We start from the raw sequence: 56,370 nt of genomic DNA, 5'->3' as shown, positions 1-56,370 counted from the left end.
CCGACAGGGCATCGACGGTCCGAACAGACCGTGTGGCGCGACGCCTAGGGGCGCTCGCGCAGGAAGCGGGCGAGATCGTCGGTGACGTGATGCACATGCGGGCCAGAGGCGCGGCCCAATTCCCAGGCTTCCACCTGCTCATGGGCAAAGTCCGGACCGGCCACCACCTGCACGGTGGCCATGCCGACCTCGTGGGGCACGACCAGGTTCTTTTCCAGATCGTCGAACATCACCGCCTTGGCCGGATCGATGTCGTGGCGGGCAAAGAATCCGTCATAGGCCGCCTTGTGCGGCTTGGGCACGAAGGTCATGGCGCGAATATCATGCACATGCTCGAACAGGTCCGCGCCGCCCAGCTTGGCCAGCACGGCGCGGGCATGGCCGGTATCGCCATTGGTGAGGATGAACTTGCGGCCCGGCAACTCGCGGATGACCTGCACGAGATCAGGATGTGGGGCGACCGGCGAATAGTCGATGGCGTGCACCGTTTCCAGGAAATGGTCGGGATCGACCTTGTGCTGGTGCATCAGCCCGTTCAGCGTGGTGCCGAAGTCGCGGTAATAGGTCTTCTGCAGGTCGCGCGCCTCCTCGAAGGCCAACTGCGTCAGGCCCATCACATAATGGGTGATGCGCACATCGATCTGCGCGAACAAATTGCAGCTGCGCGGATAAAGCGTGTTGTCGAGGTCAAACACCCAGTCGGTGACATGGCTGAGGCTGGGGCGGCTGGGCGAGAGAGCGTTCATGGCCCCACTCTAGCGCAGATTTGGTGAATATTCACCCAATTCAGGCGGGGTGGGAGCGGCGCGCTGCGCCGCTCCCGAAGGTGTTACTCGGCGGCAGCGGTATTGGCTTCGACAGCCAGACCCAGCGCGGCGATCAGGCCGGCCGGATTGGCCGCAGCGGCAGCCAGCACCAGGATGGAGGTCGGCTGCGGCGGGGCAACGCGGACTTCCAGGCTCTGCGGATCGTCCAGGAAGGTCGACACCGGCGGGTAGACCAGGTCGGTCAGGGCCGGGATACCGGTATCGGCGATCATGGCCGGCAGGGCTGCCTTGAGGCCAGCCACGAAGGTGGCGCGATCAGTACCGGACTGCTGGGCGAAGAAGTCCAGCAGCTTGCCGGCCAGCGACGCATCATCATAGCGCACCTTGGCGCTGACAATCGACACACCCTGCATCAGGGCCATCGAGCTCATCATCTGCGCCTGAGCCAGTTCTTCGGCCGTCTTGCCTTCGGTGGGCGTGGCCGCCTGCATGGCATACATCTGGTCGAGCACGGCCGGGGTCAGACCGGTGAGGTCGGCAGCGATGTCGAGCGAACCGACATCGGCAAAGTCGAGCAGGAAGGAGTGCAGCACCATATGGCCATCGGCCATCGACCAGGTCAGATCCTGGGTGATGTTGCCCGAAATGCTGGTGAGGCCCAGGGCCTCGATCACGGCGCCGGCTTGCGCGTCTTCCTCGCCGACGGTGCTCAGATCAACCGAAATGCCGTTGACAGCCAGGGTCGAGGACAGATCGGTCAGCTCGGCACTGCCCTGCTCGGGCGTGAACTCGGTGGCCGCTTCCATCGATTCGATGGAAATCACTTCCTGCCCGTCGCGCGTCACCGACAGGGCGCCGGTGCTGATCGACTGCACCATCTGCAGAACAGCAGCGGCCGGCACGGTCTCGCCGCCCGGGATATAGAGGCCATCAATGCGGGCATCGGCCAGCGTGATATGGCCCACCGGGTCGGTGGCAAAGTCGGTGTCGATGTCGGGGATGGTCACCGAGTCAGCGGTGTAGCTACCGTCGTCGTATTCGGCGACGCCCGAGAAGGTGATCTCGGTGTCAAAGGTCATCGGCTTCATGTCGGGCGTGGCGGCAACCAGGCCAATGGTGATGCCCTGAACGGTGACGGTGTCGCCGTCCAGCGTGGCAGGGCCGAACTTGAAGTCATAGCCAATGGTCTTGTAGACCGCGGCCACGCGGTCAACGAAGGCCTGCGCTTCAAGCGCGCTGGCCTGGCCAATCAGCATGGCCGTCGCCACGCCGCTCAGCAGCATCAGGCTGGTTGTCTTGGTGATCCTCATCGTCATCTCCGGCTTTGTTGTTGTCAGTTCTTGTGTCGGTCTGAGTGGTGCATCCGGGGCGTGCGGTGCCTGGATGCGCAGGTGTGCCCCTTGAGCACTGAAATGCAACGGAAATTGGCCATATTGCGGCCTGTCGGTTCTAGTGAGCGTTTATTTCATCTTAACGACCGTTTGTGCGGTCCGCATCCCAGGTTTTGCAGCGTTTCAGAGGAACTGGCGATAGGCCGGATTGTCGGTCTCCTCCCAATAGGGAAAGCCGATGGCGTCGATGTGCGCAATGAAGTCCGTCTGCGTGGACGCCGGCACCTGCACACCGACCAGCACGCGGCCGTAATCGGCACCATGGTTGCGATAGTGGAACAGCGAGATGTTCCACTCGTCCTTGAGCCCTTCGAGGAATTTGAGCAGTGCGCCCGGCCGCTCGGGAAACTGGAAGCGATAGACGACTTCGTCACCCAGATTGGCGACGCGTCCGCCCACCATGTAGCGGACATGCAGCTTGGCCACCTCATTGTCGGTGAGGTCGATGACCTTGAGACCATTGCCTTCGAGCAGGGCGATGATCTCGTGCTTTTCGGCGTCGCCGCGCGCCAGCTTGACGCCCACGAAGATCTTGGCGGTTTCCCCCGGCGCAAAGCGATAGTTGAACTCGGTGATCGAGCGCTGACCGAGCAGGCGAATGAAGGCGCGATAGCTGCCCGGGCGCTCGGGGATTTCGACGGCCAGCAGCGCCTCGGCGCGTTCGCCGATCTCGGCCCGCTCGGCCACATAGCGCAGCCGGTCGAAATTGACATTGGCGCCTGAATTGATGGCGATCAGCGCGCCTTGGGGGGCCGCGCCCAGCTCAACCTGGCGGCGCAGCCCGGCCAGCGCCAGGGCCCCGGCCGGTTCGGCGATGGCGCGGTGATCGTCAAAGATGTCCTTGATGGCAGCACAGATCTCGTCGGCCGTGACGGTGACGATATCGTCGAGCAGCTCGCAGCAGATGCGGAAGGTCTCGTCACCCACCTGGCGCACCGCCACGCCATCGGCAAACAGCCCCACCTGATCGAGCGCCACCGGATGGCCCGCGGCAATGGCCGCCTTCATGCTGGCCGCTTCTTCCGGCTCGACGCCGATCACGCGGATGTCGGGCCGCAGGAATTTGACGAAGGCCGCAATGCCGGCCGCAAGGCCGCCGCCGCCGACGGGCACATAGATGGCGCCGATGGGCCCGGGATGCTGGCGCAGCAGCTCCATGCCGATGGTGCCTTGGCCCGCGATGACATCGGGATCGTCGAACGGATGCACCACCACATAGCCATGCTTGTCTGCCAGCGCGGCGGCATGGGCGCGGGCGGCGTCAAAGCCGTCGCCGAACAGCACGACCTCGCCGCCGCGCTTGCGCACGGCATTGATCTTGATGACCGGCGTTGTGGTGGGCATCACCACGATGGCGCGAATGCCCAGGCGATGGGCCGACAGCGCCACGCCCTGGGCATGATTGCCGGCCGAGGCGCAGATCACGCCGCGCAACCGCTCCTCGGCGCTGAGCTGGGCAATGCGGTTATGCGCGCCGCGGATCTTGAAGGAGAACACCGGCTGCATGTCCTCGCGCTTGAGCAGCACCTCCACACCCAGCCGGGCCGACAGCATGGGCATGGCGTCGAGCGGGGTTTCCTCGGCAACTTCATAGACCGATGAGGTCAGGATGCGGCGAACATAATCCTGCATGTCAGGCACTCCAGTTGACCGCGGAGCAACGCCCTTGGCGCCGATTTGTCAACGGCGCCGCGCGCTGCGCGCCACTGACAGCTTCTGTCAGGACAGGGGCGCACAAGGCCGCCAGAATGTGGTGATCCGGGCGTCGGACCGATGGGCGTCGTCGCCGATCCCGCAGGGAGCGCATAGGTCCCATGCCATCTGCTCCACACCTCAATCAAATGATTGATTGATGAGCAAGGCGGGTGTATCTACGCCGCGCCAAGAGGTCCGCATGCAGCACGACACCCCCATTCCCCCGTCCGGAAAGCGCGAGAGCGGCGACTGTCGCCGGCTCAATATCGCCGCGGCGGCCCGGGCCATCATTGTCGAACGGGGCCTTGAGGGCCTGCGCACCCGCGACATTGCTGCGCGGGTGGGGATCAATATCGCCACGCTGCATTATCATGTGCCCTCCAAGGAGGCTCTGATCACCCTGGTGGCCGACAGCCTGCGCCATGATTTTCAGGCACAGGCCCTGCGCAATTCGCGCGACGGCAAGACGGCGCTGGAACTGCTTCGGCTCGAATTCGCCGATTTCCGCGAGACCGTGCACGAAACGCCCGAACTGATCATCGTGCTGACCGCGCTGATCGAAAAGGCCCGCCGCGACCCCGCTATCGGCGCCATCATGACGCCGCTCTATGACTTTTGGCGCGCCCAGTTTGTCGAGATCTTCCGCCAGGGCGTTGCCGAAGGCAGCTTCCGCGCCAATCTCGACCCGGCCTCCGCCGCCCTGATCACCACCGGTGCCCTGACCGACTACTGGCGCCAGTGGACCTCGTTCCGCGCGTCCTTCGACAATCTCACCCAAGAGCTCGAACACGCTTTCATTGCCCAAACCATTCCATCCAAGGACCAGAACTGAATGTCTGCTTCACACGCCCCTCATGGCGCGCCGGACGCGCCCGATCCACGCCGCTGGCCAGCGCTCTTTGTGCTGCTCATCGCCAATTTCATGAACCTGATCGACGTCACCATCGTCAATGTGGCGCTGCCCTCGATGCGCACCGGGCTCAATGCCACGGACAACCAGATCGAGTGGGTTGTCGCCGCCTATATCCTGGCCTTCGCCCTGGGCCTGCTGCCCTTTGGCCGGCTCGGTGACATCCTGGGCCGCACCCGCCTGTTCCTGTGGGGCGTCGCCGGCTTCACCGTGGCGTCGGCGCTTTGCGGTCTCTCGCCCAATATCGAATTCCTCATCTTTGCCCGCGTGATCCAGGGCCTGGCCGGCGCCATGATGACGCCGCAGGTGCTCGCCATCGCCACGGTAACCTTCCCGCCCCATGAGCGCGGTCAGGCCTTCTCGCTGTTCGGCCTGTCGGCGGGCCTGGCCTCGGTGTGCGGCCCAATCCTGGGCGGCATCCTTGTCTCGGCCAATCTGTTCGGCATGCAGTGGCAGCCGATCTTCCTGGTCAATATCCCCATCGGCATCGCCGCTGTGGTGGCGGGCTGGTACCTGATCCCGCGCCTGCCCGGCCATGCCACGCTGCGCAATGACTATGTCGGTATTCTGTTGTTCGGCGCTGGCATTCTGGCGGTGGTGTTCCCCATCATCGAAGGCCGCGCCTATGGCTGGCCGGTCTGGGCCTTTGCCATGATCGCGGCTGGCCTGGTGCTGCTGACCGCATTCGTGTACTGGACGCGCCATCGTGCGGCCAACGGCCAGTCGCAGCTGCTCAACTTCGACCTCATCACCAATCGCCAGTTCATGTTCGGTGCCTTCGTCACCACCGTGTTTGCCTCGGGCATCCCCGGCATGTTCATGGTGATCTCGCTGCTGCTCCAGGGTGGCTTTGCCTTCACCCCGCTGGAATCGGGCCTCACCAATACGCCTTTCTCGGTGGGCGTGCTGGTGGCCTCGGCCATCGCCGGCCGCTTTGGCGCCCATTACCTGCGGGCGCGCCTGGCCACATCCGGCGCGCTGCTGGTGATCGGCATCGGCTGGCTGAACCTTTATGTCTCCGGCGTCACCGACAGCATCGACCACTGGGCCTTCCTCCCGCCGCTGCTCATCGCTGGCGTGGGACTGGGGCTGGGCTTCTCCTCGCTGTTCCAGCTGGTGCTGTCCAATGTGCCGCCGCGCGATGCCGGCGCCGGCTCGGGCTCGCTACAGGCCTTCCAGCAGGTGGGCGGCGCCCTGGGCGTGGCCATCATCGGCGAGCTGTTCTTCGGTCACCTTGGCACAGCCATGGCCACCGGCTCGACCCCGCATGCCGCTTTCGCTGGCGCAGCCAGCACGGCGCTTTGGTATGTCATTGCCAGCTTTGCGGTGGTGTTCCTGCTGGCCCCGCTGTTCCGCCGCAACCCCGGCCATGGCCAGCGCCCGGCCGCCGCGGCGGCCCCGGCGGTCGTGCTCGAGCACTGATGCCTGCCAAAGGCACGCGAAGGGGCCGCCAGCCATGGCGGCCCTTTTTGTTTGGCGCAACGGCAGACCCGAGGCGCAAAGAAAAAGGCCGCCCGATGGGCGGCCTTTTATCGGTCGGGGACGGTGGGCTTAGCGCACGATCAGCGTGCCAGCGCCGAATTCGGTGAACAGCTCCACCAGCACCACATGCGGCTGCTTGCCATTGAGGATCACCACGCCCTCAACACCACTGTCGAGGGCTTCCAGGCACGTCTCGACCTTGGGGATCATGCCGCCCGAAATGGTGCCATCGGCGATCAGTGCCTTGGCTTCGCGCACGCTGAGCTCGGGGATCAGCTTGCCATTCTTGTCCAGCACGCCCGGCACGTCGGTGAGGAACAGCAGGCGCTTGGCGCCCAGCGAGCCAGCAATGGCGCCAGCGAAAGTATCGGCGTTGATATTGTAGGTATTGCCGTCGCGGCCCGGCGCCACCGGCGCGATGACCGGGATCATTTCAGAACGGGCCAGCAGGTCGAGCAGGGTGCGGTCGACCTCCACCGGCTCACCCACATAGCCCAGATCGAGCGCGCGCTCGATATTGGACGAGGGGTCCTTGACGGTCTTTTCGGCCTTCTTGGCAAAGACCATGTTGCCGTCCTTGCCGCACAGGCCAATCGCCCATTCGCCCTCGGCATTGATCAGCGCGACGATTTCCTTGTTGATCGAGCCGGCCAGGACCATCTCGACCACTTCCATGGTCCGCTTGTCGGTAACGCGCAACCCGCCCTCGAACTTGGACTCGATGCCCAGGTTCTTGAGCATCAGCGCGATCTGCGGACCGCCGCCATGCACCACGATCGGATTGACCTTGGACTGCTTGAGCAGGGCGATATCGCGGGCAAAGGCTTGGCCCAGCTTGGCGTCGCCCATGGCATGGCCGCCGTATTTCACCACGACCGTCTTGCCTTCATAGCGCTGCATATAGGGCAGGGCCTGGGCGAGGATGCCGGCATCATGGCTGAACCGGTCGGTCAAACTGCTTTCTTCGGACATCGGCGGACCCAATCGGTTGGTCGAACGGCACTAAAAACCCGCAACGGGCATAAAGCATCGGGGAGCAAAGGAAAAGCCGGTTACCCCTGTTTCTCACTGATCCACCGCTGCTGACGATGCGTTCAACCTCTGACTATTCCAGACACCGGGCAAGGGCGGGATAGGCAGTCGGCAGGAGGTGCGCTACAGCTATGGCCATGACACAGACACCCTCGCAGGATATTGCCGACCTGATATCCCGATGTGCCCTGCGGGATCGCGCCGCGTTCCGGACCCTTTATGAACGCACCAGCGCGAAACTTTTCGGCGTGACCCTGCGTATCTTGAAGGACCGCTCGGAAGCGGAAGAAGCCGTGCAGGAAGTCTATGTGAAGATCTGGCAGCGTGCCGATCGTTACGTGGCCGGCACCACCAGCCCCATCAGCTGGCTGGTCGCTGTGGCCCGCAATCACTCACTGGATGTGCTGCGCGCGCGTCGCCCGCCTTCCGACGATATCGACCAGGCCATTGATATTGCTGACAGCGGCCCCTCTCCCGAGCGGGCTACCCAGGACAATCAGCAGCGCGGCCAGATCGAAAAATGCCTCGGCACGCTCGAACCCGATCGTGCCGACGCGGTGCGCGGCGCCTACCTCGATGGCTATAGCTATGAGGAACTGGCCAGCCGCTACGCCGTGCCCTTGAACACGATGCGGACCTGGCTGCGCCGGAGTCTGATCAAACTGAAAGAATGCCTGAGCGCATGAGCACCGGTGAAGACAGCGACAGAGACGTCGAGGGCCGCAGCGCCCTGGTGGCCGAGTTTGTCCTCGGCCTGCTGCCGGCCGGTCAGCACGAGCGCGTCGCCCGCCTGATCGAGGCTGACGCTGGTTTGCGCGCGGAACGCGATCTCTGGCTCTCCCGCTTTTCTGCGCTCGACGACCAATTCGACGAGGTCGCCCCGCCGCGCCATCTGCTGGGCGCCATCGAAGCCCGCGCCTTTGGCACGGCCCCGGCGCCAAGCGGGTTGGCCCGCTTCTGGGACAACCTCAATCTGTGGCGCGGCGTGGCTGCCGGCGCCCTTGCGGTTGCTGTGGCTGCCGTTGGTTTCAACCTGATGCAGCCCGCCCCCAATGTGTCGAGCCTCACCACTCAGCTGGTGGCCGCACTCGAGGAAGAGGGCAGCAATGTCAAATTCGTCGCGCTCTATGATGGCGCCGGCAATGTTCGCCTGACTGCGCTCTCGGGCGAGGCCGTGCCCGACAAGGATTTCGAGCTCTGGGCCATCCAGGGCGGCAACAACCCTGTTTCCATGGGCGTGATCCCGGTGGCCGAGCGCAGTTCGGTGGCGGTGACCCCCGATGTTCTGGCGGGTCTGGGTGAAGGCTCGGTGCTGGCCATTACGCTTGAGCAGTCCGGCGGCTCCCCCGACGGCACGCCGCATGGGCCCATTGTTGCCAAGGGCGCTGTAACCCGCATCTAGTCTATCGCGGGTAGCGCCAAAGTGTAACATCGTGTGGCAAAATTGTGACCGCCATCCGGAAGGGTGGCGGTCAGTTTTTTTGGATGTTCGGCAGTGTAGGTGCCCGATGCGCAAAATAGGCGGCGTCAAAAAAATCTCCGACTTTTTTGTGCGCGCCTGAAACTAATCCGGGGTGGGGTGCGTTTCTCCCAATGTCCCAGCAGAACAATGGGAACCAAACACAGGAAGGACTACGTCAATGACCCTCTCGATCCGTGCTCTCTCGCTTGCTGCTATGCTTTCGGTTGCCTCTGTTGCCGGCGCTATGGCCCAGGACAATCCGATGGTTGGCGGCGCTGCCATGTATGCCGACAAGAACATTGTCGAAAACGCCGTGAACTCTGCCGACCACACCACCCTGGTTGCCGCCGTTCAGGCTGCTGGCCTGGTTGAGACCCTGTCGGGCGCCGGCCCCTTCACCGTGCTGGCCCCCGTCAACGCCGCTTTCGATGCCCTGCCGGCCGGCACCGTGGAAACCCTGCTGAAGCCGGAAAACAAGGACACGCTGTCCACCATTCTGGCCTGCCACGTGATCCCGGCCAAGGCCCTGTCCACCGACATCGTCGGCATGGTTGAAGCCGACGGCGGCGAGCATGTCGTTGACACCGTTGGTGGCTGCAAGCTGACCCTCAAGGCGGCTGACGGCAAGGTCACCGTGACCGACGAGAATGGCACTGTCGCCAACGTGACCATTGCTGACGTGATCCAGTCCAATGGCGTGATCCACGTGATCGACGCCGTGCTGACCCCCAAGTCGGCCATGTAACCAATCCATGCGCCATGCCGAATGGCGCATTGAGAGGGGCGGCGCCCGGTCGCCTCTCACCATAACGTGACGTGGCATCGCCTTGCCCGAGGATCTACGATGCCCGTCGACCAGCCCCGCGCCGCGCCAGCAGTCCCTCCAGCTGTGGCCGGTGCGGGGCAAATGCTTTGAGGAGAACGGATATGATCATCGATCGTCGTAACCTGCTCGTCGGCGGCACGGCCCTGGCCGGAATCGCTGCGCTGTTTGGCTTGCGCAGCACCGGCGCGGCCACCGCCGCGGAAGGCAATTTCCCCTTCAAGCTCACCGATGAGCAGTGGAAGGCCAAGCTGAGCCCCGCGGCCTATGACGTGCTGCGGCACGAGGCCACCGAGCGCCCCTTCACCTCCCCGCTCAATGACGAACATGGCAAGGGTATCTTCGCCTGCGCCGGCTGCGATCAGCCCCTGTTTGCCAGCGAGACCAAATTCGACAGCGGCACCGGCTGGCCGAGCTTTTATACCTTCATCGATGGTGCCATCGGCACCACCGAGGACAACAGCCTGTTCATGACCCGCACCGAGGTGCATTGCTCCAATTGCGGCGGGCACCAGGGCCATGTGTTCGACGATGGTCCGCAGCCCACCGGCCTGCGCTATTGCATCAACGGCGTGGCATTGAAGTTCCTGCCCGCCTGATCTGCATACAATCGTCCCGGCGGCCATGGCCCCTCATCGGTCACCAGCACCCGGCACATGCACTGGCCGCATGCCCGCCGCGATGGCACGCGGGTGATGCGGCCATTGCCTTGCACCTGATGGCGGGGTTAAACCCCGACGCAATCAGGAGCCCTTGCCCGAAATGAAACTGACCATTGTCCAGACCGGCGACGTCCCGCTGCCACTGCGTGACAAGTTCGGTCCCTATCGCAAGATGTTCGAAGCCATGTTCGATCGCACCGGACAGGGCTTCAGCTATGAGACGGTCAATGTCGCCGATGGCGAGCCCTTCCCGGACCTGAGCGGTGTCGAGGGCATTGTCATCACCGGCTCGGCCGCCGGCGTCTATGACGATCTGGTCTGGATGAACCCGCTGCGCAGCTTCATCCGCGACGCCTATGGCCGCCGCACGCCCATGCTGGGCGTGTGCTTTGGCCACCAGATCATGGCCGATGCCCTGGGCGGGGATGTGCGCAAATCCGAAAAGGGTTGGGGCCTGGGCCGGCACAGCTATCGCGTCACCGGCCAGTCCGATCTGCTGCGCGGTGCGCCAGCGACGCTGGCCGTGGCCTGTTCGCACCAGGACCAGGTGATTACCCCGCCTGCCGAGGCCGAGGTGATCCTGGCCTCCGACTTCACCCCCAATGCGGGCCTCGTCTATCGCAATGGCGCGGCGCTGAGCTTTCAGCCTCACCCCGAATTCGAGGATGACTACACACTGGCCCTGGCCGAGATGCGGCGGGGCAAGGCGCCCGACGCGGTGGTCGACCGGGCCGTGGCCTCGGTGAGCACCCCCTCCGATAGCGGTCTGGTCGCCGCATCTATCGCCCGCTTTCTCGCTCGCAACGGCATTTAGTCCCGGTTGAGGCCCCTGCCGAAACGATGAATTAACCCGAATGAGCGACGATTCTTCGAACGTCTCTCTGAGGGCTGCGGCATGCTCAACATCAATCGCTGGACCGTCATCCAGAAGCTACTTGCGGTCTTCCTGGGCTTTGGCGCCATCGTTGGCGTCTTTGGTGCAGTAGCGCTCTACGCCTCCTATGATCTGGCGGCACGGGGGGACAGCATCGGCGCCAAGCTGGCGCCCCTGGCCGATGCGGCCATGGAGATCAAGCTCAACGCCACCACCGGTCACCTCTATTTCGAGGAGATCATGGCAGGCGACGCCGGCGAGGACATCGCCGCCTTCTGGGGCTATCTCGACGCGGCTCAGTTCTACACCGACGCCATCGCCAAGGGCGGCAGCAATGATGAAGGCACCTTCATCCCCACAGACGATCCCCAGATCCTGGCATCGCTGGCCGAGGTGCAGTCGGCCCTGGACGCATTTCACGCCGCTGCCGAAGAGCGCTATGCCTTGCTCGGCAAGGACGCTGGGGCGGGCTCGTCGGCCGACGAGGCCTTCGATGGCAGCTTTGACACGCTCATGCAGACTGCTGACGAGGTCGAAGAAGCGCTGCACGACGCCATGGAGCAGGGCCTGGTTGCCCTGAGTGACGCCCGCACCTTCGCCATGATCAGCCTGATCATCGCCGGCGTCGGCGCATTTGCCGGCTGCAGCGTGGTCCTGCTGTTCTTCATCACGGTGGTTTCCTCCCGTCTCAAGACCCTGGTGGGCATCTCCAAGGCCCTGGCCGCCGGCGATACCAGCGTCGCCGTCCCGGCCCAGAAGGTGCACGACGAACTCACCGTCATGTTCGACAGCTTTGCCGGCTTCCGGACGGCCCTGTCCGAAAAGGCCGCCTTCGAGGAAGCCGACCGGGCCCGCGGCGCTGACAGCCTGCTGCGCCAGCAGGCCTCCGATCGCCTCGCCGCCGACCTCAGCGCCACCGTGGACGCCGTCATGGATGGTGATCTGGCCCGGCGCGTCGACGAGCGCTACCAGCAGGCGGACCTGTCGAGCCTCGCCGGTCAGGTCAATGCGCTGATCGCAGCCATGGATAGCGGCCTCAGCGAAACCGACCGCGTGCTGGCCGCGCTGGCCAATGCCGATCTCACCCAGCGCATGTCCGGCAGCTTCCGCGGCGCCTTCGCCGATCTGCGCGACAACACCAATGCGGTGGCCGACAAGCTCTCCGATGTGATGCACGAGCTGCGCAGCACCTCCCGCGCCCTTCGCACCGCCACCGGGGAAATCCTGGCCGGTGCCAATGATCTGAGCGAGCGCACCACGCGCCAGGCCGCCACGGTCGAGCAGACCTCGGCCACCGTCGAGCAGCTTGCCGCCACGGTGGGCCAGAATGCCTCCCGCGCCCAGGAAGCCAACAATGCCGCCACAGCTGCGGCCCGCATCGCCATCGAAAGCGGCACGGCCATGGAAAGCGCCACCTCGGCCATGGAGCGCATCTCGGCTGCCTCGTCCAAGATCTCAAACATCATCGGCCTGATCGATGATGTCGCCTTCCAGACCAACCTGTTGGCCCTCAATGCCTCGGTCGAGGCAGCGCGCGCCGGCGAGGCCGGCAAGGGCTTTGCCGTGGTGGCCATCGAAGTGCGCCGCCTGGCGCAGTCGGCCGCCGAGGCGTCGCTGGAAATCAAGAAGCTGATCGAGCTCTCGGTCGGTGAAGTGCAGTCCGGCACCGATATTGTGATGAGCGTGGCCGATCGTGTCGGGGCGCTCAATGCCTCGGTCACCGAAAGTGGCAAGCTGATCGGGGAAATCGCTGCTGCCAGCCGCAACCAGGCCGCCGCCATTGCCGAAGTCAGCGTCGCCGTGCGCCAGATGGACGAGATCACCCAGCACAATGCGGCCTTGGTGGAAGAGACCAATGCCGCCATCGAGCAGACCGAATCCCAGGCCAGCGAACTCGACCGCATCGTGGCTGGCTTTACCCTCACCGAGACCAGCCGCGCCCGCCGCGCTGCCTGACCACAGGCACATTGGAAAACACAAAAGCCAGGCGCGAGCCTGGCTTTTTGCTGTTCAGTCCCTGAGGGTTTTTGGTCAGCTCTCGAGCAGCATGGCGATCTCGGTGCGCAGTTCCTTGAGGCCTTCGCCCTTGACCGACGAGGTCTGGATCACATGCGGATGCGCTGCCGGGCGCTTGAGAATGGCGGCCTGGGTGGCGGCAATCACGCCATCGAGTTCTTCCTTGCTCGGCTTGTCGGCCTTGGTCAGCACCACCTGGTAGCTCACTGCGGCCTTGTCGAGCTCGTTCATCACCGTCAGGTCATTGTCCTTGGGGCCATGGCGGCCATCAACCAGCACATAGACCCGGCGCAGCGTGGCGCGACCGGTCAGATAGCGGTGGATCAGCTTGGTCCAGGCCCGCACCTTGTCTTCAGGCGCCCTTGCATAGCCATAGCCAGGCATATCGACCACGCGCAGGCTCTCGCTCTGGCTCTCAAAGATATTGAGCTCCTGTGTGCGGCCGGGGGTGTTGGAGGTGCGCGCCAGGCCCGATGTGCCGCACAGGGCATTGATCAGGCTCGACTTGCCAACATTGGATCGCCCGGCAAAGGCGATCTCGACGCGATCCATCGGCGGCAGGTCGGCGATGCTGACGCAGCCCTTGGTGAACAGGAACGGCCGCGCAAACAGCAGCCGACCGCGCTCGATCATCTCGGGGGCATAGTCGATTGTGCTCATCTTGGGCTCGCCTTCAAACAATGAGCCCGCCGGGCAGGGCCGGCGGGCAGGAAATTGGACTGATCGGATCGTGCGATCAGGGCTTGGTCGGTTCGCTCGCCTTGGGCTTGCGACCGAAAGCGCTCAAGATATTGCCGAGCAGGTCCACTTCGGCGCCGTGGCGCTTCATGATGAAATACTGCTGGGTGACCGACAGGGTGTTGTTCCAGGCCCAGTAGATCACCAGACCCGCCGGGAAGGTGCCCAGCATGAAGGTGAAGATCACCGGCATCCAGTTGAAGATCATCGCCTGGGTCGGATCCGGCGGCGGCGGGTTGAGCTTCATCTGCACCCACATGGTGATGCCCATGATGACGGGCCACACGCCCAGATGCAGGAAGCCGCCGATCAAGGGCAGCGCGGTCGGATCCCAGGGGATCAGGCCGAACAGGGTGAAGATATTGGTCGGATCGGGCGCCGCCAGATCTTGGATCCAGCCAAAGAACGGCGCATGGCGCATGTCCAGGCTGATAAAGATAACTGTATAGAGCGCAAAGAACACCGGGATCTGGATCAGCACCGGCCAGCAACCGCTGAGCGGATTGATCTTTTCCTTCTTGTACAGCTCCATCATGGCCTGCTGCTGGGCCGCCCGGTCGTCCTTGAGACGCTCCTGGATCGCCTTCATCTCCGGCTGCACGCGGCGCATGGCGGCCATGGACGCATAGGAGCGGCTGGCCAGCGGGAAGAACAGCGCCTTGACGATCACCGTCACGGCCAGCACAGCCAGACCAAAATTGCCGATCAGGCCATTGAGGAACGTCAGCAGGTAGTACATCGGCTTGGTCAGGAAGCTAAACCAGCCCCAGTCGATCAGCAGGTCGATGCGGTCAAAACCATATTTCTGCTGGTAGCCATTGATGACGGCTTCTTCCTTGGCGCCGGCAAACAGATAGCTCTGATGCGTCACCGTGCTACCAGCGGCGATGACCACCGGCGTGGTCTCGACAAAGCTGGTCTGGTAGTCGTCATAGCTGCCGGTGTTCTTCCAGGAGAACAGCGCATTGATCGTGGTATTGGGCTTGGGCAGCACGGCGGTGGCCCAGTATTTGTCCGAAAAGCCCAGCCAGCCGGTGGTGTTGTCAAAGCGGGCCTGCTGGTCCTTCTGCAGGTCCGTATACTTCTTGGACACCATGTTGTTCGAACCCAGCACGCCATGGGGGCCTTCGTGCTGGATGAAGAAATTGGCGACCTTGGGCGTGCCATGGCGCGCCACGCGGGCATAGGGGAACAGCGCCACATCGCCCGTGCCGGTATTCTCGACCGACTGGTCGATGGTAAACAGGTAATAATCGTCCACGCTGAAGGTGCGGCGGAAGATCAGGCCCTGGCCATTGTCCCAGCGCAGGGTGACCGGCGTCGCCGCGGTCAGCGCGGTGGCGTCGCCTTCGATGGTCCAGACGCTCTTGCTGTCAGGCACCACCACAGCGGTGCCGCTGGCGGGCACCCAGCCCTGTTCGGCGAAATAGGCATTGGGCGCGCCGGCAGGCGTCAGCAGCGTGATGATCGGCGAGGTCGGGTCGACCGTCTCGCGATACTGCTTGAGCTCGAGATCATCCAGCCGCGCGCCGGTCAGGTTGATCGAGCCTTCCAGGTCCGGCGTGTCGATGGTGACGCGGCTGGTGGCGGCAATGGCGGTAGCGCGGTCGGCATAGACGGGCGAGCCGTCGGTGGCCACGGCGCCCGGTGTGCCGGCAGCCACGGCGGCATCGCCCGTGCTGGTCGCCGGGGTGGCCAGCGCAGCCTCGGTCTTGGCCTGCTCTGCCGCCAGTTCAGCCTGCTGCTGGGCCTGTTCCATGCGGGGCCCGGCAATGAAGAACTGCCAGCCAAACAGCACGAGCATGCTCAGCACGATGGCCAGGATCACATTGCGATTGTCGTTCATGGGTTCGGTTTCCGTGGGCCGCGGCCGGAAGAGTGTCGCTGGTCAGACGATCTGGGGGCGTGCACACGCACGATCAAGGCCTCCAGATCGGCAACCAGTTTGGCAAAGGGTTCGCTCAGCGCTTCGCGCCGTCCGACCAGCACATAGTCGTGGGCGGGCATAAAGTCACGCGCGCAAGCTGTCACAGCGGCGCGAAGACGTCGTTTTATGCGGTTGCGTTCGGGAGAATTGCCCGTCTTCTTGGTGACGGTAAAGCCGATCCCCGGGTCGGGCAGGGGCGCTGGCACCACCTGCAGCCCAAACGCAGAGCGCCCGGCGCGATTGCCCCGGGCAGCCCTTTGAAACTGGGAACGCTTGGTCAGCCGACGCAGGGCGTCAGGCTTTGGCGCATTGGCCGTCATCCGGCCAGGCGGCCTTAGGCCGTGAGCTTCTTGCGGCCGTCGCGGCGGCGACGGTTGATGATCGCACGGCCGTCCTTGGTGGCCATACGGGCACGGAAACCGTGGCGGCGGGCACGCACGAGCTGGGACGGCTGATAAGTACGTTTCATGTCATCAAACCGCGCGGTGCACGGTTCCTCTGGATGGGCTGCTCATGAGCAAGAATATCGGACACACATCAAGCGCTGGGCGCCCACGGTGCGGGTTGGTGGCGTCTATAGGGAAAACTCGACGCCAAGTCAACGCGCCAAGCCATAGTTCCGTGCCTGCCATGCCCCGTTGTTTTCTGCGCGGGATCGCCGCATAAGTCCAGCTATCGTTCTCCAGCCATTGGCAGCCATGGCCGATCTCCACAAGCCCGATCTCTGCATCATCGGCGCAGGCGCGCTGGGCCTGACGCTGGCCCTGCGGGCGCGCGAGGCCGGATTGAGTGTGGCATTGGTCGATCTGGGCACGCCCGTGCCAGGCGACAGTCCCCAGGGCGCCATGCAACGCGCCGCGTTCATCGCCAGCGCCAATCGTGCTGAGGCCATCCGCAGCGCGGCGGCATTGGGTATTCCCACCGCCGAGCCCAAGCCCAATTTCCGTGCCATCGGCGAGCGCGCGGCAGCCCTGGCCGCCGATATGGCGCCCGAAACCACGCCCGAGCGCCTCGCGGCCCTGGGCGTCATCAAGCTCGAAGGGCCGGCCTCCTTTATCGGCCGCAAGGGGCTCAAGGTCGGCGAGGCGCAGGTGGCGGCCCGCCATTTTGTGCTGGCCACCGGGGCGCGTCCCCTGCTGCCCGATCTGCCGGGCCTCGACGCAGTCGCCTATTTCACGCCCGATACTATTCTCGACAATATGCGCAAGCTCAGCCATCTGCTGGTGCTGGGCGGCACGCCCGAAGCAATGGAACTGGCCCAGGCCTATGCCCGGCTCGGCGCCGAGGTCACCCTGGTGCCCCAGGGGCCGCTGCTGGCAGGTTTTGACCGCGAATTGGTAGCCATGCTGCTGACGAGCCTGGTCGACGAAGGCGTCCGCATTCTCGATGGCGCCAGCGTCACCGCCATTCAGCCGCGCAGCCAGGGCACCGGCATCACCCTGCAGCACGCCGACGGGACCCCTGGCACGCTTGATATTTCCCATCTGCTGGTCGCCATGGGCCATGTGCCCGAGCATGATGCCGCGCTCTTGGCCCAGGCGCGCCTGCGCGCCGACCGCGCCCATCCCGGCCTGATCCAGCTTGGCCCAGATGGGCGCAGCAGCAATCCCCAGATTTCGGCCATCGGTGGCGCCGCCGGCATTCATGACCCGGCCCAGGCACAGAGCCAACTGCAGGCGCTGCTCCTGCGGCTCCTCGGCCAACCGGAGCCGAACAGCGCCGCTTGGGGCGGCCCGCGGACCATCCGCACCAGCCCGCCACTGGCCCAGACGGGCATGGTGCAGACCGGCGCCGCGCTGCGCCCGGGACAGGGCGTGCGGCGCGCCAATCTGGCCGAATCCATTGCCGCCCGTGCCACCGGACGCCCGCTGGGCACCGCCAGCCTGATTGTCGATGCCAAGGGTACCATCCTGGGCGGCGCCATGTTGGGGGACGGCGCCGAAACGGTAGTGGCCGCCATCGCCATGACCATGGCCCGGCGTGGCGCGGCCGCTGACCTGGCCGATCTCGCCCTGCCGCCCGATAGTCCGGCCAGCGTGCTCATCGATATCGGCTGGCAGGATCGCGCCGGCCGCAAGCCAACTGGCCTGGCCGCATTGCGCGCCCGCCTGAGTCAGCTGCGCCGCTGAATTCCCTGCGGTCGGGGACTTACGCAGCGGCCGGATTTGCCTGTATTGTCAGGCCATGCCAACCAAACGCCGCGTGTTGCCTAGTCTGTTCTCGGGTCTGTCGATCAAGCTCATCGCCACGATCAGCGCGGTGATTCTCCTTGTCGAAGTGGTGGTCTATCTCCCCTCGCTGGCCAGCTATCGCGCCAATTGGCTTGATGACCGCCTGCGCGTCGGCGTGGTCGGTGCCCGCGTCCTCGATGCCGTGCCCGATGTCATGGCCCTGCCGCGCAACCTGACCGACCGGCTGCTGACCTCGGCGGGCGCCTATGCCATCGTCTATCGCCGCGAGGGCCAGAGCCAGCTGATCGAACTGGCTGACCCGGTGACTCCTGAGGAAGTGGTCACGGCTGACATGCGCAACCGCGACATGCCCACGCTGATTCTGGGCGCTTTCGACACGCTCTTTGCCGCCCCTGGCCGCACGCTGCGCATTGTCGGCCCCGGCGATCTCGACCAGACCATGGTCGAGCTGTTGATGCCCGAGCGGCCGCTGCGCGAGGACCTGGTGCGCTACTCGGTGCAGATCGTGTTGGTCTCGCTGGTGCTGGCCATCCTGACCGCGCTGGCGCTGTACCTGTTGGCCAGTGTGCTGCTAATCCAGCCGGTGCGGCGCCTGACGCAGAACATGCTGGCCTTCCGCCGCGCGCCCGAGAACGCCAGCCTGATCATCACGCCCTCGCAGCGCCGCGACGAAATCGGCATTGCCGAGCGCGAACTGGCCGCCATGGAGACCGACATTTTCTCCCTGCTGCGTCAGCGCCGCCATCTGGCCGACCTCGGCCTGGCCGTCGCCAAGATCAACCACGACCTGCGCAACACCCTGACCTCGGCGCAATTGCTCTCTGATCAGGTGGCCACGCTCGACGATCCCAATGTGCAGCGCCTGGCGCCGCGCCTGGTGACCACGCTCGATCGCGCCATCGGCTTTGCCCAGTCGGTGCTCGACTATGGCCGCGAAACCGCTGTGCCGCCCGAGCTGGCGCCGGTGCTGCTGCGCGGGCTGGTGGAAGAGGCAGCCTTTGACGCGCGCCTTTCCGGCCATCCCGCCATCGCCTTCACCAATGCGGTGCCAGGTGGCCTGGTGCTCAATATCGATGCCGTGCAGATGGGCCGCGTGCTGCTCAACCTGCTCAAGAATGCCCGCGAGGCACTCGAGTCCGCCGGCGCCAAGGTCACCGACCCCAAGGTCACCGTCACTGTCGAGCAGACGCCGCTGGGCGTCACCATCGCGGTGGCCGACAACGGGCCCGGCCTGCCGCCACGCGCCCGCGACAACCTGTTTGTCGCCTTCGAGGGCTCGGCCCGCTCCGGCGGCACCGGCCTGGGCCTGGCCATCGCCCGCGAGCTCACCCAGGCCCATGGCGGGCGCCTCAGCTTTGTCGATCCGCCTGTCGGCACCCAGTTCGATCTCTTCCTGCCAGCCAGTCTGCTGTTGAAAACCTGACGGCTGGAGAAAAACTGTCATGCACGCTTGCCAATCGGAAAAGGCCCCTGTATGGGTGGCGCCGCTTCAGTCAGCGGGACACGTTCCCTGCTTCTGAACGCTGCCGTCCGAGACGGCCGTGCGCGCCCTTAGCTCAGCTGGATAGAGCACCAGACTACGAATCTGGGGGTCAGGAGTTCGAATCTCTTAGGGCGCGCCATATTTCTCTAGCCAGCTAGCAAGCCGTCATGTCGCTGCCGATCAGCGATCTTTCAGCAATCCGCCCCAATGGGTTGTTCAGGCTGCGGTGTCGACTGCTCGAGAGCAATAAAGTCTGTGCGGTTCGTGGTATCGCCGGAATTGGATCAGCTTGCAGCTCTTCTGCACCTGGCCCGGCAAGGTCCGCTGGCTTGTGCGCACCGGCTATTCTTGAGTGACGACACTGGTAGCAAACCAGCGTTTTTCACGCTCTGGTGGTTCGATATCGATGCCGCTGCAAGCGCCATCGATGCTGAACACCTTGGCGGCGACGGTCACCGACAGGCGATATTCGCCAGAGCTGGCGCTGAAGACGATGTGGTCCGCGTCGGTTTCGTGACGTCCTTCGAGCCGGGTGGACGCCTGGGCCTGCCCCCGCTCCGCCCCCCAGCGCATCGCGGCCAGCTCAGCGGCCTGCGCTGGCTCGTCCAGATGCGGATTGCCGCGCGAGGCCGGCAGATAGACCTCGCCCTTCTCCAGCGCGCCCAGGAAGCCAGGTACGTCGGTTGGCTCAAGCCGGCCATAGCGTTGACCAGCCGGCAGAACAATAAGGGACGCCGCGAAGCGGCAACCGCCCAGATGAGTACATTGCAGCACGTTGAACCGGGCGGGATCGGCCGCTGCCACCAGCGCCTTGAAGGTGGCAAAGCCAAAACGCGCGCAGCAGGCGTCGCGCTTGGCATCGGTGCAGCAGAGGATGGTGATGCGGTCGTCGACCGGCCCGGGCAGCGGCTCTCCAGTCGTCCAGGCCTTGATCAGGGCTACGGTTTCCGCCTCGTTGCCTGGGACGTATGAGCGGCCCTCCGGATAGGCCAGCAGCGTGGGCAGTGCCTGGCCGGGACTGCCCTCGACCAGCACCACCGAATTGTCCGTGACCTGCGACTGCATCGCGTCACGGATCGCCTCGCCCAAGGCCGGGCTCATGTCGACAGACTCAAACCGCGGGACGCGCCATTTCCCCTTGGGCCAGGCCAGCATCAGAAAGCGCGGGCTGAGGTGGCCAGTCCCCGCAAGGGGCTCGCCCCGCTCCAGCGCCAGCGTTCTGCAGAAGACGTGCTTGCTCATGCTGCACCGCCCTACTTGGCCTGGAACGGCACGAAGTCCCGGCCCGAAATGGTGGCGATGATCATGTAGCTGATCGCGCCAAGGGCGTAGAACGAGTTGGACGAGGCCTCCTCGCGCGGGATGATGATCAGCTGGTTGTGCTGGCAGGCCGTCAGATACTGGCAGAAATCGGGCACCACGGCATTGAGCCGTTCTGTCGCGGTGGCCGGCGTCTCGAGCGTATCGGTGCGATAGGTGGCAAAGACGAAGTCGGCATCCAGTTCGGGCAGCTGTTCGGCCGGTACATAGAGCTCGCCGCCTTCGGGAATGGCATCGACGATGGCGGGGAACTTGAAGCCCGCGTCGCGCAGCACCTGGCCGAGCGTGCCATAGGTGTGTTCGACGTAGAACGTGCCGTCATTGCCCTGGATGATGGAGGTGGTGATGCCCGCAGTATCGATCAGCCGCTTGATCTGCGCGATCTGGCCGTCATAGCGCGCCTTGAGGAAACCCATCCGGTCCTGCGTGCCCGTGATGTCGGCCAGCAAGTCATAGGTCTCAAACAGGCTTGCGCCGTCGCGGATGACGACGGTGGGGGCAATTTTTTCAAGCTGGTCAACCGGCGTGCCCTGCCAGTCGGTCGTCAGGATCAGATCGGGCTGCAGGGCCGAGATCGCTTCGATGTCGGCGGGGTTATTGCCAACGAACTTGATATCGGAGTTGTCGAAATCGACGCCCGTCAGCACGGCACTGGAGCGAATGAATGGGGCGCCCCCTTCGGTGGTGCGGCCATGGCTGCCCACCGGGAACACCCCCAGTTCGATCAGCGGAATGGTGATCGACAGATCGTGCAGCGAGACGATGCGCAGCGGCTTGGCGGGGATCTCCACCGAACGGCCAGCAAGATCGGTGATGGTGCGGGTCTGCTGCGCGATAGCGGGGGCGATGGCCAGCAGGGCGATGGCAAGGGCAAAAAGGAGGCGCTTCATGGGTCTAGGTCTCCGAAAAATGGATCATTGGGCCAGCGGGACGAAGCCGCGGCCGGCAATATGGGTCAGCAGGAGCTGGTAAGCCGTGGTCAGAGAGCGGAACGAGGATGAATAGATCGGCGTGCGCGCGACAAAGATCATCTGGTTGTTCCGGCAGGCCGAGAGCACCTGGCAATAGCCGGGGACCAGCGTCTCGAAGGCCGCGCGGATCTCGTCGGGACTGCGCTGGCCGGGATAGAGGCCCTCATAGGAGGTGAGGATGAAGTCGGCATCGACCTCGGGCAGCAGTTCCGGGCTCATGTCGAGCGAGGGCTCATCGAGCCCGGCAATCAACGGCGGCATCGACAAGCCGGCATCGAGGGCCACCTGTGACAGTGCATAATACTGCTTGTTGGCGGCGATATAGCCGTCCTCGGGCCAGGGCTGCAGGATCGCCACCGAAATGTCGGCGGCATGGGGCACCAGGCGCTTGAACTCGGCGATCTCGGCCTGGTAGCGGGCCAATTGCCGCTCATAGTCGGGCAGCACGCCGGCCAGGTCAGCGACGGCCTGCATGCTGCCGAAAAAGCCGAGCTTCTGCTGGTCGAGCAGCACGGTCGGCGCCAGCTTTTCCAGATTGGCCAGCAGCGCATCGTCATTGCCCAGGCGCCCGATGATCAGGTCGGGCTCAAGTCCGGCGATCCGCTCGAGGTCGATTTCGCCGAACACGCCGAGAAAGGCGATGTCGGTATTCTCAAAGCTGGTCTCGTAGAGCTCCTTGGCGCCGCGGATATAGGGCACATTGTCTTCCTCGAGCCGCCCGTGGCTGCCGACAACCCGCTCGGTCGCGCCGAATTCGACCAGCGGCAGGGTGATGCTGAGATCGTGCAGCGAGACGATGCGCAGCGGATGCACCGGCACCGTGACCGTGCCGTTGCCGGCCGCGAAGGTACGGGTGTCCTGGCCAAGGGCGGGGCCAGCCAGCAGGCCTGCCAGCATAGCGGCAGCGGCAAAGAGCAGTTTCATCAATGAGGTATCCTTGTCTGGGTCAAAGGGCGTTGCCCCGCGCGGCGCGCCGCAGCAGGATGAGAAAGATCGGCACGCCGATCAGGTCGGTGAGGAGGCCCGCCGGAATCTGCACAGGGGCCAAAAGGCTGCGGCCGACCAGATCGGCCAGGCTCACCAGCACCGCACCCAGCGTGGCGGTCAGCAGCAGATGCAGCCCCACGCCAGATGGGGCAAGCCGGCGCGCGGCATGCGGCGCGATCAGGCCGACAAAGCCAAGCGGCCCGACCACGGCGGTGCCGATCGCGGCAAAGCCCACCGCGGTTGTGATCAGCCCGTAGCGCACCCAGCGCACCGGCGCGCCGAGGGCCGCAGCCGTGGCCTCGCCCATGCGCAGCGCGGCGGTGGCCCGCGAGAGCAGCAACAGCATGGGCAGCAGCACCGCGGACCAGCCGGCCAGCATATAGACATCATCCCAATTGGCGGCGTTGATGGAGCCATTGAGCCAAGTGAGCACCGAGAGCACCTTCTCGATCTCGCCATAGGTCATCAGCACCGATGTGCCCGCCGAGATCAGCGCCGCCACGCCCACGCCCATCAGGATAAAGCGCACCGAGCTGGCGCCGCGGGCGGTCCATGTCAGGCCCTGGATCAGCAGGGCGACCAGCATCGAACCGGCAAAGGCCACAAAGGGGCGAAGCTCGGCCAGGCTCGCTGGCCACAACACGGTCAGCGCCACAACGGCAAGGCCGGCGCCTTGCGACACGCCCACCAGCGAGGGATCGGCCAGGCCGTTGCGGGTGACGTTCTGCAGGGCCGCACCCGAAAGGGCGAACATCGCCCCGACCAGCGCGGCCGCCAGCGCGCGGGGAAAGCGGAATTCCCAGATGACATTGTCGATTGCCCTGCTGACCGTCTCGCCAGTCAGCGTCCGCCAGACCTCTTCGAGGCTGGTCGGCTGGCTGCCCGTGGTCAGGCTATAGGCCAGCACCGCGCCGAGCAGCACCAGCGAAGCCGTCAACCAGACCAGCGCGGGAACAGGCAGGCGCAGCGCCAGCCGCTCGCCGAACAGCCGCAGGACAAACCAGCGCGCGGAACCGGCCATAGGCATCAGCGCACTCGCCGCCAGATCAGATAGATGAAGATCGGCGCGCCGATCAGCGCGGTGACGATGCCGGTGGAGATTTCGGCCGGCCGGAACAGCACACGCGCCGTCGCATCGACCAGCAGCAGATAGCCCGCGCCAACCACAGCCGCATAGGGAACAATCCAGCGATAGTCCGCGCCGGTGAAGAGGCGCACCGCATGGGGGATCACGAGGCCAACAAAGCCTAGCGGGCCCGCCAGGGCCACCGATCCGGCCGTCAGCGCCACGACACACACCAGCAATTGCGCCTTGAGCCAGAAGGTGCGCACGCCCAGCGCCTGCGCCACCGCCTCGCCCATGGCGAGCGCGGTGATTTGCCGGGCCAGGCCAATCGAGAGCACCAGGGCAATCACCAGCAGCGGGCCGGCCGTCAACAACAGGGACATGTCGCGGCCGGCCAGCGAGCCCGAGAGCCAGACGCGGTAGGAGTCAAAGGCATTTTCCCGCAGCAGGAACGCCACCGAGGTCAATGCGCCCAGAAAGGCGGTCACTACCGCGCCCGACAGCGTCAGCGTCAGCGGCGTCGCGCCACCGGGGACCCAGCGCGAGATGAGATAAACCAGGCCCGCCGCGCCCAGCGCGCCGCCCGCCGCCATCAGCGGAATGGATGCATTGTCGGCCAGCCCCAGCAGTCCCAGGCCGATGACCACGGCAAAGGACGCGCCGGCCATCAGCCCCAGAATGCTCGGCTCGGCCAGCGGGTTGCGCGTCACGCCCTGCATCAGGGCGCCGGCAACCGACAAAGACGCCCCCACAAGGATGGCGATCAACGCCCGCGGCAGGCGAAGGTCCCAGATGATGGTGTGGCTGAAATTGGCGGGATCGCGCGCAGTCAGCGCCGTTAGGATCACATCGAGCGGCACCAGCTTGGCGCCGATGGCGATGTTGAGGCACAGCGCAGCCCCCACCAATCCCATGGCCAGCGGCAGGCCGAGCCAGCGCCCGGTCTGCGCCACGGACGATTGCGGGGGTGAGCTGGTCATGCAATGGCCATGGCCGAGACAATTGCGCTCCGGGCCGGCATGCCGCGTGTCGGCATGCAGAACAGTCGCCCCGATGTCGGATCGCGCAGCACATGGGCATCAAGATCGAACACAGCCTTGATATTGGGCGCTGTGAACACCGCATCGGGCGTGCCCGAACAGACGATGCGCCCCGCCTTCATCATCACCAGCGTGTCCGCATAGGCTGCGGCCAGGCTGAGCTCGTGCAGCACCACCACCAGGGTCCGCCCAGCGCTGTGCGCCAGATCGGCCAGCAGGTTCATCACATCGACCTGCACCTTGAGGTCAAGAAACGTCGTCGGCTCGTCGAGCAGGATCAGGTCGGTTTCCTGCGCCAGCGCCATGGCGATCCAGCAGCGCTGGCGCTGCCCGCCCGACAGGGAATCGACCGTACGGTCGGCCAGCTCGACCACCTGCGCCGTAGCCATGGCCGCATTGACCGCAGCCTCGTCGGCTTCTGTCCATTGCCGCAGCAGCGATTGGTGCGGGAAGCGTCCCTGCGCGACCAGCTCCCGCACGGTCAGCCCGTCCGGCGCCAGCGGCCCCTGCGGCAGCAGGCCCAGCGTGCGGGCGACGTCGCGCGTTGCCACGCGATGGATATCCTTGCCGTCGAGCAGCACATGGCCGCTGGCGGGGCGCAGGATGCGGGCCATGGCCATGAGCAAGGTCGACTTGCCACAGCCATTGGCCCCGACCAGGATGGTCAAAGCCCCCTTGCGGACCACTAGGTTGAGTTCGTCGATGATGGTGACGTCATCGTAGCCGACGCGCAGGCCATCCACCACGAGCGGATCGATCCCCACACTAGCCTGCTTCGACGGTCCCATTGACCTGCCTCTGGAAAATCCTTTTGCAGCAGGTGATTAGGATCTATGAACTGGCCCGTCAAGAATAATATGAACAGTAAAGTCATGTTTGATTGGCGGCGCGTCGCCACCGTGGCTTTTGCAGCAGACTCTGTTCCGTTGCAGAGGCCGTGACCGGTGCCCGCAGCGGCCGGCGCCTGGATGGACACCAGGCGGGCGGGCGGCCTGCCAAATCAGGCGTCCTGGAAGACAAAGCGCAGGTCGAGCCTGTCGGTGCGAAAGGTGGACACCGATACTTCCAGCGGGGCGCCGTCCATCATCACGTTCTGCCCGACCAACGACAACACCGGATCACCACGCCGAACCTGGAGATGGACGGCCTCGCTCTCTGCGGGAAGCCGCGCCGACACCAGAGTCTGGCGACGCAGATAGTCCGTTATGCCCAGATCGGCCAAAGTCTGGGTGATGCTCGGACTGGTCTCGGGAATCTCCGGCAGCGCCTTGACGAGCGCCGGGGCGAAGTAATGCGAGCTGAGAGACACCGGCAGATCGCCCACATGGCGCAGGATGACAGCCACGGGCACGGCGGTCTGGCGGGTCAGACCCAGCATCCGCGCCACATCGGCAGACGGAACGCGGTGCCGCCGGGAGATCAGTCGCGCCCCGGACGGCAGCCCCAGGCTCTCGGTGGACACCGAGAACCGTGTCCGCAGGGAAACCGGCAGATGGATGCGTTCAGCAACCACGCGCGCCCGGCCCCCCTGGCCACCGGCGATCACCCCGTCCTGCCGCAGCGCGGCCAGGGCCCGACGCAGCGTGTGACGACCGACCCCGAACCGTGATGCCAGTTCGTGCTGGGGTGGCAGCAGCGTGGAATCCTCCAGAGTGCCGGACAGAATATCGTCTCGCAGCAGCTGATAGATGTGGCGCCAATTCGGTTGCTGCATCCTGCCTCCGCGGAAAAACCGAGATATCGCGAGTGGATTGGGGCCAAGCTCCCAGCTTGGTGTGAACATAGTGTGATACGCGGCTGCGCCTGCGATCCCGCAATATCTCTGTCACCTAAAGTCCTTTTCTTCCTCCCTGCGCGGTCGATCCAACCGCGGCAGCACAGGGAGATCACGGCACATGCTTGCGGCTTTTTCGGCGCCCGGCCAGTTTTTCAAAGGCAATGTCCACGGGCATTCCACCAACTCCGACGGCCGGCAGACGCCCGACAGGGTCTGTGCCCTGTACCGGGACGCCGGCTACGACTTCGTCGCAATCACCGACCATTTTCGCCCCAACTACGGCTATCCGATCACCGACACGCGGGCCTTCCGCGACGCTGGGTTCACAACTCTGATCGGCGCCGAGCTGCATGCGCCGGCGACCGCGCGCGGTGTGGACTGGCATATTCTCGCTGTCGGGCTGCCGTTCGGTTTTGCGCCGCCGGCGCCCGAGGAGACCGGACCCGAACTCGCCTGGCGGGCCCGCCACGCCGGCGCCTTCATCGGCCTTGCCCATCCCCATTGGTACCAGCTCACCATCGAGGACGGCCGCGCTCTGGACGCGGCGCATGCCGTGGAAGTCTATAATCACACCAGCCAGGTGCATACCGACCGCGGCGACGGCCTGGTGATGTATGACGCACTGCTCTCCGAAGGCCGCAAGCTCAATGCCCTCGCCGTCGACGACAGCCATTGGAAGAACGGCGATGCCTTCGGCGGCTGGGTCATGGTCAAGGCCCAGACCAACACACCCGAGGCGCTGCTCGCCGCGCTCCATGCCGGTGCCTACTACTCCACCCAAGGGCCAGAGATCGCCGACATTCGCGTAGAGGGCGACGAGCTCGTCGTCTCCTGCTCGCCGGCCAGCGCCATCATGGCCTTGGGGCCCGTCAGCGACAGCGCCCGGGAGCACGCGCCGGTGGGCGGGCCCGGCCTGACCCAGGCACGGCTTGAGCTGGCGTCATTCAAGGGAAACTGGTGCCGCGTCACCGTGGTCGACGACCGCGGGCGCCGCGCCTGGACCAATCCGCTTTGGCTGCCGTGAGCGGCCAGAGCGGTGCACTTCACTCACACGAGGATCCAGGAAATGAGAATGAAACTCTTGGCGGCCGCAAGCGCCGCACTGCTTTCGGTGTCGGCCCTGGCGGTCGCCACTGCAGCAGCGGAACTGCGCATCGCCATCGCCACCCAGAGCGCCGGCTTTGATCCGCAGACCGAAACCGGCAACGACAGCGCGCCCGAGCTGTATCAGGTCTATGACACCTTGATCGAGCGCGATCTCTATGCCAATCCGCTGGCCTTCAAGCCTGGCCTGGCAACCGAATGGAAGCAGATCGAGCCCACGGTCTGGGAGTTCAAGCTGCGCGAAGGCGTCAAGATGCATGACGGCACCGTCATGGATGCCCAGGACGTCGCCTTTTCGCTCAACCGGGTCTTCCACCACGAGGACGAGAACTTCTTCTCCGCCTGGGGCCGCTGGTTCTACAATTTCACCGATGTCGAAGTCGTCGACCCGATGACCGTTCGCATCCACACCGCGCGTCCCGACCCGCTGTTCGAGACCCTGATCTCGGCCCGCCAGGCCGGCATCACCTCCAAGGAATACTACGACGCCGTCGGCTACGAGGAGGCATCGCTCCATCCCGTCGGCACCGGTCCGTACAAGGTCACCGAGTTCGTGCCCAAGGACAAGGTTGTCATGGAACGCTTCGGTGACTTCTGGGGCGATGCGGCGCCGTTCGACAAGCTCACGTTCCAGCTGGTTTCCGAAGTTGCCAGTCGGGTCACCGGCCTGGTCAATGGTGAGTTCGACCTGATCACCAATATTCCGCCCGACCAGGAAAGCGCTCTTGCGGTTTCCGGCGTCAAGACCATGGGCGTCACCTGGCCGATGTTCCATGTGTGGATCCTGCACATGTCCAACGCGCCCACCAGCAATCCCCTGGTGCGCCAGGCCATGAAGCTGTGCGTCGATCACCAGGCGCTGGTCGATGGTCTGTGGGGCGGCAAGGCAAAGGTGCCCCATGCCCTGCAGTTCGAGGAATATGGCGCGCCCTACTACATGCCCGAACTTGACCTCATCAAGCACGACCCGGAGGAGGCCAAACGGCTTCTCGCCGAGGCCGGATACAAGGGCGAGCCGATCGTCGCCCAGTTCACCAAGAGCTATTACCTCTATGGTGACCTGGCCGCCCAGGTGATCCAGCAGCAGTACAAGGATTGCGGCATCAATCTCGAGCTGCAGCAGGTCGAGAAATACGATGACACCAAGTTCAACGTCCGGGCCTGGTCGAACCCGATGTATTACCCCGATCCCATGGGCGTGATGGACACCCATTGGGCCACCTCGTCCTGGGTCTATGAGGACAAGCTCTGGCAGCCGCAGAACCCCGAATGGCTGCCAACCTATGAGATCGTGCGCTACGGCGAAACGGCCGAGGTGCGCAAGGAGGCCTATCGAAAGCTGCTCAGCCTGGCCGAACAGGAGTCCGGCTGGATCCTGCTCTACCAGCCGCACGAGCTCTATGGCATGCGCGATGACATCGCCTTTGCCGTGCCGCCGAATGACCGGCCCTATGTGCTGCCCCTGCGGGCAGGACAGGTGACCTTCGACGCGAGCAAGTAAGCGCAATGGGCGGAGGCATGCCTCCGCCCGTCTTTGCCAAAGGGGTGGTTCATGCTCAGATTCATGTCGTGGCGGTTCCTCAGGGCCCAGGTCACGATGCTGTTCGTGCTCGTCGTGGCGTTCCTGACGGTCCGTCTGTCAGGCGAACCGTTTGACACCATGTTTCCCGAAGGCCTGACCCAGGAAACGGCGCAGGCCCTGCGCCATCGCTGGAACCTCGACCTGCCGATCTGGGAACAGTTCACCCTCTATCTGGGCAAGATGCTCACCGGCGACTTCGGCCGGTCGCTGTTCACCCATGAGCCTGTCTGGCAAATGTATGCCGAGCGCATGCCGGCGACGCTGGCGGTCGGTTCGCTGGCTCTGATCATCGCCATTTCGCTGGGCATTCCAATTGGGGCGCTGTCGGCGCTGCGGCGCGGCGCGGTGACCGAGCGCATGCTGATGGGTGTGGCCTTTCTCGGCTATGCGGTGCCGCATTTTGTCTTCGGCATCGGCCTGATCCTGCTGTTTGGCTATTATCTGCGTCTGCTGCCGGCGTCCGGCCTGTCCTCGCCGCAGCACTACATCCTGCCCGTCCTCACGCTGGCCATCCCCATGGTGGCCGGCATTGCCAGGTTCATGCGCGCAGCCATGCTCGACACCATCGGGCAGCCCTATGTGATGACGGCCGCCAGCAAGGGCTTGGGGAACGGGCGCATCGCGCGCCGACATGTGCTGCGCAATGCCATGGTCCCCCTGGTCACCGTGCTCGGTCTCGAGATCGCCGGGCTGATCAACGGGTCAGTCTTTGTGGAGGCGGTGTTCTCGCTTCCCGGCGTGGGGCGTGTGCTGGTCTCATCGGTCGAAAACCGCGACTTCACGGTCCTGCAGTTCGGCGTTGTCGCCTATGCCGGCCTTGTCGTTCTCATCAACCTGGTCATCGACCTGCTCTACACGCTGATCGATCCCCGTGTCCGCGTCGGAGGCTAAATGACCATGACCCTGGAAACGGCGACCATCCCCAAGCCCAGCCGCCTCATGCTGGCGGCGCTGGCGCTCGGCCTGATTATCCTGGCTGGCTTTCTCGCGCCACTGATCAGTCCGCACGATCCTGATGCGGTCGATCTGCTCAACCGGGCCGCTCCGCCTGTCGGGCTCGGCGGCAGTTGGGGCCATGCTTTGGGAACCGACCAGATTGGCCGCGATATCCTGTCGCGCTGCCTGTGGGGCATTCGCACCTCGTTCGGCATAGCCACGCTCGGCCTCGTCTTCTCGGCGGTGCTCGGCGTTACGCTGGGCATCATCTCCGGGCTGGCGGGCGCCTGGACCGACCGGATCATCATGACCGTGGTCGATGTCTTCATCTCCCTGCCCAATCTGCTGCTGATGCTGTGCGGCATTGCCCTGCTGGGCACCGAGACCTGGGTGCTCGTGGTCCTGATCGGCTTCGTCAAGTGGGAGGGCTATGCCCGACTGGTGCGCGGCCAGGTTCTGGCCATCCGCGAGCAGGGCTATATCGAGGCGGCGCGGGTGCTGGGCGCCAGAAACCTCACGATCGCCCTCCGCCACGTGCTGCCCAACCTCGCTTCCCCGCTGGCCGTCATCCTGACGCTGAGCTTTCCCGGGGTGCTGCTGATGGAGGCGGGCCTGAGCTTTCTGGGCGTGGGCGTGCAACCGCCGGTCGCCTCGCTGGGCCGCATGATCGACGATGGCCGCAACTATCTCGTCAATGCGTGGTGGATCTCCGGCATGCCCTCCATTGTGATCGTGGCGATCACGCTCCTCTTCCAGATCATAGGCGACGCCATCCGAGATCGCGTCGATGAGTGGCTCGATGCCTGAAACCCTTCTCAGTGTACGCGACCTGACCTTGTCGTTCGCAACCAGGATGGGACCGCTCAAGGTCCTGCGTGGCATCGATCTCGACATCGCCGCCAATGAGGTGGTGGCCCTGGTCGGAGAAAGCGGCTCGGGCAAGTCCGCGCTGGGCAAGTCCATCGTGCAATTGCTTTCGCCGCCCTTTGTCGATGGTCGGGCCACGCTGTCCGGGTCCATCCGGCTGCATGGTGAAGAGCTGATCACCGCACCCGCACACCGGCTGCGCGCCGTCAGGGCGCGCGACATTGCCATGGTTTCGCAGGATGCGCTCAGCGGCCTCAACCCGGTCATGCGGATCGGCGCCCAGATCGCCGAAGCGGCGCAGGCGGCCGATCCTGCGCTCAGCGCAGCCGCGGCGCGCCGCGATGCGCGCGACATGCTCGCGGCAGTCGGCCTGCCAGACCCGGACAAGGCTGCGCGCGACTATCCGCATCAGCTTTCGGGCGGCCAGCGGCAGCGCGTGATGCTGGCCCTCGCGGCCATTCGCCAGCCACAGGTGCTGATCGCCGACGAACCCACCACCGCGCTTGATGTCTCGGTGCAGGCGCGCGTTCTGGCCCTGCTCGCTGATCTGCAGCGCCAGAGCGGCATGGCCATGCTGTTCATCACCCATGATCTGGGAGTCGTCGCCAATATCGCTCACCGCGTGGCCGTCATGTATGCCGGCCAGATCATTGAGACTGGCACGGTGGCCGAAGTCTTCACCCGCCCGCGCCATCCCTATTCCGCAGGGTTGATCTCGGCACTGCCCGAAGCGCCGGCCCACCATCCCAGGCTCGCGGGCGGCCCGCCGGATCTGCACAATCTGGCGCCCGGCTGCGCCTTCATGCCCCGCTGTCGGCACGCCGCGATGGCCTGTTCGCAACCGCCGCCCCTCAAGCCGTTTCCAGGCGGGGCCCATGCCTTATGCTGGAGTCCGCTGTCATGACGCCCCTGATTGAAGTCGACGCCGTCAGTCTGCGCTACGCCGGTGCCTGGCCGGCGCCAAAAAGCAACGCGCTGGCGCTGGACCGGGTCAGTCTGAGTGTGGCGCGCGGCGAGATCTTCGGCCTCGTCGGGGAAAGCGGTTCCGGAAAATCGACGCTTGCGCGGGTGATCCTGGGCCTGCTGCAGCCGCTCTCGGGTGCCGTGCGCATCGATGGCCGCGACATTGCCAGCTACCGCGGTCGCGAGGAACTGGCCTTTCGCAAGCGCATGCAGGTTGTGTTTCAGGATTCGCTGGCCGCGCTCGATCCGCGCATGCGCGTCCAGGCTAGCCTGAGGGAAGCGCTCGACCTGCATGGCATCGGCGTGCCGTCTCGGCGGAGCGCCGTGATCGAGGATCTGCTGGGCAGCGTTGGGCTCGATCCGGGCCTTGCCACACGGTTCCCGCATCAGCTCTCGGGTGGGCAACGCCAGCGCGTCGCCATTGCCCGGGCCCTGTCGCTGTCGCCCGATATCCTGATTGCCGACGAACCGGTCTCGGCGCTCGACCTGTCCGTGCAGGCGCAGATTTTGGACCTGCTGACCGGATTGTGCCGCGAGCGCGGCACGACCATGCTGTTCATCTCCCATGACCTCGGCGTGGTCCGGCGGATCGCGCGCCATGTCGCGGTTCTGCAGCGCGGCAGGATCATGGAGACAGGCCCGGTTGCCGACGTCTTCGACCGGCCCGCGAGCAGCTATACCCGCATGCTGATCCAGAGCATTCCACGCGTCGATTTCAACCGGCTCCAGGCCCAGCTCGAGTCCGGGCAGCCCGGTAACGCGGGCGCCATGGGCACACCAGCCGCAGGCACTCTCGACGCCGTGCCATAGAATTCGCCGTGACGCCGTTGTGCCTGCGGGCGGGTGTGGCTGGGGCGTTCCAACGTGTCCTGGCGGGCGTTTTGCCCGCCAGGCGCATTCTGGGCGACGGGCCGGCGCGTCAGGCGGCGCGGTTGGGAGTGGCGCGGCTGAAGGCCAGCAGCAGGGCGGCGGCGAGGGCCGACTTCAGCGCACCGCCGAGCACGAAGGGCAGCACGCCTGCCTGCAGCGCCGCATCAAAGCCGATCACCACGGCCAGCCACGCGCCACCCAGGGCCAGGCACAGCGCGTTGCCGGCCAGCATGCTCACAAAGGCCAGCAGCGGCCGAGTGCCGTTCCAGCCCTTTTCGGCCAGAAAGCCGGTCATGGCGGCGACCAGCGGAAAGGCGAAGAGATAGCCGGCGGTGGGGCCGACGAAGTGATGCGCGCCCGCCGCGCCGCCCGACAGCACGGGCAGGCCCATGGCGGCCTCGATCAGCCAGGCCACGACCGTCAACCCACCCAGGCGCCAGCCATAGAGCGCGCCGATCAGCGTGACCGCCAGGGTCTGCATGTTCACCGGCACCGGCACCAGCGGCACTTCGATATAGGAGGCCAGCGCCAGCACCACGGTGCCGATGGCCACGGCAGCGGCTTTCCAGGCCAGGGACCGGGCCTGCAGATTGAGGGGACTGAACAGGCTCGGCTTGGCGTTTGCGCTCACTGGAGACATGCGTCGGTGTCCTTCTGTAAATTATAGATAATATATGGAATCTATCGCTAAAACTTTTCACAGCCAGGCAGGCTTGGCAAGCCCGGTGTAAAGCCGGGCCGCAAGACGCTCACAGCGTGCCGGAAACCGGGACTATTTCGGGGTCTTGAGACCGATGGTCTGCACATGCCGCGACAGGGCGGCGGCGGCCGTTTCGGCCTGTCCGGCCCGCAGTGCGTCCAGAATCACGCGATGATCGCGGTCGGTCGGGGCTTCCCACTCAGCGCGCCAGCCGGAAAACAGGAAGCGCGCGCTGGCAGTATGCAGGTCATCGATCGCCTTGAGCAGGCGCGGCATGCCGCAGGGGCTCAGGATAATGCGATGAAAGCTGCGATTGGCCAGTTCCCAGGCAACCACGTTGCGGGCGCGATCGCCGGCCCGATTGGCCTCCTCGGCCTGGTCCAGAATGGCCTTGGTCAAATGCGGCATGGCATTGCGCAGCGCCAGCACCTCAAGCGCCGCGCGCATCTCGGCGACCTCGCGCACATCTTCCAGCCCGAAGCCGGCGACCCGCACGCCGCGGCGCGGCTCGCTCACCACCAGGCCCTGTGCCTCAAGCCGCCGGAACGCCTCGCGCACCGGTACGTGGCTGGCGCCGAACTCGGCCGCGATATGATCCTGACCCAGCCGCGTTCCGGCCGCGATGGCGCCGGCAATGATGCGGCTGGCTAGCGCGCGGCTGATCTGTTCGGCGAGGGTGTCGGCTTTGGCAGTGCTCATGTTTTATAGATAATCTGCCCGGTCCGGCTTGTCGATCAGGGGGCAGCCGCTATCCCGGTAAATTGCTGATTGATTGTGTAATGTTATTACGTTACCAAACGACCGCCCGGAAACGCTGTCGCGTCTGGGCATCCCGTCTCCTGGGCGAAGTGGCATCTGTTCATGTGGTCTGTGCAATCGGTGACCTCTCGGCCGGCCGGCGTGGCAACCGTCATGCCGCCCCTGCGCCGCCGTCACGTCCTGGCGCCGCCACTGGTGATTGTGCTGTTGGCGCTCGGTACCGCCACGCTGGCGGTGATCTCGGTGGGCCTGGGGCCTGTACCGATCGATCCGCTGACCGTGTTGCTGGTCGTCAGCCGGCATAGCCTGGGCCTGCCGGCCGAGGCCAGTTGGACCCAGGCTACCGACGCCATTGTCTGGATCACCCGGCTGCCGCGCATTCTGATGGCCCTGGCCGTGGGCAGCGCCCTGGCCATGACCGGCGCAGCGCTGCAGGCCATTGTCCGCAATGGCCTGGCCGACCCCTATGTGCTGGGGGTGAGTTCGGGCGCTTCGACCGGCGCCGCCTTTGCCATCACCGTGCTGGCCGGTGCGGGCGGCGCGCTGACATTGCCTTTATCCGCCTTTGCCGGCGCGGTGATCTCGATCCTGCTGGTCCTCGCCATTGGCGGCAAGGCCGCCGGGGCACGCCCCTTCCGGCTGATCCTGGCCGGCATGGCGGTGGGTTATGCCCTCAGTTCCGCCACCAGTTTTCTCATTTTTGCCTCCGATTCCCCCGAGGCCAGCCGTTCGGTGATGTTCTGGCTGCTCGGCTCGCTGGCCAATGTGCATTGGCCCATGGCCCAGCTCTGTCTCGCGGTGGCCGCCCTGGCGGCGCTGGCGCTGTTTGCTGCCGCCGGTCGGCTCGATGCCCTGGCCGCCGGCGACGACACGGCCTTTGCCCTGGGCGTGCATCCCGGGCGAACGCGACTGGCGCTGATGCTGGGCGTCTCGCTGATTGTCGGCGTCATGGTGGCCGGCGCCGGCAGCATTGGTTTTGTCGGCCTCATCGTGCCGCATATGGCCCGGGCGCTGGTCGGCACCCGGCATCGCCTCGTCTTGCCCGCGTCAGCCCTGCTTGGCGCTAGCTTCCTGCTGCTGGCCGATATTGCCGCCCGCATGCTCTTCCCGCCCACCGAAATGGCCATTGGCGTGGTCACCGGCATTGTCGGCGCGCCCTTGATGCTCCTGCTGCTCCGCCACAGCGGGCGGCAGGCCCTTTAGTCTCCCTCCCACGAAAGGAAATCCACCGTGTTCACTCTGCGCACCATGCTGCTGGCGACGGGCCTGACCCTGGGCCTGTCCCAGGCCGGCTTTGCCGTCGATGCCTTCCCCGTCACGCTGCAGAACTGCGGTTCCACCGTTACGCTCAAGGCGGCCCCCAAGCGCATCTTCATGGTCAATACCGATGATGTCGCGCTGCTGGGCGAACTGGATGCGCTCGACCTGCTGGTCGCCCGCACTTCCGAGCCGGCAGAGAATGTCTATGACGACGCCACCTATGCCGCCCTCGCCAAGGTGCCGCTGATCGCCAGCGAAAAGGGCGCCACCGGTGGTTCGGTGATTGCGCTCGAGGCCATCATCGCCACCCAGCCCGATCTCGTGCTGGCGCCGGAAAGCGCGGTGGATCGGCAATTGCTGGCCGAGGCGGGCATTCCGCTCTATTCGCCGCCGGCCTATTGCAGTGATACCGCGCTCATTCCCGGCGGCACCGCCAGCTTTGATCGCGTCTATGACCAGCTGACCGCCTTTGGTGCCATGCTGGGCAAGGCCGATCTGGTGGCCAAGCGCATTGCTGCGCTCACGGCCGATGTTGCGGCCCTGGGCGCTGCCGGCAAGGACCATGGCACCGGCTTTGCCCTTTATGTCGCTGCCGGCGGCAAGACGCTCTATCCCTATGGCGCCCGCTCCATGGTCACCCCGGTCTTTGCCGCCGCGGGCCTGAGCAATGTCTATGCCCAGACCGACGAACGCGTCTTTGAGGCCGGCACCGAGGAACTGCTGGGCAAGGATCCCGACGTAATCGTGCTGCTCTATTCCGAGGGCACGCCGGACAATGTGCTGGCCGCGTTTAACTCCGTGCCCGGCGTCGAGAGCTTCAAGGCAGTCAAGGCCGGCCGCGTCGTGCCGCTCGCCTTCTCGTTCACCGATCCGCCGACGCCCATGTCGATCAAGGGCGCGACCGTGCTGGCCGACAAGCTCTCCAAACTGCCGTGATCGACGCCCGGGCCATCACCGTCCGCCGCCAGGGACGCAGCCTGATCGATGGCATCGACATCATGCTGCGCGATGGCGAGATGCTCGGTGTCGTCGGGCCCAATGGCTCGGGCAAGACCACGCTGCTGCGCAGCCTTTATGGCGCGCTACAGCCCGACGCTGGCGATATCCTGCTCGATGGCGTGCCGATGACGCAGATGTCGCGGCGCGCCGTCGCCCGTCGCATTGCCGTGGTGCCGCAGGGCCAGCCGCTCGATGGCGATCAGTCCGTGGCCGATTTGGTCGGGCTCGGTCGCCTGCCGCATCAGGCCTGGTTCGGCGGCAACCGGGCAGGGGACCGGGCCGCCGTCGAAGCGGCGCTCGACCGCGTGGCCCTGTCCGCCCTGGCCGACCAGCCGCTGCGCCATCTCTCGGGCGGCGAGGTGCAGCGCGCGCTGATTGCCCGGGCGCTCTGCCAACAGGCCAGCCATCTGCTGCTCGATGAGCCGACCAACCATCTCGACCTCGGCTATCAGCACGATGTGCTGGCCTTTGTCCGCAGCCTCTGCCTGTCCACTCTCGTCGTGCTGCACGATCTCAACCTCGCCGCGCGCTATTGCGACCGCATCGCCCTGCTCGACCACGGGCGCCTTCTGGCCATTGGCGCCCCTGCGCAGGTGCTCACGCCCGAGCGCGTCTCGGCCATCTATCGCGTCCCCGCCACCGCCATCACCACCCCATCGGGGCGGCAGCACCTGGTGTTTGCCGATGCCCTTAGCCCGGAGCCTTTGCCATGACCACCTATCCGTCTTCATCCGACCTGCTGCGCCGCTGGGATGCCCAGCAGACCGCCTATATCCGGCACCGCGACCAGCGCTTCACCGTCATGGTCGAGGCCATTGCCCGCCAATGCGGTCGCGCACCGCGCGTGCTTGATCTGGCCTGTGGCCCCGGCTCGCTCAGCGCCGCCCTTCTGGCCCACTTGCCAGAGGCCCGCATAGTCGCCGTCGACAAGGATCCGGTGCTGCTGGCCATTGCCCGCGAGATCTTCGCCGGCCAGGACACCGTCTCGGTCCTCGAGGCCGATCTCGACCAGCTCGATTGGCTGAGTGGCATCGATGGCGTCTTTGATGCCGTCGTCTCCTCCACGGCCCTGCATTGGCTGGCGCCGCAGCATCTGGCCCAGCTCTATTTCGCCCTGGCCGATCGCATCGTCGAGGGCGGCCTGTTCCTCAATGCCGATCACCTGCTCTATGACGACATCGCCCAGCCTGCCCTGCGCGGGCTGGCACGACAGGATGACGAGGCCAACCAGGAGCGCGCCTTTGGATCGGGCACCGACACCTGGGATCAATGGTGGGACGCGGCGCAGTCCCGCCTCGATTTCGCCGCTGCCGCCAAGCAGCGCGAAGCGGTCTGGCTGGGCAAGATTCCGCCGGCCAAGGTGACGCTCGGCTATCACCTTGAAACCCTGCGCAGCGCCGGCTTCCGCCAGACCGGCACCATCTGGCAGTATCTGGACGATTATGTCGTCTGCGCTGTGCGCTAGCGGCGTTGCACGGTCCGGGTGGGGTGCCGCCCGGACCACTCGCGCCTAGGCGGAACGACGCTGCTGCGCCGCCCATTCGCGCTTGAGCAGCGCATATTGCATTGTGTTCTCATAGACCGGCTCGCCGGCCTCGTTGCGGAACGAGATATAATCGAGGAACAGCCCTTCCTGCCGCATGCCCAGCCGTTCGCACAGGCGCTGCGACGCCAGATTATGGTCCTCCACATAAGCGTAGAGTCGCCGGGCGTGGCCGGCCGTGAACAGATGGTCGACCAGCGCCTGCGCCGCCTCGGTGGCATAGCCGGCCCCGCCATAGGCCGGGTTGAAGTTCCAGCCCAACGAATAGGTATCGCCATCGAACGCGCCAGGGCCCTCTTCGGGCTCCATGCCAAAGAGATCGCCAATCAGCACGTCGCTATCCCTTAGGGCGACTGCAATGAACTCGCTGCCGGTGCTGCGCCGCGCGGCTTCCGCTTCGGCGGCCGCCATGTCGGCCAGCGCCATGGAGTAAAAGCAGCTCGCGCTCGGCTGATGCAGATAGGCAAACAGCGCCTCGGCGTCGGACGCACGGAACGGGCGCAGGATAAGGCGGTCAGTCGTGATCGTGTCCATGGTGGGTCGATAGGTCCAGAGTTACGGCGAGGCCAAAAGTGGGGGCGGCCACATGTGCAACGCTCTTGGGGGCGGGCCGCACATATGGCCGCAGGGGAGACTGAAGGACAGTCCTGGGTCGGTGGGGACCCGAGATTACCCTGCGGCGCGCCCGTGCAGGGGCGGTTGATGAATGGTGCAGATTGTGTGGAGATCGCCAGGCCTCGCCATGGGCTCGCCCTGGCAGTGCCAGCGCTAGCGGTCGAACGGTCGCTGGTCCTGGGCGATCTGGCGGATGTAAAGGTGCCGGAAATTGGGGCTGGTGTTGACAAAGATCGGCAGCAGCGCCGCGCCGCGCACGGCCGCATCCTCGATCAGCTCGGCCGCCACCAGCCGCGCCTTGCTGCGGTCGCGCCGCGCCGCCGGCGTCGGCCGCAGCGGATAGGCCATGTCCACCATGGCCTGGATGATGGTCCGCGGCATGGCTCCGCCCACCGCGATGAACTCGGGATCGAGCAGCACTTCGAACACCGCCGTCACGTCGCGCAGCGTGTCAGAGGCCGCCTTGAGCCATTCCATCAGGCGCTGGTCGCGTACTTGGTAAAGTCGATGCAACTCCTCGGGCACCAGCGCATCTTCCGTCACGCCACAGGCCTGCGCCAGCCCGCCCAGCGACAGCACGTCGACCGTGCGGTGTTCGGGCCAGACCGGGGAGCCATCCAGCCCGAAGACGGGCAACAGGCCCATTTCGCCGGCATTGCCGCCAAAGCCTTTGTAAGGCGCGCCATCGATGATGATGCCCGCGCCCGTGCCCCGGGCGATGTAGAAATAGACAAAGCTGCTCAAGCTGGCGTCGCCGTGCTGGAAGCGCTCGCCAATGGCTGCCGCCGTCGCGTCGTTTTCCACCAGGATCGGCAGGCCGGAAAGGCTGCGCAGCTCATCGGCAAAGCCGACATCGCGCCAGGCCTCCCAATGCGGCATTGAGAAATCAAAGTCATAGACATCCGAGCCAAAGGTGGGCAGCACCAGCCCGATGCCCCAGACCTTGTCGCGCGGCACGCCGGCCTCGGCCAGCGCGGAATCCAGTTCCGCCGCCACCTGCCGCAGCGTCTCGCGCGGCAGGCTGGTGTCGCAGGCAATGCGCCGCCGCACCAGCTCGCTGCGCTTGAGGTCGCAGACCACCAAATTGCAGACATTGCGATCAAGATGCACGCCGATCGAAAACCCGGCCCTTGCATTGGGCTCGAGATAGATCTGCGGCTGGCCGCGCGTGCCGCTCGAGCGCCCGGCCTCGCTGATCAACCCCTGGTCGAGCAGTTCGCGGGTGATCGAGGAAATGGTCTGCGGCTTGAGCTCGATCAGCCCGCCGATTTCCACCCGGCTGATCGGCGCGCGCTGGCAGATGGTCTCAAACACCAGCCGGCGGTTGGAAATCCGCGCATCCTCGGCGCGCCGCGGTTCGATCACTGGCGTGCCCTTGTCCGTCGCCTTGCTCACGGGCCAGCCATCCCCTGCTGCCATGGCTAGAGCCCCAGCTGCGCCAGCACGGCGCGGTTGTGCCGGGCAATCGGCAGCGGTTTGTCGGGCGGGCAGGGATACATGTCCTGCTCATAGACGGCAAAGCCATCAAAGCCGCGCGCATCAAGGAAGGCTTTGACAGCGGCGAAATCCACCACGCCGGCATCGAGCGCACACATCACGCCGGCGCCAAAGCCGGTGATATAGTCCATGCCTTCGTCGGCAATGCGCTTGAGCATCACCGGGTCGACGTTCTTGAAGTGATAATAGCCGATGCGGTCGGCATGCCGGCGCATGAAGGCCTCGGCATCGGCCCCAGTATAGGCATGGTGGCCAAAGTCAAAGCAGAGATCAACCAGTTCGGCCGGCGTATCGGCCAAGAGGCGCTCCACCTCAGCCTCGGTCTCGACGCCCGAGCCGATATGCGGATGAAAGGCCAGTTTGAGCCCCTCGGTCTCCACCACATAGCGCGCCGCCGCCAGCGTATTGGCGATGAGCAATTGCCACTGCTCTTGGCCGAGCGCCCGAACGTGGCCGGGCGTGGGGGCGGGGCAATCGTCCATGATCACCACCCATTTGGCATCCATCGCCTTCAGCAGGGCGCAGGTCTGGCGCAGGCGCGGCAATAGGCTCGCCATGGCGTCAGGCACGGCCAGCTCATGCACCAGCGCCGAGCCGCAGATGCTCAGCCCGCGCTGGTCCAGCTCCGCCTTGAGGTTTGCCGGATCGGTGGGCAGATAGCCCCAGGGGCCGGTTTCGGTTACAGTGAAGCCGGCGTCGCGCACCTCATCGAGATAGCGCGCCCAGCCGATCTGTCGGGGGTCATCGGCATACCAGACGCCCCAGGCATCCGGAGCGGTTGCCAATCTGATCATTGCTGCACTCTACGCGTCGAATGGCCCATTAAGTCCTTATATCATACCATATTCCATGCGCACACAGGAATGCGGCGTGGACGCTGGAATTTCCCTGATTTATTGGCCCTGCAAGCCAGGCTTCACCGCAACACACTTGCCGCTCTGTCGCAAGAATCTGCGAGGGACGAACGGAAATTCATAATTCCGTGCTTGATAAAACAACATCCGAGAAATTAAGTGGCCTGCAGCTGGCCCGGCGATGCCCTGGTGCCCTGGTCGCGCGTTCACCCCAGGGGCCTTAAGACCCGCCGTCCGCCAATCTACCCATCCCCGAGGGCTTTTCAATGCGATCACAGACGGACTTCAACGACGACTGGATCTTCCAGGGTACCGAACGCGTCCGCCTGCCGCATACGGCGGTGGAGCTGCCGCTGACCTATTTTGACGAGACGGCCTATCAGCGCCCCTTCTCCTACAGCAAGAGCTTCGTCGCCGACCCGGCCTGGGCCGGGCGCGAGGTGCATGTGGTGTTTGATGGTGCCATGGCCAATGCCAAGGTCGCGGTCAATGGTGCGCCGGTGCTGGCCCATGCCGATGGCTATACGCCCTTTGCCGTCCGCCTCACCGATCGCCTGGTGGCCGGCAGCAATACCATCGACGTCAGCATCGACGGCAGCGAAAATCCCGCCATTCCGCCTTTCGGCAATCTGATCGACTATCTGACCTATGCCGGCATCTATCGCGACGTCTGGCTGCGGGTGACGGCGCCGGTTGCCATCGATTCCGTCAAGATCGAGACGCCCGATCCGCTGGCCGAGTGCAAGCGCGTCACCCTGGCCGTCACCCTGGCCAATCCGCGCGCACTGCCGCTGGGTGGCACGCTGACCGCCACCCTGCGCGATGCCGATGGTCTGGCGCTGGCCGCGACCACGGTCGAATTGGTCGATGCGGGTCTGCAGCTCGAAATCGCCGACCTTGCTGGCATCGCCCTGTGGGATATCGACAATCCCGCGCTCTACACCATGGAGCTGGCGCTTGAGACGCCCTATGGCACCGACACGCTCTCGACGCGCTTTGGCTTCCGTGCGGCCGAGTTCACGCGCGATGGCTTCCGCCTCAATGGTCGCCCCATCAAGCTGCGCGGGCTCAACCGTCACCAGTCCTTCCCCTATTCCGGCTATGCCCTGGGGCGGGCGGCGCAGCGCCGCGACGCCGACATTCTGCGTCATCAGCTCAAGCTCAACATGGTGCGCACCTCGCACTATCCGCAGTCGACCTGGTTCCTGGAACGCTGCGACGAGCTGGGCCTCTTGGTCTTCGAGGAAATCCCCGGCTGGCAGCACATCGGCGACGCCGCCTGGAAGCAGGAATCGGTCGAAAACGTCCGCCGCATGATCCGGCGCGACTGGAACCATCCCTCCATCGTCATCTGGGGCGTGCGCATCAACGAGTCGCGCGACGACCATGATTTCTACGTCGAGACCAATCGCGCTGCCCGCGAGCTGGATAGCACCCGCGCCATCGGCGGCGTCCGCTGCTACACCGACAGCGAGCTGCTCGAAGACGTTTATACCATGAACGACTTCATCCTCGGGCTCGACGAGTTGGGCGGCAACCGCCCGCGCACCCCGCTGCGTCCGCAGCAGGAAGTCACCGGGCTCGACCGGCAGGTGCCCTATCTGGTCACCGAGTTCAACGGCCACATGTATCCCACCAAGCGGGGCGATCAGGAACAGCGCCAGATCGAGCATGTGACGCGCCATCTGCAGGTGCTCAATGCCGCCTATGGCGATCCGCAGGTGTCCGGCGCTATCGGCTGGTGCGCCTTTGACTATAACACCCACAAGGATTTCGGCTCCGGCGACCGCATCTGCCACCATGGCGTGATGGACATTTTCCGCGAGCCCAAGCTGGCCGCCTTTGCCTATGCCAGCCAGTGCGACCCGGCCGAGGAGATCATCCTCAAGCCGGTGACCATCTGGGCCAATGGCGAGCGCAATATCGGCGGCGTGCTGCCTTTGATGGTGTTGACCAATTGCGACGAGGTCGAGCTGCGCTATGGCAATCAGCCGCCCAAGCGCGTCGGCCCGGATCGCGACGCCTATCCGCACCTGCCCCATGCTCCTGCCGTCTTTGATCGCCGCCATTTCAGTGATGGCGAACTAGGCATCTGGGGCGATGGCTGGGTCGATGGCGTGATCAGCGGCTTTATTGGCGGCAAGAAGGTTGCCGAGGCGCGGCTGGTGGCCGATCCGGTGGCCACGAGCCTGGCCGTTGTGCCCGATGCCTCCGAGATCGGCGCTCGCGACAGCGTGCGCCTCATGGTCCGCGCGCTCGATCAGGTCGGCAATGTGCTGGCCCATTATGCCGAACCGGTCAGCATCACCGTCTCGGGCCCCGGCCGCCGGCTGGGGCCGGGCCTGGTTTCGCTGCGCGCGGGCGCCATCGGCTTCTGGGTCCAGGCCGAGGCTGCCGGTCCCATCATTGTCACCGTCACCAGCGAGCGCCTGGGCAAGGTCTCGGTGGTGCTGCAGGCCAGCTAGGCCGCCCCACAAATCAGCCGACCGCTCAGGCGGTCGGCTGGCTGCGATAGGGCTTTTCGCCGTCGCGATAGATGGCGTGCCGCTTGGCCGTCAGCGTCAGCGAACTGCCCTCGCGCACCGGATGGGTCTTGTCGAGATGCACGGTAATAGCCGTGCCATCGGCATGCTCGGCCTCGGCCAGAAGGAATGGACCGAGGTTGACCACGCGCTTGACCAATACGGTGGTGCCCGTCTCGGTGATGGCGAAATCCTCGGGTCGGATGGCCAGCGTGGCCGGGCCATCGCTGAAGCCGGCATCGAGATCAAAGCCGCTGGCCCGGATCCGGCCGCCGCTCACCGCGCCCGGAATCATGTTCATGGTGCCGATGAAATTGGCCACGAACTGGGTTTGCGGATTGGCATAGATATCGTCGGGCGTACCCACCTGCTCGATGGCGCCCATCGACATGACGACGATGCGGTCGGCCAGCGCCAGCGCCTCGTCCTGGGCATGGGTGACGAACAGCGTTGTGATCTTGAGCTTGCGCTGGATCTGCCGCACCTCTTCGCGCAGCCGCTCGCGCAGATGCTGATCGAGGCTGGCGAAGGGCTCGTCCATCAGCAGGATCTTGGGCTCCAGCACCAGGCACCGGGCGATGGCCACGCGCTGCTGCTGCCCGCCCGACAATTGCCGCGGCATGCGCTTGTGATAGCCACCCAGGCCCACCAGCTCGAGCGCCTCCATCACCTTGGTCTCGATGGCGGCCTTGCTCAGCTTGCGCAGCTTGAGCCCGAAGGCGACATTGTCGAACACATTCATATGCGTCCACAGCGCATGGCTTTGGAACACCATGGCCGTCGGCCGTTTGTCGGGCCGCGTATGGGCCACGTCCTGCCCGGCGATCAGCACCTGGCCCGAGGACGGCGCCTCAAAGCCGCCGATCATGCGCAGCAGCGTCGACTTGCCCGAGCCCGACGGCCCCAGCAGGCACACCAGCTCGCCATCGGCAATGTCCAGCGACAGCGGGCTGACCGCCGTCATCTTGTTGAATTCCTTGGACACCCCGGCAAGGCTCAGACTGGCCATATCAATACTCACTGTTTGGAAAGTGGCCGGGCACCATCATGCGCCCAGGCCCTTGGCAAAGGAATCCGAGCCCATCACCCGGCGGGCCAGCAGCAGGGCCACCAGCGAGGGCACCCACAGGGCCACCGACAGCACGGCGCCATATTGCACCACGAGCTGATTGTTGATCATCGACATCATCAGCAGCGGCATGGTCTGGACGCGCGGCGCCCCCACCAGCCAGGCGCCCTCGGTCTCGTAGAAGGTCCACACGAACGTCATCAGCAGCGCTGCGCCGATGGCCGGCAACGCTTGCGGCAGCGTGATGTGCCAGAAGACGCGCAGCGGCGAGGCGCCGACGTCCATGGCGGCCTCTTCCATGTTCCGGCTCACCGCCTGGAAGGCCGCCGTGGGCAGCCAGATCATCAGCAGGATCGTGTTGAGCAGCTGGATGATCACCACGCCCAGATAGGTACCCACCAGGTTCAGCGTCAGGAACAGCACGGCGATGGAAATGATCAGCGCAAAGCGCGGGAACGCATTGCCCATCAGAAAGCTCATCATGAAGAACTGCTTGCCCGGAAACTCCATGCGCGCAAAGGCATAGGCGGCCGGCAGGCAGATCACCGCCGACAGCGCCGTCACGATGGCCGACAGCTGCACCGAGGTGAAAAACGCCGCCCAGACGTCGGGGCGCTCCAGCACCTTGAACCAGTAGCGCAGGCCCCATTTGGTCGGCAGCACAGAGGGGTAGAACCACTGCTCGGTAAAGGCCCACAGGAACACCGTGACGATGGGCAAGAGGATGAAGAAGATCAGGAACAGCGCCAGCACATAGCCGGGCCAGTCGAGCCGTTTGATAAAGCCGATCATTTCACCAGCTCCGCAGCGCGGCGCTTGGCGATGGAGCGCACATAGGCCAGCCCCGCCACCGAACACAGCGCAAACACGATTGTGGCCTGCGTCGCCGCCTGCAGCGGATCCCGCACGGTTGAAAAGGTCCGCAGCATGAAGGGCCCCATCATTTCGGGCGATGTGGGCCCCAGCATGAAGGGCATGAAGGCCTGGCCGAAGAGGCCCAGGAAATTGAGCGAGGTCACCACCAGCAGCGAGTTCTTGATCTGCGGCAGGATGATGCTGAACAGGATTCGCAACCGCCCGGCGCCGACGTCCTGCGCCGCCTCGATGGCCGAGGTGGCAATGCCCGACATGCCGGCGGTCAGCACCAGCAGGGTAAACGGCATCGCGTCCCACACCATGCCGATCACCGGTCCCCAGGGCGTCAGATACGGCGACTGGAAGCCGCCGATCCCCACCACTTCGAGCAGGGTCTGCAACAGGCCATTGGGGCCCAGATAGCGGATCAGCGCATAGACGATCACGATGCCCGGCACGAACATGGGAAACAGCGCCAGCACCTGGATGAACACCGCCAGGCGGCCGCCCTTGAAGCGCAGATAGATGGCGATGGGCAGATTGATCGCGATCAGCAGCACCATGGTCACGATCGTGGTCCAGAAGGTGCGGCCCAGATTGGTCAGGCTATAGCTGTCGGAGAAGAAATACAGATAGCTCGCGATCGAGAAGGCATAGCTGCCGTCCGGCTGGCGAACATAGATCGTGCCCCAGATGCTGCGCAGCGCCGGGTAGAACAGGAACACCGCGATCAGCAGGATCGGCGCGGCGATGAAGAGGAGGCCCGTGGGCCTCCACTTCACCAGCGGCGCGCTCGCCGGGGCCGTGGAGAGCGTGTCGCTCATGGTGTTCGGTCAGCCCCGGGTCAGGTTCGACGCGACATTGCGATACCAGCCGTCGAACAGATGCGATTCCCAGGGGCCCGGGAAGGTCGGGATCGAGGTGGTCGCCACATTGGCGAACTTGGCCTGCAGCTCGGGCGACATTTCCGACCAGTTGATGCTGGGGAAGCCGCCAAGCTCGGACACCACCTTGTTCTGCACTTCCGGCGAGATCAGGAAATCGGCCAGCTTGAGCGACATCTCGTGATTGGCCGCATTGGTGGGCACCAGGACGCTCGAATAGCCGCCGATGAAGGCCAGGTCCTGCAGCTGCGCCACGGCGGTGGTCTCGGGCACCACGCCTTCGTTCATGGCCACCAGCGCCATGTCCGACCAGGCGATGGTCATGGTGATCACGCCGCTGGCCAGCAGCTGGATCGAGGGGGTGTTGCCGCCGGTATATTCGCCGCCCTTGTACAGCGAGGGAGCGAGATCGTTCAGCAGGGCCCACAGCTTGGTGAACATCGGCTCGGCATATTCGTCCGAGTAGTTGTCGTTGGTGAACAGGCTTTCGTCGCGCCCCATCACTTCCTGCAGGGCCCGCTCGATAAAGCAGGCGCCGCTGTCGCCCAGGTCCGGACGGGCATAGGCGAACTGGCCCGGATTGGCCTTGATCCACGCCACCAGCTCCTCGAAGGTCTTGGGCGGGGTCGGCACCTTTTCGCTGTTGTACATCATCACGACCTGCGAGCCGCGATAGGGCAGGGACCACTGGTTGTCGATGACCGCCGGGTTGACCTTGCTCATGTTGGGCAGGTTGAGCGTGGAGAAATCGTCCCACAGGCCAGCCTCGATGGCGCCTTCGGGATGGTAGGGGCCAATGGCCTCCATCATGTCGATCTGCGGATCGGTGCCCGACTGCAGCGCCGCAAAGGCGCGCTCGGCCAGGGCGTTCATCGAAGCGCCGCCGCCACCCGAAACCAGGTTCAGCGTCGTGCCCGGATTGGCGGCCTCGAAGGCCGGCTTAACCGCCGAAGCCCAGAATTCCACCACATTGGTGTCGCTGTTAAAGAAGATGTCCAGCGTGCCCTCGGCCGCCAGCGCTGTCTTCCCCATCAGCCCGGCCGCCACACTGCCCAGCCCAACGGCTGCAGTGCCCTTCAGAAATTCACGACGCTTCATAACCATGATCTACCTCCAAGTTCCCGGTCTGCGCTATCCGCTGTGCTGGCACTGTTGCATGGGCATTCGACATTGCTTTTCCGTCCGCCACGCTGTCATTTGTCGCGCCCAGGGCTCTCGCCACGAAACTTAATCAGCTAACATGCATTTAATCCGATGTGTCAAGCCAGGATTCCCGGCCAAAATTTGATCGAGGCCTCTGCCAAAATCGTGGGAAAAAGCCAGTAAATATGGACTTTTGCCCCGCTTCCATCTTAAATCCAGTATGATAAATTATTCCGTGATCGGACGCGATTGGTCGCCGAAGTCGACACTTGCGAATACTCAGGAGGATACCAAATGCGTCACTACCGCGATCGTCAGCGCAATCTGGAGCAGCTGACCGACCACCTTGATACCTGGCGTGAGGAACTGGTCGCCTGGGAACTGCATGACCGCAGCCCCATTGGCCCCTGGACGTTGCAATCGCCCGAAGGCGAAGTGCGCAGCATTGTGGTGGGCGACGCCTGGTCCAACCGCTTTGGCATCCACAGCTTCCGCTCGGGCCTGCTGACGGTCGCCGGCCGCGCCAATGCCGAACTGCGCCTCGATTTTGGTGGCGAGGCTCTGGTGCGCCTGTTTGCCGAGGACGGCACGCAGCTCGATGCCTTCGGCGCCAATCCGCAGCACAAGCGCTTTGCCCCGCTGCCGCAGGTGCCCTTTGTCATTGTAGCCGAAGTGGCGGCGCGCTCGCTGTTCGGCATTCCCAATCGCGATCCCCGGCTGGAGATCGCCGAGATCGTCAGTGTCGAGCCGCAGATCCGCGCCCTGCGCCGCCGCATCGAAACCATCTGCAGCACTGCCCAGACCGTCAAGGACGCCGAACTGGCCCGCTCGCTCTGCGACGTTGCCGAGATCGGTCTGTCGCAGCTGCGCCTGCCCACCGCCACCGCCATTGTCGGCCCGCGCCTGGCAGACCAGACGCGCGCTCAGCGCATCTGGGAGCGCAGTTTCGAGCCGACCAATACGCCGGCCCTGCTCGATGCCGATGCCCTGGCATCGGTTGACGCCGCCATCGCCGCCATCGACGCGGGCCTGGCCGAACTGCGCCAGCGCTATCCCAAGCAGGGCAAGATCCTGGCCACCGGCCATGCCCATATCGACTATGTCTGGCTCTGGCCGCAGCCCGAGACCGTGCGCAAGATCGTGCGCACCTTCAACAGCGTCAATTCGCTGATGGACAAGCACCCCGAGTTCACCTTCCTGCAGTCTTCCTCGCTGTTCTACAAGCATGTCGAGCAGGAAGATCCGGCCCTGTTCGAGGCCATCAAGCAGCGCATCGCCGACGGCCAGTGGGAGGTCAACGGCGGCATGTTGATCGAGTGCGATACCAACATGCCCTCGGCCGAAGCCTTCATGCGGCAGTTCCTGCTCGGCCAGGCCTATTTCCAGCGCCATTTCGGCTTCATCAACCGCACGGCCTGGCTGCCCGACACCTTCGGCTTCACCGGCGCCATGCCGCAGATCATGGTCCATGCCGGCATCGAGACTCTGGTCACCATCAAGGTGAGCTGGAGCGAAACCAACAAGATGCCGGAAAACCTGTTCCGCTGGAAAGGCAACGACGGCTCCACGGTGCTGGTGCACACCTACAATGCCTATGACAATGACGGCTACAACATGCTCATGCGGCCCCAGGCGCTGGATGAAGTCTGGAGCAAGCATGCCGGCAAGGATCTCACCGACACCGTGATCGCCACCTATGGCTGGGGCGACGGCGGCGGCGGTCCCGATCCCGATCAGATCGAGGCCTTCCCCATCCTCAACCTGATGCCGCAGCTGCCCGCTATCACCCATGGCAATATCCAGCAGCATATCGATACCATCAGTGCCGAACTGCGCGATGCCGCCGTGCCGGTGTGGTCGGGCGAGATGTATCTCGAATATCATCGCGCCACCCTCACCACCCAGGCGCGCACCAAGCAGCTCAACCGCCGGGCTGAACTCGCCCTCGTGGCGGCTGAGGCGACCAGCGTTCTGGCAGCCCTCAGCGGCGCCGGCGCTGCCATGCCCGTGCTGGGCGATGATTGGGAGCTGATGCTGCGCAACCAGTTCCACGACATCCTGCCCGGCTCGTCCATCCGCGAGGCCTATGTGCAGACCGAGGCGGAACTTGAGGGCATTGTCGCGCGCAGCGAAGCCATCGCCGCCCAGGCGCTCGCCCGCATGGCTGGCCGCAGCAGCGGTGCCCAGCAGGGCCTCGCCGTCGCCAATATCTCCGGCACGGCCAAGCCGCATTGGCAGATCCAGTCGCATGAGCCGCTGCCCGCAAGCCTGGCGCCCCAGCAGGTCGGCGATCTCTATATTGCCGCGTCCGATCGCGCCCTGGCCCCGCTCAGCCTCGGCTTTGTTGCCGAGGCCAGCACGCGCAGGGTTACGGTCTCCGATCGCCAGCTGGAAAACGATCTGGTGCGTGTCACCATCGATGCCCACGGCCGCATTGCCTCGCTGTTCGACAAGCGCCGCAATCGCGAGCTGATCGACGGCGCGGCCAACCGGCTGATGGTCTATCGCAACGATCTGCCCCGCAACTATGACGCCTGGGATATCGAACCGGGCTTCTCGCTGGGCGGTGAGGAACTGCTCGAACTCGAGAGCTGCACCGTCACCGCCAGCGGTCCGCATCTGGGTGAAATCACCATCGTGCGCACCCTGAGCGCCAGCCGCATCACCCAGAAGCTGCGCCTGTGGAGCAACAGCCCGCGTCTCGACATCGTCACCGATATCGACTGGCACGATCGCCGCACCTATCTGCGCGCGGTGTTCCCGGTCACGGTCATGGCCGAACAGGCTGCCTTCGATCAGGCCATCGGCGTCACCCAGCGCGCCACCCATGACAACACCACCTGGCAGCAGGCGCAGTTCGAGGCCTGCGGGCACCGCTTCGTTTCGCTGGGCGAGGCCGATTGGGGCGCCGCGCTGCTGTCGGCCGACAAATACGGCTTCTCGGCCAAGGGCAATGTCATGACCCTGAGCCTCGTGCGCGGGCCGATGTATCCCGACATGCTGGCCGACGAGGGGCATCACCACTTCACCTATGCCATTATGCCGCATGATGGTCGCTGGTGGAGCCCTGAGGTGCAGTCCGAGGCCGACCTGCTGGTCGATCCGCTGCGCTTCACCCCGGCTTCGGCCGAGGCAGGCTACGATATTGCCCCGGTGCAGTGGTCGGGCCTGGACATGCGTCTGCATGCGCTCAAGCCGGCGGAATCCGGCGATGGCTATGTGCTCCGCCTGTCTGAATCGGCCGGGCGGCGCGGTGCGCTGGCCGTTTCGCTGCCCGAAGGGCGAGTTGCTCAGGCCGTCGATGGACTGGAGCGCCCGGTTGACCAGGCAGAGGCCACCAGCTTTACGCCGTTCCACCTGGCCTCGATCCGGTTCTAGTTGCGATTGGCGCGCCCAGGTCCATGGCATTGGGCGCGCCGGAAAACTCTTTGCTGTGAGTGTTTTGCCTTAGCGTTAGTGGCCTCTTGCGCCATTGCTGGCAATTTTACGCCATCGCCCTTTCCTGCGCCAGGCGCGGGATTTGCGACGCCAATAACGCCAGCGCCCGGATTATTAAACTCCCTAGCGGAATCATATACTCTTTGGCGGGTGCTCTGAGTCCTGACCAGTTACGTAGCATATTTTAAGTGCTACGGTGGAACAAACATGGCTTTGCTTTTGGAAATTCTAATCGCATTGTTGCGTTCTGCAAAAGTAAGACAATTTACATGCTTCCCCGATTGCCGGTAAGTCAATCAACCTCAAATTTGTTACTTGTATTCCGAGTTTTACTTTGGAGTGCGCCGAAAACGTCAGGTTCTAACTCAGGATTTGGCATTCGTTAAGACTCATCATCCATAGTTGCTTCCAAATGAGCCGCGAGAGTGGTTTGCGGTACTCGGAGGTAGGGCATATGGGAATGAGCATGTTCATGGGCAGCGCCAAGCGGCAGCAGCTCGAGGACGCGTCACGCATCTTGATGGCGATGTCGAGGTCGCTTGCGGTGATCGAGTTTTCGCTGGACGGCACGATCTTGCGCGCCAACCCGAATTTTCTGTCTCTGCTGGGCTATGAGCTCAGCGAGGTGGTCGGGCAGAAGCATCGCATGTTTATGCAGCCGTCGGACGCGGCCAGCCCCGCCTATACAGAATTCTGGGCCGCGCTCGGGCGCGGCGAGTTCATGTCCGCCGAATATAAGCGCATCGGCAAGGGCGGCAAGGAAGTCTGGATTCAGGCCTCCTACAACCCTATCATTGGCGACGATGGCAAGGCCTATAAGGTCGTCAAATTCGCCACCGATGTGACCGCGACCAAGCTGGCTGCCGCCGAAGCGGCTGGTCAGCTTGCTGCAATCGGCAAGTCACAGGCCGTCATCGAGTTCTCGCCCACCGGCGACATCTTGACGGCCAATGAGAACTTCTGCTCGGCCCTCGGCTACCAGCTTGGCGAGATCAAGGGTCGCCACCACAGCATGTTCGTGCAGCCGGCCATGGTCTCCAGCCCGGAATATCGGGAGTTCTGGGCCGCGCTCGGCCGCGGCCAGTTCCAGGCGGCCGAATATCTGCGCATCGGCAAGGGTGGCAAGGAAGTTTGGGTGCTGGCCTCCTACAACCCGATCTTCGATCTCAACGGCAAGGTGGCCAAGGTCGTCAAATTCGCGACCGACATCACCGGACGCAAACGCGCCGTCAGCGACCTGGGTGAGGGCCTCGCCAGGCTGGCCGAGGGCGATCTGCGCTGCCGCATTGAACAGCCCTTTGGCGCCGATCTCGAGCCCGTGCGCATGGCTTTCAACGACACGGTAGAACGCTTCAGCAGCATTGTTGCGCAGCTGCGCAGCACATCGAGCACGCTCAAGACCGCGACCGGCGAGATCCTCTCGGGCGCCAATGATCTGGCGGAACGCACCACCAAGCAGGCCGCAGCGATCGAGGAAACCTCCGCTGCCATGGAACAGCTGGCGGGCACCGTCAACGAGAATGCCAAGCGCGCCGAACAGGCCAATGCCAAGGCCCGCATCGTTTCCCACACCGCTGAAGAGAGCGGCGAGGTCATGGCCCAGGCCAATACGGCCATGGATCGCATCTCCTCCTCCTCGTCCAAGATCTCCAATATCATCGGCATGATCGACGACATCGCTTTCCAGACCAATCTTCTGGCGCTGAACGCTTCGGTGGAAGCGGCCCGCGCTGGTGACGCCGGCAAGGGCTTTGCCGTGGTCGCCGTGGAAGTGCGCCGTCTCGCCCAATCGGCGGCCGGCGCCTCCAGCGAGGTCAAGGTGCTCATCGAGCAGTCGGCCAATGACGTCAAGGATGGCTCGCGCCTGGTGGCCGATGCCGCAGGCAAGCTCACCTCAATGCTGTCCAGCGCCCGCGAAAACACCGAGCTGATGAACGCCATCGCCTCGGCCAGCGCCGAGCAGTCCAATGCCATCGCCGAAGTCACCACGGCCGTGCGCCAGATGGACGAGATGACCCAGCACAATGCCGCTCTGGTGGAACAGACCAATGCGGCCATCGAGCAGACCGAAGGTCAGGCCAGCGAACTCGACCGTATTGTCGAAATCTTCGTAATTGATGGGCAGAATCAACGCATGGAGGTCGCGGCCGCACCGCGTCCCGCCACAGCCCGGCCGGTCAAGGCCGCCGTCAGGAGCGCGGCACGTTCCTATGGCACGCATGGCAATGCTGCCATCGCTGAAGATTGGAATGAATTCTGATGGACGCTGCACTGAGCTTTGAAACCAACGACGTCGGCAATCTGGGCAATCCCGATGCCATGGCGACCACGGCCTCGGCCAATCAGTTCGTGACCTTCACCTGCGGCGACAAGTCCTACGGCATCGACATCATGGCCGTGCGCGAGATCCGCAGCGGCTCCACCACCACCGAGCTGCCCAATCAGCCCTATGGTGCCAAGGGCGTGCTCGATATCCGCGGCAGCATCATCCAGGTCTATGATCTGGCCACCATGCTGGGCGTCGGTGGCGGCTATGGCGAAACCAGCGCCAGCCAGGTTGTGCTGGTCGTCTCGCTGCCCGGCAGCGATGTGGGTCTGCTGGTCGATGCCGTGTCCGACATCATCTTTGCCGAAGGCGCTGACTGCCAGCCCGTGCCGCGCGGCGGCCGTGGCGAAGTCGTCGGTGGCCTCATCCGCAATGAAGATCGCCTGATCGCCATTCTCAACCTGGCCGCGCTCTTCCCCGACAATTGATCGGCTCGCCGCGCCGCGCAGGGCTGCATCTCTGGCGATGCCCTTGCGGCGCGGCCGCCTCCTGATCCAGACTGGCTCTATCGGCTGCACCTGTGCGCAGCCCGGAGCGCATGTCATGGTCACCCGCGGCTTTACCGGCCGGCCCCGCGCCGCCGATCCGACCACCCGCATTCCCCCCGGCCAGCATCTGGTTGATTATTTTCCCGTCCTCTCGGCCGGCCCCACGCCCCATATCACGCCCGAAAAATGGCGCTTCACGCTCAAGATCGGGCCGCGCCCGGTCAAGACCTGGAGCTGGGACGCGTTCAACGCGCTGCCCATGACCAAAATGGTGCGCGACATTCACTGCGTCACCACCTGGTCCATGCTCGACAGCCAGTGGGAAGGCGTCTTGATCGACGATATCCTCGCCGATGCCTTCATCGAGCCGCCCACGCCCTTTACGCTCGCCCACAGCTTTGACGGCTATTCCACCAATGTGCCCACCGCCGACCTGACCACCGGTAAGGCCATGGTGGCGCTCAAATATGCCGGCAAGCCGCTTGAGCGCGACCATGGTGGCCCGGCGCGCCTCCTGGTGCCGCATCTCTATTTCTGGAAATCGGCCAAGTGGATCAATGGTCTGCAGTTCACCGAGCGCGACGAGGCCGGTTTCTGGGAACTGCGCGGCTATCACATCTATGGCGATCCCTGGCGCGAGCAGCGTTATACCCATGATTGACGCCGACACCGGCTGGCAGACCGCCGTCATCACGGCCATCGTGCCGCGCACGGCTGGCATCACCAGCTTCATCTTCAAGCTCGAGCGGCCTTTCCGCCATCGGGCTGGCCAGCATGTCGACCTGCGCCTCACCGCGCCCGATGGCTACCAGGCCCTGCGCAGCTATTCGATCGCCTCCGCGCCCGACGCCAGCGGCACGATCGAGCTGGCCATCGAGCGCATCGATATCGGCGAGGTCTCGCCCTTCTTCCACGACGTCGCCGCCGTTGGCGACGAGATCGAGCTGCGCGGCCCCCTCGGCGGCCATTTCGTCTGGCGCCCCACCGATGCCGGCCCGCTGCTGCTGCTCGGTGGCGGTTCCGGCCTCGTGCCGCTGATGGCCATGCTGCGCCAGCGCCAGCAGGACGGCGTCGCCACGCCCACCCTGCTGCTGCAGGCCAGCCGCAGCTGGGACGATGTGCTCTATCGCGATGAACTGCTGGCCGATGCCGCCCGGCCCGATGGTCCGCTGCTGCGCTTTGCCCTCAGCCGCAGTGCGCCCGTGCGCGCCGAGGACTATGGCCGCCGCATCGATGCCGCCATGCTGGCCGATGCGCTGGCCCTGCTGCCGGCGCCGCCGGCCATCAGCTTCATCTGCGGCAGCAATGGCTTCGTCAACACCGCCGCCGACGCCCTGGTCGGCCTGGGCATCCCGGCCGATACGATCCGCACCGAGCGCTACGGCGGCTGATCGCGCCGACGCACTGAGATTTCCGATCAATCGGCGGCGCACGTTCAAAGATCGACAACAATCCGTTGTCCGCCCCCCGGCTTCTGCTGCGGACGCGCTTCACCCATCTTGAGGGCAAGCAAACACACACGGTCCCAGTGACCGGCATCAGGAGATTGCCATGCTCAACCAGATCAACGGCCTGCACCACGTCACGTCGATGGCTGCCGATGCGGCGGTCAACAATGATTTTTTCACCAACACGCTCGGCCTGCGCCGGGTGAAAAAGACCGTCAATTTCGACGAGCCCAGCGTCTATCACCTCTATTATGGCGATGAGGTCGGCTCGCCCGGTTCGGTGATGACCTATTTCCCCTTCCCGCACATCGCCCGTGGCCGCTTCGGCACCGGCGAGGTTGGCACCACCGTGTTCTCCGTTCCCAAGGGCAGCCTGGGCTTCTGGGCCGAGCGGCTGCAAGCCCAGGGCGTCACCGGCCTTGGTCGCGACGAGAGTTTTGGCCAGCAGCGGCTGACCTTCCGTGGCCCTGATGGCGATTTTTTCGCGCTGGTCGAGACCGACGGCGATGATCGCGCCGCCTTCGTGGGCAATGGCATTGCCAGCGCCGAAGGCATCCGCGGCTTCCACTCGGCCTCGCTGCGCCTGCGCGACAGCGGCGCCACCGAGGAACTGCTGGGCTTTATGGGCTACCAGCCCGTCGATACCCACGCGGGCATCAAGCGCCTGGCCATCCCCGGCGGCAATGGCGCTGACTTCATCGATATCGAGACCGTTCCCGATCTCGGCCGTGGCCAGCTCGGCGCCGGCTCGGTGCATCACATCGCCTTTTCGGTGAAGGATCGCGCCGCTCAGCTGGCGGTGCGCAATGCCCTGCTGGATACCGGCTATCAGGTGACCCCGGTCATCGACCGCGACTATTTCTGGGCCATCTATTTCCGCACGCCCGGCGGCGTGCTGTTCGAGATCGCCACCGACGAGCCCGGCTTTGACCGCGACGAGGACACGGCGCACCTGGGTGAGGCGCTCAAGCTGCCGATCCAGCATGAGCATCTGCGCGGCCGGCTCGAAGCCAGCCTGCAGCCCCTGGCCTAA

At 64.9% G+C, this 56,370-nt stretch carries 51 protein-coding genes and 1 tRNA gene; 28 read left to right on the top strand and 24 right to left on the bottom strand.

Annotated elements, in window-relative coordinates; genetic code table 11:
- Positions 1 to 44: 44 nt before the first annotated feature.
- From E8M79_RS00875 to ilvA, 3 genes are all read right to left on the bottom strand, one after another.
- On the bottom strand, positions 45 to 746 hold the full coding sequence (locus tag E8M79_RS00875) for a pyrimidine 5'-nucleotidase (RefSeq protein ID WP_137150041.1): 702 nt from the start codon (positions 744 to 746) through the stop codon (positions 45 to 47).
- 83 nt (positions 747 to 829) lie between these two features.
- Positions 830 to 2,077, bottom strand: a complete 1,248-nt coding sequence (locus E8M79_RS00870) for a hypothetical protein (protein WP_137150040.1) — start codon at positions 2,075 to 2,077, stop codon at positions 830 to 832.
- Between the two features lie 204 nt (positions 2,078 to 2,281).
- Positions 2,282 to 3,790 carry a threonine ammonia-lyase, biosynthetic gene (gene ilvA / locus E8M79_RS00865; protein WP_137150039.1) on the bottom strand — a complete coding sequence of 503 codons (1,509 nt, stop codon included), beginning with the start codon at positions 3,788 to 3,790 and terminating at the stop codon, positions 2,282 to 2,284.
- 262 nt (positions 3,791 to 4,052) lie between these two features.
- Here ilvA and E8M79_RS00860 point away from each other — a divergent pair, with 262 nt between their 5' ends.
- Positions 4,053 to 4,685, top strand: a complete 633-nt coding sequence (locus E8M79_RS00860; protein WP_171015657.1) for a TetR/AcrR family transcriptional regulator — start codon at positions 4,053 to 4,055, stop codon at positions 4,683 to 4,685.
- Positions 4,686 to 6,185 carry a DHA2 family efflux MFS transporter permease subunit gene (locus tag E8M79_RS00855; protein WP_137150037.1) on the top strand — a complete coding sequence of 500 codons (1,500 nt, stop codon included), beginning with the start codon at positions 4,686 to 4,688 and terminating at the stop codon, positions 6,183 to 6,185.
- 129 nt (positions 6,186 to 6,314) lie between these two features.
- Here E8M79_RS00855 and argB read toward each other — a convergent pair whose 3' ends face one another.
- Positions 6,315 to 7,217 carry an acetylglutamate kinase gene (gene argB, locus E8M79_RS00850; RefSeq protein WP_137150036.1) on the bottom strand — a complete coding sequence of 301 codons (903 nt, stop codon included), beginning with the start codon at positions 7,215 to 7,217 and terminating at the stop codon, positions 6,315 to 6,317.
- Positions 7,218 to 7,414: 197 nt separating this feature from the next.
- Between argB and E8M79_RS00845 the strand changes: the two genes are divergently transcribed.
- The 6 genes from E8M79_RS00845 to E8M79_RS00820 all read left to right on the top strand — a co-directional run bounded on the left by E8M79_RS00845 (position 7,415) and on the right by E8M79_RS00820 (position 13,054).
- Positions 7,415 to 7,963 (top strand): sigma-70 family RNA polymerase sigma factor, encoded by a 549-nt coding sequence (locus E8M79_RS00845; RefSeq protein WP_137150035.1) that lies wholly within the window; start codon positions 7,415 to 7,417, stop codon positions 7,961 to 7,963.
- On the top strand, positions 7,960 to 8,679 hold the full coding sequence (locus tag E8M79_RS00840) for an anti-sigma factor (protein ID WP_171015656.1): 720 nt from the start codon (positions 7,960 to 7,962) through the stop codon (positions 8,677 to 8,679). The genes E8M79_RS00845 and E8M79_RS00840 overlap by 4 nt, the downstream gene beginning before the upstream one ends.
- A gap of 274 nt (positions 8,680 to 8,953) precedes the next feature.
- Entirely contained in the window at positions 8,954 to 9,484 is a 531-nt protein-coding gene (locus tag E8M79_RS00835; RefSeq protein WP_137150833.1) for a fasciclin domain-containing protein, read from the top strand.
- A 185-nt stretch (positions 9,485 to 9,669) separates the two neighbouring features.
- Complete coding sequence (msrB, locus tag E8M79_RS00830) at positions 9,670 to 10,161, top strand: peptide-methionine (R)-S-oxide reductase MsrB (RefSeq protein WP_205747872.1); 492 nt, start codon at positions 9,670 to 9,672, stop codon at positions 10,159 to 10,161.
- Between the two features lie 163 nt (positions 10,162 to 10,324).
- A complete protein-coding gene (locus E8M79_RS00825) occupies positions 10,325 to 11,038 on the top strand; it encodes a gamma-glutamyl-gamma-aminobutyrate hydrolase family protein (protein WP_171015653.1) in 714 nt (237 codons plus the stop codon).
- An 81-nt stretch (positions 11,039 to 11,119) separates the two neighbouring features.
- Complete coding sequence (locus E8M79_RS00820; RefSeq protein WP_137150032.1) at positions 11,120 to 13,054, top strand: methyl-accepting chemotaxis protein; 1,935 nt, start codon at positions 11,120 to 11,122, stop codon at positions 13,052 to 13,054.
- A gap of 75 nt (positions 13,055 to 13,129) precedes the next feature.
- Here E8M79_RS00820 and yihA read toward each other — a convergent pair whose 3' ends face one another.
- The 4 genes from yihA to rpmH form a co-directional block, all read right to left on the bottom strand.
- On the bottom strand, positions 13,130 to 13,774 hold the full coding sequence (gene yihA, locus E8M79_RS00815) for a ribosome biogenesis GTP-binding protein YihA/YsxC (RefSeq protein ID WP_137150031.1): 645 nt from the start codon (positions 13,772 to 13,774) through the stop codon (positions 13,130 to 13,132).
- 76 nt (positions 13,775 to 13,850) lie between these two features.
- Positions 13,851 to 15,698 carry a membrane protein insertase YidC gene (yidC, locus tag E8M79_RS00810; RefSeq protein WP_137150030.1) on the bottom strand — a complete coding sequence of 616 codons (1,848 nt, stop codon included), beginning with the start codon at positions 15,696 to 15,698 and terminating at the stop codon, positions 13,851 to 13,853.
- A complete protein-coding gene (gene rnpA / locus E8M79_RS00805) occupies positions 15,695 to 16,099 on the bottom strand; it encodes a ribonuclease P protein component (protein ID WP_137150029.1) in 405 nt (134 codons plus the stop codon). Before rnpA ends, yidC begins: the two co-directional genes overlap by 4 nt.
- A gap of 14 nt (positions 16,100 to 16,113) precedes the next feature.
- Positions 16,114 to 16,248, bottom strand: coding sequence for a 50S ribosomal protein L34 (gene rpmH, locus E8M79_RS00800; RefSeq protein WP_137150028.1), 135 nt, complete (start codon positions 16,246 to 16,248; stop codon positions 16,114 to 16,116).
- 229 nt (positions 16,249 to 16,477) lie between these two features.
- On the opposite strand from rpmH, the gene E8M79_RS00795 reads away from it, so the two are divergent.
- From E8M79_RS00795 to E8M79_RS00785, 3 genes are all read left to right on the top strand, one after another.
- Positions 16,478 to 17,908 (top strand): FAD-dependent oxidoreductase, encoded by a 1,431-nt coding sequence (locus E8M79_RS00795; protein ID WP_137150027.1) that lies wholly within the window; start codon positions 16,478 to 16,480, stop codon positions 17,906 to 17,908.
- Between the two features lie 55 nt (positions 17,909 to 17,963).
- Entirely contained in the window at positions 17,964 to 19,394 is a 1,431-nt protein-coding gene (locus E8M79_RS00790; protein WP_137150026.1) for a HAMP domain-containing sensor histidine kinase, read from the top strand.
- A 122-nt stretch (positions 19,395 to 19,516) separates the two neighbouring features.
- A tRNA-Arg gene (locus E8M79_RS00785) sits at positions 19,517 to 19,593 on the top strand.
- Between the two features lie 203 nt (positions 19,594 to 19,796).
- Here the strand turns inward: E8M79_RS00785 and E8M79_RS00780 are convergent.
- From E8M79_RS00780 to phnF, 7 genes are all read right to left on the bottom strand, one after another.
- Positions 19,797 to 20,696, bottom strand: a complete 900-nt coding sequence (locus E8M79_RS00780) for a sucrase ferredoxin (RefSeq protein WP_137150025.1) — start codon at positions 20,694 to 20,696, stop codon at positions 19,797 to 19,799.
- Positions 20,697 to 20,707: 11 nt separating this feature from the next.
- On the bottom strand, positions 20,708 to 21,664 hold the full coding sequence (locus E8M79_RS00775) for an ABC transporter substrate-binding protein (protein WP_137150024.1): 957 nt from the start codon (positions 21,662 to 21,664) through the stop codon (positions 20,708 to 20,710).
- A 24-nt stretch (positions 21,665 to 21,688) separates the two neighbouring features.
- The gene (locus E8M79_RS00770; protein ID WP_137150023.1) at positions 21,689 to 22,669 is read right to left on the bottom strand and encodes an ABC transporter substrate-binding protein; all 981 of its coding nucleotides are present in this window, start codon (positions 22,667 to 22,669) and stop codon (positions 21,689 to 21,691) included.
- 22 nt (positions 22,670 to 22,691) lie between these two features.
- Positions 22,692 to 23,753 (bottom strand): iron ABC transporter permease, encoded by a 1,062-nt coding sequence (locus E8M79_RS00765; protein WP_248304849.1) that lies wholly within the window; start codon positions 23,751 to 23,753, stop codon positions 22,692 to 22,694.
- A 5-nt stretch (positions 23,754 to 23,758) separates the two neighbouring features.
- Complete coding sequence (locus E8M79_RS00760; RefSeq protein ID WP_137150021.1) at positions 23,759 to 24,778, bottom strand: iron ABC transporter permease; 1,020 nt, start codon at positions 24,776 to 24,778, stop codon at positions 23,759 to 23,761.
- Positions 24,775 to 25,626, bottom strand: coding sequence for an ABC transporter ATP-binding protein (locus E8M79_RS00755; RefSeq protein ID WP_137150020.1), 852 nt, complete (start codon positions 25,624 to 25,626; stop codon positions 24,775 to 24,777). Before E8M79_RS00755 ends, E8M79_RS00760 begins: the two co-directional genes overlap by 4 nt.
- Before the next feature lie 212 nt (positions 25,627 to 25,838).
- On the bottom strand, positions 25,839 to 26,552 hold the full coding sequence (phnF, locus tag E8M79_RS00750; RefSeq protein ID WP_171015652.1) for a phosphonate metabolism transcriptional regulator PhnF: 714 nt from the start codon (positions 26,550 to 26,552) through the stop codon (positions 25,839 to 25,841).
- 181 nt (positions 26,553 to 26,733) lie between these two features.
- On the opposite strand from phnF, the gene E8M79_RS00745 reads away from it, so the two are divergent.
- The 6 genes from E8M79_RS00745 to E8M79_RS00720 are packed head-to-tail and all read left to right on the top strand — an operon-like array spanning position 26,734 to position 32,877.
- A complete protein-coding gene (locus tag E8M79_RS00745; protein WP_137150018.1) occupies positions 26,734 to 27,639 on the top strand; it encodes a CehA/McbA family metallohydrolase in 906 nt (301 codons plus the stop codon).
- 48 nt (positions 27,640 to 27,687) lie between these two features.
- On the top strand, positions 27,688 to 29,220 hold the full coding sequence (locus tag E8M79_RS00740; protein WP_171015651.1) for an ABC transporter substrate-binding protein: 1,533 nt from the start codon (positions 27,688 to 27,690) through the stop codon (positions 29,218 to 29,220).
- A 51-nt stretch (positions 29,221 to 29,271) separates the two neighbouring features.
- Entirely contained in the window at positions 29,272 to 30,192 is a 921-nt protein-coding gene (locus E8M79_RS00735; protein WP_137150016.1) for an ABC transporter permease, read from the top strand.
- Positions 30,193 to 31,044 carry an ABC transporter permease gene (locus E8M79_RS00730; protein ID WP_137150015.1) on the top strand — a complete coding sequence of 284 codons (852 nt, stop codon included), beginning with the start codon at positions 30,193 to 30,195 and terminating at the stop codon, positions 31,042 to 31,044.
- Positions 31,037 to 32,008, top strand: a complete 972-nt coding sequence (locus E8M79_RS00725) for an ABC transporter ATP-binding protein (RefSeq protein ID WP_171015650.1) — start codon at positions 31,037 to 31,039, stop codon at positions 32,006 to 32,008. Before E8M79_RS00730 ends, E8M79_RS00725 begins: the two co-directional genes overlap by 8 nt.
- Positions 32,005 to 32,877, top strand: coding sequence for an ATP-binding cassette domain-containing protein (locus tag E8M79_RS00720; protein WP_171015649.1), 873 nt, complete (start codon positions 32,005 to 32,007; stop codon positions 32,875 to 32,877). The genes E8M79_RS00725 and E8M79_RS00720 overlap by 4 nt, the downstream gene beginning before the upstream one ends.
- Before the next feature lie 109 nt (positions 32,878 to 32,986).
- On the opposite strand, the gene E8M79_RS00715 is transcribed toward E8M79_RS00720, so the two are convergent.
- Positions 32,987 to 33,577, bottom strand: coding sequence for a biotin transporter BioY (locus tag E8M79_RS00715; RefSeq protein WP_137150012.1), 591 nt, complete (start codon positions 33,575 to 33,577; stop codon positions 32,987 to 32,989).
- A gap of 132 nt (positions 33,578 to 33,709) precedes the next feature.
- A complete protein-coding gene (locus E8M79_RS00710) occupies positions 33,710 to 34,336 on the bottom strand; it encodes a GntR family transcriptional regulator (protein ID WP_137150011.1) in 627 nt (208 codons plus the stop codon).
- Positions 34,337 to 34,549: 213 nt separating this feature from the next.
- Between E8M79_RS00710 and E8M79_RS00705 the strand changes: the two genes are divergently transcribed.
- The 4 genes from E8M79_RS00705 to E8M79_RS00690 are packed head-to-tail and all read left to right on the top strand — an operon-like array spanning position 34,550 to position 38,120.
- Complete coding sequence (locus E8M79_RS00705) at positions 34,550 to 35,599, top strand: iron ABC transporter permease (protein ID WP_137150831.1); 1,050 nt, start codon at positions 34,550 to 34,552, stop codon at positions 35,597 to 35,599.
- A 27-nt stretch (positions 35,600 to 35,626) separates the two neighbouring features.
- On the top strand, positions 35,627 to 36,592 hold the full coding sequence (locus E8M79_RS00700) for an ABC transporter substrate-binding protein (RefSeq protein ID WP_137150010.1): 966 nt from the start codon (positions 35,627 to 35,629) through the stop codon (positions 36,590 to 36,592).
- A complete protein-coding gene (locus E8M79_RS00695; protein ID WP_137150009.1) occupies positions 36,589 to 37,368 on the top strand; it encodes an ABC transporter ATP-binding protein in 780 nt (259 codons plus the stop codon). Before E8M79_RS00700 ends, E8M79_RS00695 begins: the two co-directional genes overlap by 4 nt.
- Positions 37,365 to 38,120: a class I SAM-dependent methyltransferase gene (locus E8M79_RS00690; protein ID WP_137150008.1), complete on the top strand. Its 756-nt coding sequence runs from the start codon at positions 37,365 to 37,367 to the stop codon at positions 38,118 to 38,120. The genes E8M79_RS00695 and E8M79_RS00690 overlap by 4 nt, the downstream gene beginning before the upstream one ends.
- 45 nt (positions 38,121 to 38,165) lie before the next feature.
- Here E8M79_RS00690 and E8M79_RS00685 read toward each other — a convergent pair whose 3' ends face one another.
- The 3 genes from E8M79_RS00685 to E8M79_RS00675 all read right to left on the bottom strand — a co-directional run bounded on the left by E8M79_RS00685 (position 38,166) and on the right by E8M79_RS00675 (position 41,104).
- Complete coding sequence (locus tag E8M79_RS00685; protein WP_137150007.1) at positions 38,166 to 38,732, bottom strand: GNAT family protein; 567 nt, start codon at positions 38,730 to 38,732, stop codon at positions 38,166 to 38,168.
- A gap of 234 nt (positions 38,733 to 38,966) precedes the next feature.
- A complete protein-coding gene (locus E8M79_RS00680; RefSeq protein ID WP_248304848.1) occupies positions 38,967 to 40,208 on the bottom strand; it encodes an ROK family protein in 1,242 nt (413 codons plus the stop codon).
- Positions 40,209 to 40,234: 26 nt separating this feature from the next.
- On the bottom strand, positions 40,235 to 41,104 hold the full coding sequence (locus tag E8M79_RS00675; protein WP_137150005.1) for a sugar phosphate isomerase/epimerase: 870 nt from the start codon (positions 41,102 to 41,104) through the stop codon (positions 40,235 to 40,237).
- A gap of 326 nt (positions 41,105 to 41,430) precedes the next feature.
- On the opposite strand from E8M79_RS00675, the gene E8M79_RS00670 reads away from it, so the two are divergent.
- Positions 41,431 to 43,629 carry a glycoside hydrolase family 2 TIM barrel-domain containing protein gene (locus E8M79_RS00670; protein WP_137150004.1) on the top strand — a complete coding sequence of 733 codons (2,199 nt, stop codon included), beginning with the start codon at positions 41,431 to 41,433 and terminating at the stop codon, positions 43,627 to 43,629.
- Positions 43,630 to 43,654: 25 nt separating this feature from the next.
- Here the strand turns inward: E8M79_RS00670 and E8M79_RS00665 are convergent, their stop codons facing one another.
- From E8M79_RS00665 to E8M79_RS00650, 4 genes are read right to left on the bottom strand one after another with little or no spacing between them, the layout of a single operon-like run.
- The gene (locus tag E8M79_RS00665) at positions 43,655 to 44,695 is read right to left on the bottom strand and encodes an ABC transporter ATP-binding protein (protein WP_137150003.1); all 1,041 of its coding nucleotides are present in this window, start codon (positions 44,693 to 44,695) and stop codon (positions 43,655 to 43,657) included.
- 36 nt (positions 44,696 to 44,731) lie between these two features.
- Entirely contained in the window at positions 44,732 to 45,547 is an 816-nt protein-coding gene (locus E8M79_RS00660) for an ABC transporter permease subunit (RefSeq protein WP_137150002.1), read from the bottom strand.
- On the bottom strand, positions 45,544 to 46,434 hold the full coding sequence (locus E8M79_RS00655) for an ABC transporter permease subunit (RefSeq protein ID WP_137150001.1): 891 nt from the start codon (positions 46,432 to 46,434) through the stop codon (positions 45,544 to 45,546). The genes E8M79_RS00660 and E8M79_RS00655 overlap by 4 nt, the downstream gene beginning before the upstream one ends.
- A gap of 9 nt (positions 46,435 to 46,443) precedes the next feature.
- Positions 46,444 to 47,598: an extracellular solute-binding protein gene (locus E8M79_RS00650; protein WP_137150000.1), complete on the bottom strand. Its 1,155-nt coding sequence runs from the start codon at positions 47,596 to 47,598 to the stop codon at positions 46,444 to 46,446.
- A 333-nt stretch (positions 47,599 to 47,931) separates the two neighbouring features.
- Here E8M79_RS00650 and E8M79_RS00645 point away from each other — a divergent pair, with 333 nt between their 5' ends.
- From E8M79_RS00645 to E8M79_RS00620, 6 genes are all read left to right on the top strand, one after another.
- Positions 47,932 to 51,015, top strand: a complete 3,084-nt coding sequence (locus E8M79_RS00645; protein WP_137149999.1) for a glycoside hydrolase family 38 C-terminal domain-containing protein — start codon at positions 47,932 to 47,934, stop codon at positions 51,013 to 51,015.
- Between the two features lie 520 nt (positions 51,016 to 51,535).
- A complete protein-coding gene (locus E8M79_RS00640) occupies positions 51,536 to 53,335 on the top strand; it encodes a methyl-accepting chemotaxis protein (RefSeq protein WP_248304847.1) in 1,800 nt (599 codons plus the stop codon).
- A complete protein-coding gene (locus E8M79_RS00635; protein WP_137149998.1) occupies positions 53,335 to 53,829 on the top strand; it encodes a chemotaxis protein CheW in 495 nt (164 codons plus the stop codon). Before E8M79_RS00640 ends, E8M79_RS00635 begins: the two co-directional genes overlap by 1 nt.
- 115 nt (positions 53,830 to 53,944) lie before the next feature.
- Positions 53,945 to 54,550: a molybdopterin-dependent oxidoreductase gene (locus E8M79_RS00630; protein ID WP_137149997.1), complete on the top strand. Its 606-nt coding sequence runs from the start codon at positions 53,945 to 53,947 to the stop codon at positions 54,548 to 54,550.
- Positions 54,543 to 55,280 (top strand): FAD-binding oxidoreductase, encoded by a 738-nt coding sequence (locus E8M79_RS00625; protein WP_137149996.1) that lies wholly within the window; start codon positions 54,543 to 54,545, stop codon positions 55,278 to 55,280. The genes E8M79_RS00630 and E8M79_RS00625 overlap by 8 nt, the downstream gene beginning before the upstream one ends.
- A gap of 160 nt (positions 55,281 to 55,440) precedes the next feature.
- Complete coding sequence (locus E8M79_RS00620; RefSeq protein WP_137149995.1) at positions 55,441 to 56,370, top strand: VOC family protein; 930 nt, start codon at positions 55,441 to 55,443, stop codon at positions 56,368 to 56,370.

This window comes from Devosia sp. FKR38 (assembly GCF_005222805.1).
In the GTDB taxonomy this organism is placed as follows: Bacteria; Pseudomonadota; Alphaproteobacteria; order Rhizobiales; family Devosiaceae; genus Devosia.
This window is presented reverse-complemented; position numbering and strand designations above follow the sequence as displayed.

What these genes read in the sequence shown, in the direction of transcription:
- E8M79_RS00845 (WP_137150035.1), top strand. Translation starts at nt 7,415, where the DNA reads ATGACACAGACACCCTCGCAGGATATTGCCGACCTGATATCCCGATGT.
- E8M79_RS00780 (WP_137150025.1), bottom strand. Translation starts at nt 20,696, where the DNA reads ATGAGCAAGCACGTCTTCTGCAGAACGCTGGCGCTGGAGCGGGGCGAG.
- E8M79_RS00730 (WP_137150015.1), top strand. Translation starts at nt 30,193, where the DNA reads ATGACCATGACCCTGGAAACGGCGACCATCCCCAAGCCCAGCCGCCTC.
- E8M79_RS00795 (WP_137150027.1), top strand. Translation starts at nt 16,478, where the DNA reads ATGGCCGATCTCCACAAGCCCGATCTCTGCATCATCGGCGCAGGCGCG.
- E8M79_RS00650 (WP_137150000.1), bottom strand. Translation starts at nt 47,598, where the DNA reads ATGGTTATGAAGCGTCGTGAATTTCTGAAGGGCACTGCAGCCGTTGGG.
- E8M79_RS00765 (WP_248304849.1), bottom strand. Translation starts at nt 23,753, where the DNA reads ATGGCCGGTTCCGCGCGCTGGTTTGTCCTGCGGCTGTTCGGCGAGCGG.
- E8M79_RS00735 (WP_137150016.1), top strand. Translation starts at nt 29,272, where the DNA reads ATGCTCAGATTCATGTCGTGGCGGTTCCTCAGGGCCCAGGTCACGATG.
- E8M79_RS00715 (WP_137150012.1), bottom strand. Translation starts at nt 33,577, where the DNA reads ATGTCTCCAGTGAGCGCAAACGCCAAGCCGAGCCTGTTCAGTCCCCTC.
- E8M79_RS00770 (WP_137150023.1), bottom strand. Translation starts at nt 22,669, where the DNA reads ATGAAACTGCTCTTTGCCGCTGCCGCTATGCTGGCAGGCCTGCTGGCT.
- E8M79_RS00855 (WP_137150037.1), top strand. Translation starts at nt 4,686, where the DNA reads ATGTCTGCTTCACACGCCCCTCATGGCGCGCCGGACGCGCCCGATCCA.
- ilvA (WP_137150039.1), bottom strand. Translation starts at nt 3,790, where the DNA reads ATGCAGGATTATGTTCGCCGCATCCTGACCTCATCGGTCTATGAAGTT.
- E8M79_RS00670 (WP_137150004.1), top strand. Translation starts at nt 41,431, where the DNA reads ATGCGATCACAGACGGACTTCAACGACGACTGGATCTTCCAGGGTACC.
- yidC (WP_137150030.1), bottom strand. Translation starts at nt 15,698, where the DNA reads ATGAACGACAATCGCAATGTGATCCTGGCCATCGTGCTGAGCATGCTC.
- argB (WP_137150036.1), bottom strand. Translation starts at nt 7,217, where the DNA reads ATGTCCGAAGAAAGCAGTTTGACCGACCGGTTCAGCCATGATGCCGGC.
- E8M79_RS00745 (WP_137150018.1), top strand. Translation starts at nt 26,734, where the DNA reads ATGCTTGCGGCTTTTTCGGCGCCCGGCCAGTTTTTCAAAGGCAATGTC.
- rpmH (WP_137150028.1), bottom strand. Translation starts at nt 16,248, where the DNA reads ATGAAACGTACTTATCAGCCGTCCCAGCTCGTGCGTGCCCGCCGCCAC.
- E8M79_RS00655 (WP_137150001.1), bottom strand. Translation starts at nt 46,434, where the DNA reads ATGAGCGACACGCTCTCCACGGCCCCGGCGAGCGCGCCGCTGGTGAAG.
- E8M79_RS00630 (WP_137149997.1), top strand. Translation starts at nt 53,945, where the DNA reads ATGGTCACCCGCGGCTTTACCGGCCGGCCCCGCGCCGCCGATCCGACC.
- E8M79_RS00825 (WP_171015653.1), top strand. Translation starts at nt 10,325, where the DNA reads ATGAAACTGACCATTGTCCAGACCGGCGACGTCCCGCTGCCACTGCGT.
- E8M79_RS00620 (WP_137149995.1), top strand. Translation starts at nt 55,441, where the DNA reads ATGCTCAACCAGATCAACGGCCTGCACCACGTCACGTCGATGGCTGCC.
- rnpA (WP_137150029.1), bottom strand. Translation starts at nt 16,099, where the DNA reads ATGACGGCCAATGCGCCAAAGCCTGACGCCCTGCGTCGGCTGACCAAG.
- E8M79_RS00725 (WP_171015650.1), top strand. Translation starts at nt 31,037, where the DNA reads ATGCCTGAAACCCTTCTCAGTGTACGCGACCTGACCTTGTCGTTCGCA.
- E8M79_RS00685 (WP_137150007.1), bottom strand. Translation starts at nt 38,732, where the DNA reads ATGGACACGATCACGACTGACCGCCTTATCCTGCGCCCGTTCCGTGCG.
- E8M79_RS00835 (WP_137150833.1), top strand. Translation starts at nt 8,954, where the DNA reads ATGCTTTCGGTTGCCTCTGTTGCCGGCGCTATGGCCCAGGACAATCCG.
- E8M79_RS00775 (WP_137150024.1), bottom strand. Translation starts at nt 21,664, where the DNA reads ATGAAGCGCCTCCTTTTTGCCCTTGCCATCGCCCTGCTGGCCATCGCC.
- E8M79_RS00840 (WP_171015656.1), top strand. Translation starts at nt 7,960, where the DNA reads ATGAGCACCGGTGAAGACAGCGACAGAGACGTCGAGGGCCGCAGCGCC.
- E8M79_RS00640 (WP_248304847.1), top strand. Translation starts at nt 51,536, where the DNA reads ATGAGCATGTTCATGGGCAGCGCCAAGCGGCAGCAGCTCGAGGACGCG.
- E8M79_RS00740 (WP_171015651.1), top strand. Translation starts at nt 27,688, where the DNA reads ATGAAACTCTTGGCGGCCGCAAGCGCCGCACTGCTTTCGGTGTCGGCC.
- E8M79_RS00625 (WP_137149996.1), top strand. Translation starts at nt 54,543, where the DNA reads ATGATTGACGCCGACACCGGCTGGCAGACCGCCGTCATCACGGCCATC.
- E8M79_RS00820 (WP_137150032.1), top strand. Translation starts at nt 11,120, where the DNA reads ATGCTCAACATCAATCGCTGGACCGTCATCCAGAAGCTACTTGCGGTC.
- E8M79_RS00635 (WP_137149998.1), top strand. Translation starts at nt 53,335, where the DNA reads ATGGACGCTGCACTGAGCTTTGAAACCAACGACGTCGGCAATCTGGGC.
- E8M79_RS00645 (WP_137149999.1), top strand. Translation starts at nt 47,932, where the DNA reads ATGCGTCACTACCGCGATCGTCAGCGCAATCTGGAGCAGCTGACCGAC.
- E8M79_RS00755 (WP_137150020.1), bottom strand. Translation starts at nt 25,626, where the DNA reads ATGGGACCGTCGAAGCAGGCTAGTGTGGGGATCGATCCGCTCGTGGTG.
- E8M79_RS00870 (WP_137150040.1), bottom strand. Translation starts at nt 2,077, where the DNA reads ATGAGGATCACCAAGACAACCAGCCTGATGCTGCTGAGCGGCGTGGCG.
- E8M79_RS00665 (WP_137150003.1), bottom strand. Translation starts at nt 44,695, where the DNA reads ATGGCCAGTCTGAGCCTTGCCGGGGTGTCCAAGGAATTCAACAAGATG.
- E8M79_RS00790 (WP_137150026.1), top strand. Translation starts at nt 17,964, where the DNA reads ATGCCAACCAAACGCCGCGTGTTGCCTAGTCTGTTCTCGGGTCTGTCG.
- E8M79_RS00710 (WP_137150011.1), bottom strand. Translation starts at nt 34,336, where the DNA reads ATGAGCACTGCCAAAGCCGACACCCTCGCCGAACAGATCAGCCGCGCG.
- E8M79_RS00705 (WP_137150831.1), top strand. Translation starts at nt 34,550, where the DNA reads ATGCCGCCCCTGCGCCGCCGTCACGTCCTGGCGCCGCCACTGGTGATT.
- E8M79_RS00660 (WP_137150002.1), bottom strand. Translation starts at nt 45,547, where the DNA reads ATGATCGGCTTTATCAAACGGCTCGACTGGCCCGGCTATGTGCTGGCG.
- phnF (WP_171015652.1), bottom strand. Translation starts at nt 26,552, where the DNA reads ATGCAGCAACCGAATTGGCGCCACATCTATCAGCTGCTGCGAGACGAT.
- E8M79_RS00720 (WP_171015649.1), top strand. Translation starts at nt 32,005, where the DNA reads ATGACGCCCCTGATTGAAGTCGACGCCGTCAGTCTGCGCTACGCCGGT.
- E8M79_RS00860 (WP_171015657.1), top strand. Translation starts at nt 4,053, where the DNA reads ATGCAGCACGACACCCCCATTCCCCCGTCCGGAAAGCGCGAGAGCGGC.
- E8M79_RS00690 (WP_137150008.1), top strand. Translation starts at nt 37,365, where the DNA reads ATGACCACCTATCCGTCTTCATCCGACCTGCTGCGCCGCTGGGATGCC.
- yihA (WP_137150031.1), bottom strand. Translation starts at nt 13,774, where the DNA reads ATGAGCACAATCGACTATGCCCCCGAGATGATCGAGCGCGGTCGGCTG.
- E8M79_RS00675 (WP_137150005.1), bottom strand. Translation starts at nt 41,104, where the DNA reads ATGATCAGATTGGCAACCGCTCCGGATGCCTGGGGCGTCTGGTATGCC.
- E8M79_RS00875 (WP_137150041.1), bottom strand. Translation starts at nt 746, where the DNA reads ATGAACGCTCTCTCGCCCAGCCGCCCCAGCCTCAGCCATGTCACCGAC.
- E8M79_RS00760 (WP_137150021.1), bottom strand. Translation starts at nt 24,778, where the DNA reads ATGACCAGCTCACCCCCGCAATCGTCCGTGGCGCAGACCGGGCGCTGG.